General features: G+C 69.5%; 42 protein-coding genes and 1 riboswitch (1 of these 43 running past the window's edge). Of the genes, 19 read left to right on the forward strand and 23 right to left on the reverse strand.

What is annotated here, in order from left to right; all coding sequences use genetic code 11:
• Window positions 1-536 precede the first annotated feature (536 nt).
• Window positions 537-905, forward strand: a complete 369-nt coding sequence (locus tag QFW81_RS04530; RefSeq protein ID WP_280577395.1) for a nuclear transport factor 2 family protein — start codon at window positions 537-539, stop codon at window positions 903-905.
• 136 nt (window positions 906-1,041) lie between these two features.
• The gene (locus tag QFW81_RS04535) at window positions 1,042-1,518 is read left to right on the forward strand and encodes a YybH family protein (protein WP_425603975.1); all 477 of its coding nucleotides are present in this window, start codon (window positions 1,042-1,044) and stop codon (window positions 1,516-1,518) included.
• A 142-nt stretch (window positions 1,519-1,660) separates the two neighbouring features.
• Here the strand turns inward: QFW81_RS04535 and QFW81_RS04540 are convergent, their stop codons facing one another.
• Together QFW81_RS04540 and QFW81_RS04545 are read right to left on the reverse strand one after the other, a co-directional pair.
• Window positions 1,661-3,196, reverse strand: a complete 1,536-nt coding sequence (locus QFW81_RS04540; RefSeq protein WP_280577396.1) for a hypothetical protein — start codon at window positions 3,194-3,196, stop codon at window positions 1,661-1,663.
• An 86-nt stretch (window positions 3,197-3,282) separates the two neighbouring features.
• The gene (locus tag QFW81_RS04545) at window positions 3,283-6,153 is read right to left on the reverse strand and encodes a TonB-dependent receptor (protein WP_280577397.1); all 2,871 of its coding nucleotides are present in this window, start codon (window positions 6,151-6,153) and stop codon (window positions 3,283-3,285) included.
• Window positions 6,154-6,286: 133 nt separating this feature from the next.
• Here QFW81_RS04545 and QFW81_RS04550 point away from each other — a divergent pair, with 133 nt between their 5' ends.
• Entirely contained in the window at window positions 6,287-7,066 is a 780-nt protein-coding gene (locus QFW81_RS04550; RefSeq protein ID WP_280577398.1) for a DeoR/GlpR family DNA-binding transcription regulator, read from the forward strand.
• 19 nt (window positions 7,067-7,085) lie between these two features.
• On the opposite strand, the gene QFW81_RS04555 is transcribed toward QFW81_RS04550, so the two are convergent.
• A complete protein-coding gene (locus QFW81_RS04555; RefSeq protein WP_280577399.1) occupies window positions 7,086-8,204 on the reverse strand; it encodes an amidohydrolase family protein in 1,119 nt (372 codons plus the stop codon).
• A gap of 113 nt (window positions 8,205-8,317) precedes the next feature.
• Between QFW81_RS04555 and QFW81_RS04560 the strand changes: the two genes are divergently transcribed.
• Genes QFW81_RS04560 through QFW81_RS04580 form a run of 5 tightly spaced genes read left to right on the forward strand, consistent with a single transcriptional unit; the run spans window position 8,318 to window position 14,713 of the window.
• On the forward strand, window positions 8,318-10,411 hold the full coding sequence (locus tag QFW81_RS04560; RefSeq protein WP_280577401.1) for a glycoside hydrolase family 36 protein: 2,094 nt from the start codon (window positions 8,318-8,320) through the stop codon (window positions 10,409-10,411).
• Window positions 10,408-11,316: an EamA family transporter gene (locus QFW81_RS04565; protein ID WP_280577402.1), complete on the forward strand. Its 909-nt coding sequence runs from the start codon at window positions 10,408-10,410 to the stop codon at window positions 11,314-11,316. The genes QFW81_RS04560 and QFW81_RS04565 overlap by 4 nt, the downstream gene beginning before the upstream one ends.
• A 16-nt stretch (window positions 11,317-11,332) precedes the next feature.
• The gene (locus tag QFW81_RS04570) at window positions 11,333-12,625 is read left to right on the forward strand and encodes a D-tagatose-bisphosphate aldolase, class II, non-catalytic subunit (protein ID WP_280577403.1); all 1,293 of its coding nucleotides are present in this window, start codon (window positions 11,333-11,335) and stop codon (window positions 12,623-12,625) included.
• On the forward strand, window positions 12,612-13,775 hold the full coding sequence (locus QFW81_RS04575; RefSeq protein ID WP_280577404.1) for an SIS domain-containing protein: 1,164 nt from the start codon (window positions 12,612-12,614) through the stop codon (window positions 13,773-13,775). The genes QFW81_RS04570 and QFW81_RS04575 overlap by 14 nt, the downstream gene beginning before the upstream one ends.
• Window positions 13,775-14,713 (forward strand): BadF/BadG/BcrA/BcrD ATPase family protein, encoded by a 939-nt coding sequence (locus tag QFW81_RS04580; protein ID WP_280577405.1) that lies wholly within the window; start codon window positions 13,775-13,777, stop codon window positions 14,711-14,713. Before QFW81_RS04575 ends, QFW81_RS04580 begins: the two co-directional genes overlap by 1 nt.
• Before the next feature lie 148 nt (window positions 14,714-14,861).
• Here QFW81_RS04580 and QFW81_RS04585 read toward each other — a convergent pair whose 3' ends face one another.
• Together QFW81_RS04585 and QFW81_RS04590 are read right to left on the reverse strand one after the other, a co-directional pair.
• Window positions 14,862-18,023, reverse strand: coding sequence for a multidrug efflux RND transporter permease subunit (locus QFW81_RS04585; protein ID WP_280577406.1), 3,162 nt, complete (start codon window positions 18,021-18,023; stop codon window positions 14,862-14,864).
• Window positions 18,024-18,029: 6 nt separating this feature from the next.
• Window positions 18,030-19,271, reverse strand: a complete 1,242-nt coding sequence (locus QFW81_RS04590) for an efflux RND transporter periplasmic adaptor subunit (RefSeq protein ID WP_280577407.1) — start codon at window positions 19,269-19,271, stop codon at window positions 18,030-18,032.
• 223 nt (window positions 19,272-19,494) lie between these two features.
• Here QFW81_RS04590 and QFW81_RS04595 point away from each other — a divergent pair, with 223 nt between their 5' ends.
• From QFW81_RS04595 to QFW81_RS04605, 3 genes are all read left to right on the forward strand, one after another.
• On the forward strand, window positions 19,495-20,235 hold the full coding sequence (locus tag QFW81_RS04595; RefSeq protein WP_280577410.1) for a TetR/AcrR family transcriptional regulator: 741 nt from the start codon (window positions 19,495-19,497) through the stop codon (window positions 20,233-20,235).
• A gap of 27 nt (window positions 20,236-20,262) precedes the next feature.
• A complete protein-coding gene (locus tag QFW81_RS04600) occupies window positions 20,263-21,453 on the forward strand; it encodes an efflux RND transporter periplasmic adaptor subunit (protein ID WP_280577411.1) in 1,191 nt (396 codons plus the stop codon).
• A 133-nt stretch (window positions 21,454-21,586) separates the two neighbouring features.
• Window positions 21,587-24,775, forward strand: coding sequence for an efflux RND transporter permease subunit (locus QFW81_RS04605; RefSeq protein WP_280577412.1), 3,189 nt, complete (start codon window positions 21,587-21,589; stop codon window positions 24,773-24,775).
• A 239-nt stretch (window positions 24,776-25,014) separates the two neighbouring features.
• Here the strand turns inward: QFW81_RS04605 and bioD are convergent, their stop codons facing one another.
• Complete coding sequence (bioD, locus tag QFW81_RS04610; RefSeq protein WP_280577413.1) at window positions 25,015-25,707, reverse strand: dethiobiotin synthase; 693 nt, start codon at window positions 25,705-25,707, stop codon at window positions 25,015-25,017.
• A gap of 256 nt (window positions 25,708-25,963) precedes the next feature.
• On the opposite strand from bioD, the gene QFW81_RS04615 reads away from it, so the two are divergent.
• The 3 genes from QFW81_RS04615 (at window position 25,964) to QFW81_RS04625 (ending at window position 29,314) form a co-directional block, all read left to right on the forward strand.
• The gene (locus QFW81_RS04615) at window positions 25,964-26,446 is read left to right on the forward strand and encodes a GAF domain-containing protein (protein ID WP_280577414.1); all 483 of its coding nucleotides are present in this window, start codon (window positions 25,964-25,966) and stop codon (window positions 26,444-26,446) included.
• Window positions 26,443-26,823: a TfoX/Sxy family protein gene (locus tag QFW81_RS04620; RefSeq protein WP_280577415.1), complete on the forward strand. Its 381-nt coding sequence runs from the start codon at window positions 26,443-26,445 to the stop codon at window positions 26,821-26,823. Before QFW81_RS04615 ends, QFW81_RS04620 begins: the two co-directional genes overlap by 4 nt.
• A 263-nt stretch (window positions 26,824-27,086) precedes the next feature.
• Window positions 27,087-27,320, forward strand: a riboswitch (cobalamin riboswitch).
• Between the two features lie 122 nt (window positions 27,321-27,442).
• The gene (locus QFW81_RS04625) at window positions 27,443-29,314 is read left to right on the forward strand and encodes a TonB-dependent receptor domain-containing protein (protein ID WP_280577416.1); all 1,872 of its coding nucleotides are present in this window, start codon (window positions 27,443-27,445) and stop codon (window positions 29,312-29,314) included.
• A gap of 66 nt (window positions 29,315-29,380) precedes the next feature.
• Here the strand turns inward: QFW81_RS04625 and QFW81_RS04630 are convergent, their stop codons facing one another.
• From QFW81_RS04630 to polA, 4 genes are all read right to left on the reverse strand, one after another.
• Window positions 29,381-29,857: a hypothetical protein gene (locus QFW81_RS04630; RefSeq protein WP_280577417.1), complete on the reverse strand. Its 477-nt coding sequence runs from the start codon at window positions 29,855-29,857 to the stop codon at window positions 29,381-29,383.
• Between the two features lie 355 nt (window positions 29,858-30,212).
• Window positions 30,213-30,920, reverse strand: coding sequence for a phosphoglycolate phosphatase (gph, locus tag QFW81_RS04635; protein WP_280577418.1), 708 nt, complete (start codon window positions 30,918-30,920; stop codon window positions 30,213-30,215).
• Between the two features lie 139 nt (window positions 30,921-31,059).
• Entirely contained in the window at window positions 31,060-32,139 is a 1,080-nt protein-coding gene (gene dinB, locus QFW81_RS04640; protein ID WP_280577419.1) for a DNA polymerase IV, read from the reverse strand.
• A gap of 436 nt (window positions 32,140-32,575) precedes the next feature.
• Window positions 32,576-35,353, reverse strand: coding sequence for a DNA polymerase I (gene polA, locus QFW81_RS04645; protein ID WP_280577420.1), 2,778 nt, complete (start codon window positions 35,351-35,353; stop codon window positions 32,576-32,578).
• A 165-nt stretch (window positions 35,354-35,518) separates the two neighbouring features.
• Between polA and QFW81_RS04650 the strand changes: the two genes are divergently transcribed.
• Both QFW81_RS04650 and QFW81_RS04655 read left to right on the forward strand, forming a co-directional pair.
• Window positions 35,519-35,812 carry a DUF2782 domain-containing protein gene (locus QFW81_RS04650; protein ID WP_280577421.1) on the forward strand — a complete coding sequence of 98 codons (294 nt, stop codon included), beginning with the start codon at window positions 35,519-35,521 and terminating at the stop codon, window positions 35,810-35,812.
• A gap of 40 nt (window positions 35,813-35,852) precedes the next feature.
• Window positions 35,853-36,905 carry an oxidoreductase gene (locus QFW81_RS04655; protein ID WP_280577422.1) on the forward strand — a complete coding sequence of 351 codons (1,053 nt, stop codon included), beginning with the start codon at window positions 35,853-35,855 and terminating at the stop codon, window positions 36,903-36,905.
• 24 nt (window positions 36,906-36,929) lie between these two features.
• Here the strand turns inward: QFW81_RS04655 and QFW81_RS04660 are convergent, their stop codons facing one another.
• A complete protein-coding gene (locus QFW81_RS04660; protein WP_280577423.1) occupies window positions 36,930-37,379 on the reverse strand; it encodes a universal stress protein in 450 nt (149 codons plus the stop codon).
• 88 nt (window positions 37,380-37,467) lie between these two features.
• Window positions 37,468-38,526, reverse strand: a complete 1,059-nt coding sequence (gene gnd / locus QFW81_RS04665) for a phosphogluconate dehydrogenase (NAD(+)-dependent, decarboxylating) (RefSeq protein WP_331488031.1) — start codon at window positions 38,524-38,526, stop codon at window positions 37,468-37,470.
• Window positions 38,527-38,637: 111 nt separating this feature from the next.
• On the opposite strand from gnd, the gene QFW81_RS04670 reads away from it, so the two are divergent.
• Complete coding sequence (locus QFW81_RS04670; RefSeq protein ID WP_280577425.1) at window positions 38,638-38,883, forward strand: hypothetical protein; 246 nt, start codon at window positions 38,638-38,640, stop codon at window positions 38,881-38,883.
• 138 nt (window positions 38,884-39,021) lie between these two features.
• On the opposite strand, the gene uvrD is transcribed toward QFW81_RS04670, so the two are convergent.
• From uvrD to QFW81_RS04710, 8 genes are all read right to left on the reverse strand, one after another.
• Window positions 39,022-41,202 (reverse strand): DNA helicase II, encoded by a 2,181-nt coding sequence (gene uvrD, locus QFW81_RS04675; protein WP_280577426.1) that lies wholly within the window; start codon window positions 41,200-41,202, stop codon window positions 39,022-39,024.
• Window positions 41,203-41,259: 57 nt separating this feature from the next.
• A complete protein-coding gene (locus tag QFW81_RS04680) occupies window positions 41,260-41,958 on the reverse strand; it encodes a DUF6445 family protein (RefSeq protein ID WP_280577427.1) in 699 nt (232 codons plus the stop codon).
• 7 nt (window positions 41,959-41,965) lie between these two features.
• A complete protein-coding gene (locus tag QFW81_RS04685) occupies window positions 41,966-43,609 on the reverse strand; it encodes a tryptophan halogenase family protein (RefSeq protein WP_280577428.1) in 1,644 nt (547 codons plus the stop codon).
• 51 nt (window positions 43,610-43,660) lie between these two features.
• On the reverse strand, window positions 43,661-45,250 hold the full coding sequence (locus QFW81_RS04690; protein WP_280577429.1) for a tryptophan halogenase family protein: 1,590 nt from the start codon (window positions 45,248-45,250) through the stop codon (window positions 43,661-43,663).
• Window positions 45,251-45,271: 21 nt separating this feature from the next.
• On the reverse strand, window positions 45,272-46,294 hold the full coding sequence (locus QFW81_RS04695; RefSeq protein WP_280577430.1) for a cupin-like domain-containing protein: 1,023 nt from the start codon (window positions 46,292-46,294) through the stop codon (window positions 45,272-45,274).
• Between the two features lie 5 nt (window positions 46,295-46,299).
• A complete protein-coding gene (locus QFW81_RS04700; protein WP_280577431.1) occupies window positions 46,300-47,055 on the reverse strand; it encodes a SapC family protein in 756 nt (251 codons plus the stop codon).
• A gap of 208 nt (window positions 47,056-47,263) precedes the next feature.
• Entirely contained in the window at window positions 47,264-50,443 is a 3,180-nt protein-coding gene (locus QFW81_RS04705; RefSeq protein ID WP_280577432.1) for a TonB-dependent receptor, read from the reverse strand.
• A gap of 721 nt (window positions 50,444-51,164) precedes the next feature.
• Window positions 51,165-51,815: a TIGR00645 family protein gene (locus QFW81_RS04710; protein WP_280577433.1), complete on the reverse strand. Its 651-nt coding sequence runs from the start codon at window positions 51,813-51,815 to the stop codon at window positions 51,165-51,167.
• A 358-nt stretch (window positions 51,816-52,173) separates the two neighbouring features.
• On the opposite strand from QFW81_RS04710, the gene QFW81_RS04715 reads away from it, so the two are divergent.
• Together QFW81_RS04715 and QFW81_RS04720 are read left to right on the forward strand one after the other, a co-directional pair.
• Window positions 52,174-53,637: an MFS transporter gene (locus QFW81_RS04715; RefSeq protein WP_280577434.1), complete on the forward strand. Its 1,464-nt coding sequence runs from the start codon at window positions 52,174-52,176 to the stop codon at window positions 53,635-53,637.
• An 81-nt stretch (window positions 53,638-53,718) separates the two neighbouring features.
• Window positions 53,719-54,957: a cation:proton antiporter gene (locus tag QFW81_RS04720; RefSeq protein ID WP_280577436.1), complete on the forward strand. Its 1,239-nt coding sequence runs from the start codon at window positions 53,719-53,721 to the stop codon at window positions 54,955-54,957.
• 39 nt (window positions 54,958-54,996) lie between these two features.
• Here QFW81_RS04720 and QFW81_RS04725 read toward each other — a convergent pair whose 3' ends face one another.
• The 3 genes in view from QFW81_RS04725 to QFW81_RS04735 are tightly spaced (each overlapping or abutting the next) and all read right to left on the reverse strand, a layout consistent with a single transcriptional unit that may run on beyond the window.
• Complete coding sequence (locus QFW81_RS04725; RefSeq protein WP_280577437.1) at window positions 54,997-56,514, reverse strand: tryptophan halogenase family protein; 1,518 nt, start codon at window positions 56,512-56,514, stop codon at window positions 54,997-54,999.
• Entirely contained in the window at window positions 56,511-57,524 is a 1,014-nt protein-coding gene (locus QFW81_RS04730; RefSeq protein WP_280577438.1) for a cupin-like domain-containing protein, read from the reverse strand. Before QFW81_RS04730 ends, QFW81_RS04725 begins: the two co-directional genes overlap by 4 nt.
• Window positions 57,508-57,671 carry the 3' portion of a SapC family protein gene (locus QFW81_RS04735; RefSeq protein WP_280577490.1) on the reverse strand. Its footprint extends 550 nt past the window's final position, so 164 of the gene's 714 nt are visible here — the last part of the coding sequence; its start codon lies off the right edge, out of view; the stop codon is at window positions 57,508-57,510. The genes QFW81_RS04730 and QFW81_RS04735 overlap by 17 nt, the downstream gene beginning before the upstream one ends.

The raw sequence follows: 57,671 nt of genomic DNA on the forward strand, positions 1-57,671 counted from the left end.
GGCCGTCCAACGCTTGATCTCTTCGTCCATCACTTGGCTCATCGTGCTCTCCTTCAAAAGGTAGCACCTGAGCAGGAAATCACTGGGTCATTACAGAAGCTTGCTAACAGAACTGGTACTGAGACCGCTCTTCGAAGTCGTGTTCTACGGCATCGGGTACGTGATCGGCGCCGTCGTTGTGCCAATCTTCTCGTTCGGTACGTATACGGTTGAGCCATGGGACTTCCAGGCTCGGTTCAAGGCCAGGAGGCGAGCTGCCAAGCTCGCGCCTCGCGTCGTATCGGCGGAGGTTGCCACGGGCGTAGGCATTGCTACGTTGTTCGTTGCAGCATTGATTGCGTACTTCGTGTGGCGCGCGGCAGGCGTCTAACCGCTCATTCAGCCCGATGCCGCTTGCTGCACGGGTTAGTTCAGGTATTAGGGGGCCTGGGAGGGACACCGTGCTGACGACGCTGGCAAGACATTCGGCGTGCGACATTCTCCCCCAGTCCCAAGCGTAAGGTGCCCGTATGACTACGCGAGATGAGATCATGGCCTTGGAGCGCAAGTTCTGGCAGGCCATGATGGACATGGACATCGATACTGCCGTTTCACTCCTGGATGAGCAGTCGATTGCGGCGAGTGCCCGCGGAATCCGGTGTTTTGATCCCGCTGCGTACAAGGCAATGGCCCAGGCCGGGGATGCTCGCATCACGTCTTTCGAGTTCTTCGATGAGAGGGTGATCTTTCCCATTCCAGGTGTGGCGATCGCCTCTTACGGGGCAAAGCAGTCCTTCACGATGGGTGGCAGAAGTAACGAGATGGTCGTGTTTGACACCACCGTATGGGTAAAGAAGAGTGGCACATGGTTGGCGTCTGCTCATACTGAGACGCCGGAACGGAAGGATCCGCCAGGCGCCGCCTGACGATGCATTCAAGCCCAACCCGCTTCGCTGCGCGACCCACAAGGCATGAAGTGCTTGCCACGTGGTTCACCCCACTGCGCGGGTCGGCCTAACTTAGGTGTTGGGACCGCACGTCACTTCAAGGACGCTGAAACCTATGAGTCGCTCCATCCTCGTGGCCGTCGTTCTTGGCCTCATGCTGGTCGCATCACCCCTGCGTGGGCAGAGCCCGCTGGCAGAGCTTCCTTATGCTGCCTTACCGGCTGAGCTGGATCGAGTGCTTCGCGACTATGAGCACGCGTGGCGCGCGGGCGATGCAACTGCCCTCGCCTCGCTGTTCGCCGAGGATGGGTTCATATTGCAAAGCAATCGTCCGCCGGTTCGCGGACGCTCAGCCATCCAGGCAGCCTACGAGGGGCAGGCCGTCGGCCCATTGCAGTTGCGCGCAATCGCCTTTGCAACTGGAGACACGATCGGCTACATCATCGGTACGTATCGCTACGGCAGTGCACCCAACGACATAGGCAAGTTCACCCTCACTCTGCGTCGTGCGCCGGGCGAGCCGTGGCTGATCTACTCGGACATGGACAACCTGAACACGACACCGGGAAGCCAGCGTCCGCCAGAGCAGTAGAGGTGCGGGGTCAATCAGCACCCGAAATTCACATCCCTGCCTTCAGCGCAACTCGGTCCATAGCGGCAGTTCCAGCCGACTTCCGCTTCCGACCCCACTGACCCCGCGTGGTAGCTCCGAACATCCGCCGTGCGGCAGTCCGTTACGGCAACGCCGCCTCGAACTGGATCCGCTGACCCGGCACCAGGCGGTCGCTCTCGATGCCCACTTGCAGCGCTTCGCGCGCATGCGGGCCCGGGCAGGTTTCGAAGTCACGCGCCGCACCTGGCAGCAGGCCCTTGAGCGAAGTGGTGGCGCGATGGCCGTTCCCAGCCGGCCAGGCGTCGTAATAGATCGGCGCGACGCCGTCGTTGCGCACGGTCAGGCGCACGCATTCGCCGTTGCTCTCGAGCCGGGTGATGCGGAACGCGTAACCGGTGGCCATGGCGGCCTGGCGGATGCGGGCGCGGGCCTGGTAGCGCGGCTGGTCGTTGCCGATGATGTAGCTGATGCGGTACTGGGCGGCGAAGGATTCGAAGCTGCGGCCGTGCGGGCCGTTTGGCAGGTCGAGCACGTGGGCCTGGTCGTACTCGCTGTAGTAGCTGAACTCGCCGCCGGCAGGACCGTCGTGATGGCGTGCGTCGCCGAAGAAGCGCCAGGCGGCGCGGTTGTACTCGCTGTCGCTTTCCGAGTGCCGCTCGTGCATGAAGGAGTCGTCGAACAGGCCGAAGCGCAGGGTGCGCAGCGACGGCACGGACGGGAACGGCGAGTAGACGGCGCTCGCGGCGTCGATCGAGACCGACCACAGCGTGTCCAAGAAATTCGCGCCCAGGTGTTCGAGCGCCTGCTGCTGGAACGCCTTGGACGGGAACGTGTGCCCGAGCGTCAGCGGTCCGTCCCAGAGGTGGTATTCGGCGTAGGAGCCGAACCCGACCTGGACGAAGGCCAGTCGCGGATCGCGGTCGTAGCGCTGCGCGAAGCGGGCGTAGAAGTCGAGCACGAACTGCTGCAGCCGCTGCGAGCGCCAGTCGGGGATGAAGGTCCGGCGGCCCTCGACGGTGTGGAAGGCGGTGACGTGGTCCGGACCGCCGGCGATGTCGACCGGGAGGGAGATCTCGGTGCGCCCGGGGTAGGTGTCGTGGAAGCGCAGGATCATCTGGTGGCCGCGCGCGGCCGCGGCGGCCAAGCGCGTGTCGACGGCGGACCAGTCGAAGACGTCCGAGGTCGGGCTCACGTCGCGGTAGCGCAGATAGGCGAACTCCAGCTGCACGTCGTGGCCCAGCGCGGCCAGGCCGGCCGCGTTGTCGTTCCACAGCACGATGCCGGTCATCGGTTGCACGGCATCGATCCGCGACTGCAGCGGCACCGGCTCGAACGCGGAGCTCGCACGCCGGTGGCGGAAGCCGCGGCCACCGGTGGCGCGCCCGGGCACGGCCTGCGCTGTCGCGGGTGAGGGAGCCGCATCGGCAGCGGCGACATGCGCTGGCGCTGCGGCCAGCCCGGCCGGGGTGTCGTTCACGGACGCAGCGCGCCCCAGCGGCCGCGCCACCACGAAACGTACGGCGGCAGGGTGCGCGGCCTGCGGAATCATCCCGGCCCACGCATACGCGTGTGAATCCTCCACGCGCTCACGCTCCGCATCCCGCGACACCGCCTGCGAGGCGCCGGCGCAGGCCAGCACCAGGGCCAGCGGGATCACGCCCGCACATCGCTTCCACCCTCGCATCGCGTCGACTCCTTGTCCGGGGAAATGGCCGGCCGTGGTCGGCCGGCCGCGAAGCGCCGTCAGAAGCGGTAGCTCAGCCCCAGGGTGAGCGCGCGCCCGTAGCGATAGTAGCCCTGCGACAGCATCGGATTGCCGTTGATGCTGTAGGTGTTCTCCTCGTCGAGCAGGTTGCTGCCCTCCAGCGACACGGTGAAGTCGTCGTTGACGTTGTAGGAGACGTGCGCGGTGAGCCAGGTGATCGGATCGGCCTGTTCGTTGTAGCCGCCGCCCAGCACGTTGATCGCGGTGACGAAGCCGTCGGTGTGGTCGGCGGTGGCGCCGGCCGACCACGCGCCCTTCTCGTACATCACGCCCAGCGAGTACACCGACGGCGCGATGCCCTCGAGCGGACGCTCTTCGTCGGCCACCCAGCTCTTGGACCAGTTGCGGGTGTACTGGGCGCGGAAGCCGAAGCCGCTGTCCCAGAAATGCTGCAGGCCGGCCTCGAAGCCGCGTACCTTGGCGTAGTCGCCGTTGATCGGGCGCATCACGTTGAACAGGGTCGGCCCGTCGGTGACCGGATTGCCCTCGGTGTCGACGATCGGCCCCACGCCGATGTCCTGGCCCGGCTCCCAGCTGGTGGTGATCTGGTTCTCGATGCGCTTGTGGAACACCGCGAAGTTGGCGATCGAGTTCTCCGAGAAATACCACTCCAGCGAGACGTCGCCCTGGCGCGCGGTGTAGGGCTTGAGTTCGGCATTGCCGCCGTAGATCTGGGTGAACTCACCCCAGGACACGCTCTCGGTGGTGTTGGTGGGCGCCAGCTGGCTCACCGCCGGACGCGCCATGGTCTTGGCCGCGCCCAGGCGCAGCTGCAGCGTGTCGGTGAAGTGCCAGGTGAAGTTGGCGGTCGGCAGGGCGTAGGTGTACTCGGCCTCCTGGTACACCGAACTGGGCTCGTCGTACACCGCGGAATAGTTGAACGCGCCGAACTCGACGATGCTCAGGATCTTCGCGTCCCAGGCCTGGGCGGTGGTCTGGGTCTTGACCAGGCGCAGGCCGGCGTTGCCTTCCCAGCGCTCGCCGGCCAGGTCGAGCTCGATGTAGGCGGCGTTGGTCTTCTCGCTCACGCGATAGCTCTGCAGCGGGTTCCACACCGGCGCGGCGGCCGCGTAGTCGTAGGTGCCGCCGCCGGGACGCGGGGTGCCGTCGTAGGCGCGCAGCGCGGCGATGTAGCCGGGCACGTCGAAGCCCAGGAACGAGCGCGGGAACACCGACGACACACCGCTCATGAAGTTCGGCAGGTTGAAGGTGTCCGACAGCACGCTGCCGCCGAGGTCGGCGACGTTGATCGCGTTGCCGCTGGAGTAGTAGTCGGCGCCGCCGTTGAGCGCATTGTTGACCAGGTCGCGCGCCTTGCGGCGGTCGGTGCGGGTGAAGCCGAACTTCAGCCGGTCGATGCCCAGCTCGCCGACGAACAGCTCGCCGGCCACCGAACCGCCGTTGATGCGGTCGTCGATGTTGTCGCCGGCCAGCGAGAAGTAGTGGGTGTTGAAATCGCTCGGGCCGAACTCGCCGTTGGCCAGGCCGTCGATCAAATTGCGCCCGTCGTCGAAGTCCGCGTCGACGTTCGGAATCCCGCCGTTGAGCCAGATGCGGGCCACGTTCGGCCGCGCCATGCGCAGCACCACGTAGGAATCCTGGCCGCCGGAGTAGCGGCTGGAGGTGGAGCGGTACAGGTCGGCGGTGACGGTGAAATCGTCGTTGACCTTCCACTCGCCGTTGACACCGTACAGATCGGTGTCGACCACGCGGTACTCGGTCTGGTTGAGCAGTTCGGGGTTAAGCCGCAACTCCGGATCGGGGTTGTCCATGGTGAAGTCGGTGACGATGCCGTTGTCGATCGTCATGTTCGACCAGCGACCGGGCGCGAACAGCGGGTAGTACGACTGCTGGTAGCCGACCTGGGGCGAATCCAGCCGCGTCTTGAGGCCGTCGAAGGACACCTTGACGCTGTCGCTCGGCCGCCATTCGAGCTTGGCCGAGAACGCCTTGCGCTTCTTCTCTTCCAGGATCGAGCCGATCCGGAACTGGCCGGGACCGATCAGGCCGTATTCCTCCTCGTCGAGCACGCCGTTGCCGTTGGGGTCGATGTGGCCGCCCCAGGTGTTGCCCCACAGCCAGCTCTCGTCGGTCGGGTCGGCGTTGCGGCTCCAGCCGCCGTCGTTGCCGGCCACGTCGGTACGGTCCTTGCGACGCCCGTACACCACGCCGAGCAGCACGCCGAAGGTGTCGTCGGCGAAGGTGTTGCTGTAGGCGGCCGAGACCTTGCCGCCGTTCTGCTCGGACATCAGGTTTCGGTCGCCCTCCAGCCGCACCACGCCGTGCTGGCCGGCCTGGTCGAACGGACTGGCCGAACGCAGGTTGATCAGGCCACCGATCGCGCCCTCGGTCAGCGAAGCCTGTGCGCCCTTGATCACGTCCGCGCCGCTGATCACGTCGGCGGGCAGCACGTCGTAGGCGAAGTCGCGGCCGGCGCCGTCGGTGGCGAGGATGCGGCCGTTGAAGGTGGTGAGCGTGTACTCCGGCCCCAGGCCGCGCACGCTCACCTTCTGGCCTTCGCCGCCGGCGGTGCGCGAGATCGACACGCCGGTGATGTGGCTCAGCGAATCGGCCACGTTGTCGTCCGGGAACTTGCCCAGTTCCAGCGCGCTGATCGAGTCCTGCACGGTCGAGGATTCGCGCTTGAGCTCGGTGGCGCGCGCCAGGCTGCCGCGCACGCCGGTCACGATCACGGTGTCGAGCGATTCGATCGACTCGGTGGCGGACTGGCCAACCTGCGGATCGGCGGTGGTGTCGGCCCCGGCCTGCTGGGCGAAGGCCGCGGACGGCAGCAGGGCCAGGGCGATACTGCAGAAAAGCGTCTTCCGGTGCAGGCGGGCAGATGTCACGGCAGCTCTCTCCTCGGGCGTTGGACGGCAAGGCTTAACGAAACGAAACCGAGCCTATCTCATGTTTCGTTTAGCATCAATAGCGAAATTTAACGAAATGTCGCATACTCCGGTCGCACACGGAAAGGACCCCATGGCCGCCACCCGCGACACCAGCCAGCGACGCCTGCAGATCAGCGAACTCGTGCGCCAGCACGGCAGCGTGCAGGTGACCGCGCTGGCCCGCCGGTTCGGGGTCAGCATGCAGACCGTGCGCAAGGACCTGCGCTACCTCGCCGAACGCGGGGTGATGGCGCGGGCCTACGGTGGCGCGATCGACAGCCACGTGGTCGGGGGCACCCTGGCCGAGCCGCCCTACGAGGCCAAGCGCACCGCGCACCTGGAGGAGAAGCGGCGCATCGGCCAGCGCGCGGCCGCTCTGGTCAAGGCCGGCGACACCATCGCCATCGATTCGGGTACCACCGCGATCCAGCTGGCCGAGGCACTGCCGAACATCGAGGTGACCGTGGTCACCAACGATTTCGGCGTGCTCAGCGCGCTCACGCCCAAGACCAACCTGCGACTGGTGATGCTGGGCGGTGAGCTGCGGCGCAAGAACATGGCCTTCTATGGCGGCCTCACGGTCGAGGCGCTCGACGCGCTGCACGTGGACCGCCTGTTCCTGGGCGTGGACGGGTTCGATCTCGAACGCGGCATCACCACGCACTACGAGCCCGAGGCGATGCTCAACCGCAAGATGGTCGAGGCCGCGCGGCACGTGGTGGCGATCACCGACAGCTCCAAGTTCGGCACCGTGTGCCTGCACCGCATCATCGCGGTGCGCGAACTGGACGCGCTGATCACCGATACCGGCGCGCCGGAGGAGATCCGCGCCGCCAGCCTGCAGCTCGGGTTCGAACTGCTGCTGGCATAGGCCGCACTGCCCCATCGACTCAGCCACCGTCGCGCACGAACACGCGGCGCGCGTTGGCGAAGTAGATCCTGTCGATCACCTCGCGCGGCAGCGCCAGGCCAGGCACGTCGGCGTCGATCATGTCCACGCGCTGGGACTCCCCCGTGGCGAGGTAGCGCCAGTCGGAGGTCCAGACCTCGTGCGCGGTGCGCGCGAACTCGGCCGGGTCCGCGTCCGGGCCCTGGGTGAGGTCGGTGCCGTAGACGATCCGGTCCTGGTAGCGGATGAAGAAGCGGCGCACGCGCTCGCGGTCGCGCACCGACTGGTATTGCACCTGGCTCATGCGCGCGGCGAGGTCGACGCTGGCGTTCGGGAAGCGGTCGAGGAACGCGCCCAGGCGGTCGACGTCGTACTCGAGGCTGGCCATGTGCGCGCCGACGAAGCGCAGCTGCGGGTGCGCGGCCACGAACCGGTCCCGCACCGCCATGTGGTCCTCGTACGAGGGCTCCTCCGGGTGCAGGTACATGTGGTACTGCGGATGGTTGCGGAAGTACTCGCGATCGTTGTCGGTGGTCATCTGCTCCAGCGGCAGCCAGCAGTTGTGCGGCTCGCCCTGGTGGCCGATCAGGGCCAGCCCGCGTGCACGCACCTGTTCGGCGACCGGCGACAGCGCAGGGTGGTCGAGCATGACCAGGCGCCCGTCCGCGTCCTTCTCGATCATGCCGACGTTCTTCCAGATCTTGACCGCGAGCGCGCCCTCCTCGGCCGCGGCGTCGATCGCCTGTGCGACCGAACTGCGCCACTGCGGCGCCGGGAACCCGTCCATCGGGAACGTGGCCGCCCAGTGCAGGCGCGCCGGGTCCGCCTTCGCCAGGGCGAGCGCGGCCGTGCGCTGGTCCTCGATCGACGGGAACACGGGGTAATCGACATTGATCGTCAGCAGCTCGAATCCGTCGGCCGTGGCCTGGTCGAGGAAGGCGCGCTGGGTCGTGTTGGCATGCACGTGGGCATCGAACTTCGCCACGCGCGCGAAGTCGTCCATCGTGTAGGTCGCGTCGCGCGCGGGCGCGTCAACCAGGGCGGGCGTGGTGGCGACCGGGGCGCAGGCGGTCGCGAACGCCAGCAGGGCGCCGACGCAGGTCAGGGTTCGGGCGTGCATCGCGGGCTCCACAGGAATGTAACGAAACTTATATACAACATATCGCAACAAAAATGTTGCATCACCCGGGAGGGTCACGCAGAATGCCCCCCGCACTCCTTCGGAACCGTCGCATGACCCCGATCGGACGCCGCTCCGTCCTCAAGCTGGCCGCAGGCACCGTCGCGCTGGCCGCGCTCCCCTCCGTGTCCGCCGCGCGTGCCGGGTCCTCCCGGCCGGCACGCGCGGTGGCGCACGACGACCACCTGTCGATCCGCTTCGACGCGCGGATGCACACGGCGATCGAGCGCGCCGACACCGCGCTCACCGGGTTCCAGCCCAGTGAAGTGCTGCTGCTGGCCGATGGCAGCGAACTGCAGGACTTCGCCTTCCTCGACGAGCGCGTCGAACCGCTGGACGATCCCCGCCACGGCGCCGGCCGCCGCCACGTGCTGCGCGGCCGTTCCGCCGGCGGCATCGAGAAGACCGTCGACGCGACGTTCTACGCCCGCTATCCGGGCCTGGCGATCCTGGCCACCACCTACCGCAATGGCGGCGACGCGCCGCTCGAGGTCGCCGGCTGGCGCAACGCCGCGCACGAGCTGGACGATGCGCCCGGCGGGTTCTGGAGCTTTTCCGGCGCCACCCACACCGACCGGCGTGACTGGGTGCAGCCCGTGGACGCGGACTTCAACCAGCGCAATACGCTGGCGATGGATTCGTCTGACTACGGCGGCGGCACGCCGGTGGCCAATCTGTGGCGGCGCGACGGCGGCCTGGCCGTCGGCCATGTGGAACCGGTGCCGAAGCTGCTGGACATGCCGGTCCGCAAGACCGTGCGCGGCGCCAGCATCGCGCTCGAAAGCGCACAGCCGGTCGCGCTGCCAGCCGGCGGCACGCTGACGACCGATCGCACCTTTCTGTGCGTGCATACCGGCGACTTCTACGCGCCGCTCGAGCTTTACCGCGGCTTCCTGCAGGACCAGGGCGTCGCCGCCCGCGAGGTGCCCGAGTCCGCGTTCGCGCCGATCTGGTGCGCCTGGGGCTACGAGCGCGACTTCAGCACCGAACAGGTGCTGGCCACCCTGCCCAAGGCGCGCGAGCTCGGGTTCGAGTGGGCGGTGCTGGACGACGGCTGGCAGACCAACGAGGGCGACTGGGCGATCGACCGGCGCAAGTTCCCGCGCGGCGACGCCGACATGCGCGCCTTTACCGATGCGGTGCGCGCGCAGGGCATGCGACCGCGCCTGTGGCTGGCACCGCTCGCCGCCGACCCGGGCAGCGACGTGCTGCACCAGCATCCGGACATGCTGCTGCTCGACCAGTACGGCGCGTTCCAGACCGTCACGTGGTGGAACGCGCTGACCCAGTGCCCCGCCTACGACAAGACGATCGCGTACTACGTCGCGTTCGTGAAGAAGGCGATCGGCGAGTGGGGCTTCGAAGGCCTCAAGCTCGACGGCCAGCACCTCAACGCGGTCGCGCCCTGCTACAACCCCGCGCACGGGCACGCGCATCCGAACGAGTCCTGCGAAAAGATGCCGGACTTCTGGAACGCGATCCACGCCGCGGCGCGCGGGGCCAATCCCGAGGCCGTGGTCGAGCTGTGCCCCTGCGGCACCGCGTTCGCGTTCCACAACCTGCCGGCGACCGACCAGTTCCCCTCCTCCGACCCGCTGTCGTCCTGGCAGGTGCGGCACAAGGGCAAGACCGTCAAGGCGCTGGTGGGGCGCGGCAGCAGCTACGCCGGCGACCACGTCGAACTCAGCACCGGCGGCCGGGATTTCGCCAGCAGCGTCGGCATCGGCGCGGTGATCTCGACCAAGTTCACCTGGCCGCGCGACACCGACCGCCCGAACCCCGGCCCGCTGCCGCCCGGCGGCTTCGTGCTCACGCCGGAGAAGGAAGCGCTGTGGCGCAAGTGGGTGGACCTGTACAAGGCGCACATGCTGCCGAAGGGCGAGTACCGCGGCGCGCTGTACGACATCGGCTTCGACCGGCCCGAGGCGCACGCGATCGCGAAGGACGGCGCGATGTACTACACCTTCTACGCCGACGACTGGAACGGGCCGCTGCAGCTGCGCGGCCTGGGCCCGGGCCGCTGGCGCGTGCGCGACCTGTTCGACGAACACGACCTGGGCGTGGTGGACGCGCGCACGGCCACGCTGGATGCGCGCTTCGAAGGCTTCCTGCTGCTGCAGGCCACGCCCGAAGGCGGCGCGGCATGAGCGCCGCGCCGAACACCGGCCGCCCGTGGCTGGTCTATGCGCTGGTGACGGTCGCGCTGTGGGGCGCGTGGGGCGCGCTCGCGGGGCTGTCGGCCGAACGCGGCTTCCCCGACACGCTGGTCTACTGCGTGTGGGCGCTGACGATGGTTCCGCCGGCGCTGTTCGTGCTGTGGCGCACGGGCTGGGCACTCGACCGCAGCCCACGCGCGATCGCCTTCGGCATGGCGATCGGCCTGCTCGGCGCGGGTGGACAGATGATCCTGTTCAAGGCGCTCACGACGGGGCCGGCGTACTTCATCTTCCCGATCATCTCGCTGTCGCCGGTGGTCACCATCGCGCTGTCGATGCTGCTGCTGCGCGAACGCACCGGGATGCTGGGCGCGGCCGGCATCGTGCTGGCACTGGTGGCGCTGCCGATGCTGGACCTGTCGTTCGGGCAGCCGGGCGCCGAAGGGCTGGGCTGGTTCCCGCTGGCACTGCTGATCATGGCGGCCTGGGGCGTGCAGGCGTATTTCATGAAGCTGGCCAACAACACGGTGAGCGCCGAGAGCATCTTCTTCTACATGATGGCCGGCGCGCTGCTGCTGGTGCCGGTGGCCTGGGCGATGACCGACTTCAGCCGGCCGGTGAACATGGGACTCGATGGGCCCTGGATGACCGCGGCGATCCAGATCCTCAACGCGGTCGGCGCGCTGACGCTGGTCTACGCCTTCCGCTACGGCAAGGCGATCGTGGTGGCGCCGCTGACCAACGCCGGCGCGCCGCTGGTGACCGCCGTGCTGGCGCTGCTGTTTGCCGGCGTGGTGCCGGGGCCGCTGAAGATGGCCGGCCTGACGCTGGCGCTGGTGGCCTCGCTGCTGCTGGTGATGGAACCCGAGCGCGCGCCGGCCGCGCCCCGCCCCTGATACGGAACCTCCTTCCATGCGCGTCATGCTCGACCTGATCGAACACCACCGCGGCGGCGAGCCCTGCGGCATCGCTTCGGTGTGCTCGGCCCATCCGCTGGTGATCGAGGCCGCGCTGCGGCATGCGCTGCGCGTCGACGCGCCGGTGGTGCTGTTCGAGGCCACCTGCAACCAGGTCAACCAGGACGGCGGCTACACCGGCATGACGCCGGTGGATTTCGTGCGCTTCGTGCACGGCATCGCCGATGCGGTCGGCTTCGACCGCGCGCGCATCGCACTCGGCGGCGACCACCTGGGCCCGAACCCGTGGACCGCGCTCGGTGCGGACGCGGCGATGGACAAGGCCGAGGCGATGGTCGCGGCGTACGTGGCGGCGGGGTTCCGCAAGATCCACCTCGACTGCTCGATGGCCTGTGAGGGCGATCCCGTACCGCTACCGGAAGCGACCATCGTCGCGCGCGCGGTGCGCCTGTGCCGCGCTGCCGAAGCCGCGCACGCCGCGGCCGGTGGCGAGCCGCCGGTGTACGTGATCGGCACCGAGGTGCCGGTGCCCGGCGGTGCGAGCGAGGCCATCGAAGGCCTCGCGGTCACCACCCCCGAGGCCGCGCTGGCCACGATCGACGCCCACCGCGCCGCGTTCGCCGATGCGGGCCTCGGCGACGCCTGGCGGCGCGTGATCGCCTCTGTGGTGCAGCCGGGCGTGGAGTTCGACCACCACGACGTGATCGACTACCGCCCGCAGGCCGCGCGCGCCCTGAGCGAGGCGGTGCTGAGCGTACCGGGCATGGTGTTCGAGGCGCATTCGACCGACTACCAGACTCCCGACGCGCTGGCCGCGCTGGTGCGCGACCACTTCGCGATCCTGAAAGTAGGCCCCGGGCTGACGTTCGCCCTGCGCGAGGCACTGTGGGCGCTGGACGCGATCGAACGCGAGACCGTGGCGCCGGAGGCCCGCGCCAGCCTGCGCGACGTCGCCGTGGCGCGCATGCACGCGCAGCCGGGCCACTGGCAGCGCTACTACCACGCCAGCGGCGCGCAGCTCGAGCGCGACCTCTCATACAGCCTGAGCGACCGCATCCGCTACTACTGGCCCGATCCGCAGATCGAGCAGGCGCGCGAGCGGCTGTTCGACAACCTGCGCGCGCAGCCGCCGTCGATCGCCCTGCTCGGCCAGTACCTGCCGCATGCGCTGCGCGCATTGCGCGAAGGCCGCGCCGACGCCGATCCCCGTTCCCTCGCCATGGCCCATGTCGCCACCGTCCTGGATGACTACCACCGTGCCTGCCATCCCCACCATGAACACCACTGACCTGCTGCTCGGCATCCCGGAAGCGGAACTCGACGCCTCCGGCGCGCTGTGGACCGCGCGCGAGATCGTGCAGCAGCCGCGCATGCTCAAACGCACCCACGCCCTGCTGGCGGGGATGCGCGAGCGGATCGAGGCCTTCCTGGCCCCGGTGACCGGCAACGCCGCGGCCCGGGTGATCCTCACCGGCGCCGGCACCTCGGCCTACATCGGCGAATGCCTGGCCGCGGTGCTCGACCGCCAGCTCGCCGCGCGCGTGGACGCGGTGCCGACGACCGACCTGGTCAGCTGCCCGCGCCTGCACCTGGATCCCGACCAGCCGTTGCTGCTGGTTTCGTTCGGCCGCTCCGGCAACAGCCCCGAGAGCCTGGCCGCGGTGCAGCTGGCCGAATCGCTGGTGCGCGACGTGCGCCACCTCGTGGTGACCTGCAATGCCGACGGCGCACTGGCGCGGATTCCGGCGCGCCAGGTGCTGACGCTGACCCTGCCGGAGGAAACCCACGATGCCAGCTTCGCGATGACCTCCAGCTTCAGCTGCATGATGTACGCCACCCTCGCCGCGCTCGGCGGCATCGCCGCGCTCGACACGCGCGTCGCGCCGATCGCCGATGCCACCGCAGCGGTCATCGCCCAGTCGCGGCCGATGCTGCAGGAGCTGGCGCTGCGCGGCTTCGACCGCGTGGTCTACCTGGGCAGCGGACCGCTCCAGGGCCTGGCGCGCGAGGCCTGCCTCAAGCTCGGCGAACTGAGCAACGGCGCGGTGGCCACCTGCTTCGACTCGCCGCTCGGGTTCCGCCACGGGCCCAAGACCTTCGTCACCGGCAACACGCTGGTGGTGGTGTTCGTGTCCAATGATGCGATGACGCGCGCCTACGACCACGACCTGGTGGACGAACTGCGCCGCGACGGCTGCGCAGCGCGCGTGATCGAGGTGAGTGCCCGGCCGCGCACGCCCGCGGCCCGCGACACGCTCGCGGTGCCCGGCCTGGCGGGCGCGGCCGACGTCGACCTGCTGTGGCCGTACATCGCGGTGGCGCAGGTCTACGCCTTCCTCGCCTCGCGCGCGCTCGGCCTGTCGCCGGACAACCCCAACCGCCAGGGCACGGTCAACCGCGTCGTGCAGGGCGTGCGCATCCACCCGCTGGTCGATTGATGGCCGGCGACTGCTACCTGGGCGTCGACGGCGGCGGCACCAAGACCCGTTTCGCCGTGGTCGACGCCAATGGCGGGCTACTCGGAGAGGCCCAGGTCGGGACCACCTACCATCCGCAGGTCGGGATCGACGGCGTGCGTGCGGCGCTGGGGGAGGGCATCGATGCGGCGCTGTCGCGCGCCGGCGAAACGCGGGCCTCGGTCCGCCACGCCTTCTTCGGCCTGCCCGCGTACGGCGAGGACAGCCGCGTCACCCCGATGCTCGACGCGATCCCGCGCGACCTGCTGGGCCACGAGCGCTACAGCTGCGACAACGACATGGTCTGCGGCTGGGCCGGTTCTTTCGACTGCGGCGACGGCATCAACATCGTCGCCGGCACCGGATCGATCGGCTACGGCCAGCGCGCGGGCGAATCGGCGCGCTGCGGCGGCTGGGGCGAGGCATTCTCCGACGAAGGCTCGGCCTACTGGATCGCGGTGCAGGGACTCAACGCATTCTCGCGCATGAGCGATGGCCGGCTGCCGCGCGGTCCGCTGCATGGACTGCTGCGCGAACGGCTCGGGTTGCGGCACGACCTGGACCTGTGCGCGCATGTCTACGGCGAGGACGCGCTGGCGCGCGGCGCGCTGGCGCAGCTCTCGCCGCTGGTGGCCGAGGCCGCGACGCTGGGCGACGCGACCGCGGCCGGCATCTTCCGCGTGGCCGGCGAGGAACTGGCCCGCATCGCCGACGCGCTGCGGCGCACACTGGGCTTCGGGGACGGCGAGGCGGTGCCGGTGTCGTACTCGGGCGGTGCGTTCAGCGCCGGCGCCCTGCTGCTGGCGCCGTTCACCGCGTCGCTGCATGCGGCCTGCCCGCGCTTCGAGCTGCGTGCGCCGCTGCATCCGCCGCACCTGGGCGCGGCGTTCTACGCCATGCATCTGTCGCGCCACGACTGAGGCCGCGGACTCTGCGCGCCGCATACGGCGCCAACGCCACGCCCGTGCGACGCCGGCGCCCGCTGGTGGAATCGATCGCTGCGCCTGCGCGTCGCGACCACCCGACCCGTCAGCAGCGCGCGGCGGATCCCGCCGCGCGCCCCGTCCGTCAGCTGTCCGCTTGTGTCGTGACCTTGCCCGCCTGCGGCAGCGGCTCGTCCATCTTGTCGCCGAGCATGCGCCGCACCGCGACGAAGAACACCGGGATCAGCAGCAGGCCGAGGAAGGTCGCGAACAGCATGCCGCCGATCACGCCGGTGCCGATCGCATGGCGTGCGTTGGCGCCGGCGCCGGTGGAGATCGCCATCGGCACCACGCCCATGATGAAGGCCAGCGAGGTCATCAGGATCGGACGGAAGCGCAGCCGCGCCGCTTCGACCACCGCATCGCGCAGGGTCTTGCCGGCCGCGCGCTCGAGCACCGCGAATTCCACGATCAGGATCGCGTTCTTCGCCGCCAGGCCGATCACCGTCACCAGGCCGATCTTGAAGAAGATGTCGTTCGACAGGCCGCGCATCATGGTGAACACCACCGCCCCGAGGATGCCCAGCGGCACCACCAGCAGCACCGAGACCGGGATCGACCAGCTCTCGTACAGCGCGGCCAGGCACAGGAACACCACCAGCACCGAGAGCACCAGCAGCAGGGTCGCGGTATTGCCGGCGATGATTTCCTGGTAGGACAGGCCGGTCCAGTCGAAGCCGATGCCGGTCGGCAGTTCCTCGGTCACGATGTCCTCCATGGCCGACATCGCCTCGCCGGAACTGCGGCCGGGCGTCGGCGCGCCGTTGATGTTCACCGCCGAGTAGCCGTTGTAGCGGGTCAGCGACGGCGCGTTCATCACCCACTCCGAATCCACCACGTTGCTGAGCGGGATCATGGCCGCGTTGCCGTCGGGGTCCATCTGCATGGAAGGGGTGAAGAAGCGCGAGAACGACTCCGGTCCGGTGCGGTAGGGCGCGTCGGCGCGCATGATCACGCGCTTGATGCGGCCATTGGCGAAATAGTCGTTGACGTATACCGGCGCCAGCATCAGCTGGATGGCGTTGTACACGTCGCCGACCGACAGCCCCATCGCCTGCGCCTGGGCACGATCGACGTCGAGCTGCAGCTGCGGGGAATCGGCCAGGGTATTCGGACGCACGCCGCTGAGCACCTCCGGCCGCTGGGCCGCGGCCCCGAGCAGGGTGTCGCGCGCCTGGCCCAGCGCCTCGCGGCCGAGTCCGGCGCGGTCCTGCAGATACATGTCGAAGCCGCCGAACTGGCCCAGGCCCTGGATCGTCGGCAGGTTGACCACGAAGATCGACGCGTCGCGCACGCCCTGCAGCGCGCCATTGGCCTGCTGGATGAACTCGGGCACGGTGACGTCGCGCTCGTCCCAGTGCTTGAGCCGGACGAACGCCATGCCCACGTTCTCGCCCTGGCCGACGAAGCTGAAGCCCGCGATCTGCATCATGCCCTCGTAGCCGTCGATGCCCTCGAGCGTCCCGCGCACCTGCTCGAACACCGCCTGGGTGCGCTGCAGGGTGGAGCCCGGCGGCAACTGCACGATCGCCAGCGCGTAGCCCTGGTCCTCCTCGGGCACGAAACTGCCGGGCAGGCGCGTGAACAGCAGGCCGCACGCCACGCTCAGCGCGGCGAACACCACCATCCAGCGCGGCGCGTGCCGGATCGCACTGCCGATGTGGCCGACATAGGTCCCGCTCACCCGGTCGTAGACGCGGTTGAAGTTGCGGACGATCCAGTTCTCCTTCTTCCCGCCCGCCGGCGCGTGCTGCTTGAGGAAGGTGGCGCACAGCGCCGGCGTGAAGCCCAGCGCGAGAAACGCCGAGAACGCCATCGCCATCGCGATCGTGATCGCGAACTGCTTGTAGATCTCGCCCGAGGCGCCGCCCTGCAGCGCGCTGGGGATGAACACCGCGGCGAGCACCACCGTGATCGCGACCACCGCGCCGGTGATCTGGTCCATCGCCTTCTCGGTCGCCTCGACCGGCGGCAGGTGCTCCTCCGACATGATGCGTTCGACGTTCTCGATCACCACGATCGCGTCGTCGACCACGATGCCGATCGCCAGCACCATCGCGAACATGGTCAGCTGGTTGATGGTGTAGCCGATCAGGCTCAGGCCCAGGAAGGTGCCCAGCAGCGCGACCGGGATCACCAGCGTGGGGATGATCGTCGCGCGCAGGTTCTGCAGGAACAGCAGCATTACCAGGAACACCAGCACCACGGCCTCGATCAGGGTCTTGACCACCTCGTTGATCGAGATCCGCACGAAGGTGGTGCTGTCGAACGGCGTGTACCACTCCACTCCGGCCGGGAACGTGGTCTGCAGTTCGTCCATGCGCGCGGTGATCGCCTCGGCCACCGCCAGCGCATTCGCGCCCGGCTGCAGCATCACCGCCACCGCGCCGGTGGGCTGGCCGTTGAACTTGGCGTCGAAGCCGTAGCCCTGGGCGCCGACCTCCACCCGCGCCACGTCGCCCAGGCGCACGATCGCGCCGTCGGCATCGGCGCGCAGGATGATGTTGCGGAACTCCTCCGGCGTGCTGAAGCGGCCCTCGGCGGCGACCGTCGCGGTGAAGCCCTGGCCTTCCGGCGCCGGGTCGGCACCCACCGAGCCGGCCGCGAACTGCGCGTTCTGCGCGCGCGTCGCCGCCAGCACCTGGCTGGCCGACAGGCCGAAGCCCTGCAGCTTGACCGGGTCGAGCCAGATGTTCATGGCGTACTCGGAGCCGAAATGCTGGGTGTTGCCAACCCCAGGCACGCGCGCCAGCGGCTCGAGGATGCGCGAGGCGATCAGGTCGTTGAGCGCGTTGCGGTCCATCGACGGATCGCTCGAGCGCAGCCCCACCACCATCAGGAAGCCGGCGTTGGCCTTGGCCACCACCACGCCCTGCTGCACCACCTCGGTCGGCAGCCGCGGCGTGGCCAGCGACACCTTGTTCTGCACCTGCACCTGGGCGATGTCGGCGTCGGTGCCGGTCTCGAAGGTGAGCGTGATCGACACCCGGCCGGAGGAACTCGAGGTGGAACTGAAGTACAGCAGGTTGTCGATGCCGGTGAGCTGCTGCTCGATCACCTGGGTGACCGCCTGCTCCGCGGTGCGCGCATCGGCACCGGGGTAGCTCGCGCCCACGGTCACCTGCGGCGGCGCGACGTTCGGGTACGACTCCACGCCCATGTTGAGCAGCGCGATCACGCCGCTGAGCGAGATCAGGATCGCGATGACCCAGGCGAAGACCGGGTGGTGGATGAAGAAGCGTGACATGGCCGGTCAGCCTTCGCTGGCGGGATCGGCCGCGGCTTCACCGTCCGCGGGCGGCGCGGCGTCGGGTGCGGCGCCGTCCGCCGCGGGCGCAGGCGCCTGGCCTCCCGACGCGGGCGCCTGCGCTGGCGCCTGGCCGTTCGCCGGCGCCACTGCGGGCGTCCACGGCACCGCCTTCGCCGGCGCGTCGGCCTTGACCTTCTGCACGCCCGACACGATCACCTGCTCGCCGCCCTGCAGGCCGGCGCTGACGATCCAGCGGCCGCCCTCGGCGCGTTCCAGGGTCACGTCGCGACGCGCGACCTGGCCGTCGTCGCCCACCACCATCACGTAGGCGCTGGCGGCATCGCGCTGCACCGCTGCCTGCGGAATGGCGAACACGTCCTGCAGTTCGCCGAGCTGCGCGCGCAGGCTGACGTAGGTGCCCGGCAGCAGCCGGCCGTCGGGATTGGGGATGCGCGCGCGCATCGAGATCGCGCCGGTGGCGGGGTCGACGATGTCGCCGGAGAAATCGAGCGTGCCGGCGTGGTCGTACACGCTGCCGTCGGGCAGCACGACCTCGACGCTGGATTGCGCGCCGTCCACCGCCTGCGCTTCGCGGATGCGCTGCAGTTCGCCCACGCCGAGCGAGAAGTTCGCGTACAGCGGATCGATCTGGTCGACCGTGGTCAGCAGGGTGGCCTCGCCCTGGCCGACCAGCGCGCCTTCGGTCACGCGCTGGCGGCCGGCGCGCCCGCTGATCGGCGCGCGCACGGTCGCGTACCCCAGGTTGATGCGGGCCGAGTCGACGGCCGCGCGTCCGGCCTGGACCGCGGCCGCGGCGCTGCGTTCGGCGGCCAGCGCGTTGTCGAGATCGGCGGCGGAGACGTAGTTCTGCGGCGCCAGCCGGCGCGCGCGCTCGGCGTTGGCGCGGGCATTGGCATGGTTGGCCTGGGCCTGCGCGAGCGAGGCCTGCGCGGTGCCGAGCGCGGCCTGCAGCGGTGCGGGATCGATCAGGAACAGCACCTCGCCCTCTCGCACGTCGCTGCCCTCGGTGTACACGCGTTCCTGCAGCACGCCGGGCACCCGCGCGCGCACGTCGGCGCTGCGGAACGCGCCGAGGCGGCCGCCGACGTCCATGGTCAGCGGCATGTCGGCGCTGGTGGCCTCGATCACGCCCACCTCGGGCGGCGGCGGCGCCTGCGGGGCTTCGTCCCCGCCACAGGCGGCCAGCAGGAGCAGGAAGGGAAGGGCGATGGGCAAGCGACGCATGGGGGCAGTCCCTGTCGGGCCGGACGAGCCGGCAGCGGCTGAATTTCTGTACCGGACAGTATAGAGTGTCGCGGAGCGGCGGCCCCCTGCCGTTAGTCAGGGGCGCCGCGGATCCGGACAGACGGGCAATGGAGTGCGGCAGGTGTACGCTGGATCACGGAATGAATCTGGTTCACAATGCGCGGCCGGCGACTCCTCCAGTGCCGCTCCGCACCTTCTCCCCATGTCCACCGTCGATCGCAAGCAACGCGAGTTCGCCCGCCGCGAGGACCGCTTCCTCGACTGCGCGCAGGCGCTCATCCAGCGCGACGGCCTGCTCAACCTGCAGATGGCGAAGATCGCCGAGGAATGCGAGTACGCGATCGGTACCCTGTACAAGCACTTCGCCAGCAAGGAGGACCTGCTGGTGGCGCTGTCCACGCGCAACTGCATGGACCGGGTGGAACTGTTCGAGCGCGCCGCGCGCTGGTCCGGCCCGACCCGCGAACGCATCGTCGCGATCGCGCTGGCCGACCTGATCGTGCTACGCGAGCAGCCCGAGCATTTCCGCCTGGCGCAGTTCGTGTGGACCGACGTGGTCTGGGGCGCGGCATCCGAGGGCAGCCGCCAGCGCGCGCTCGAAGCCTGCGAGCCGCTGGCGCGGCTGGTCGACGGCATCGCGGCGCAGGCGCGACGCGACGGCGACCTGCCGCCGGGCTTCGCCCTGCCGGACGAGTGCCTGACGATCGGCCCATGGATCCTGTGCCTGGGCATGCATACTCTCGCCCAGCAGCAGGGCCTGCTGGATCCGTCCGGCATCGGAGATCCCTACCGCCTGCTGTTCAAGCACCTGCATTACCTGCTCAACGGCTACGGCTGGCGTCCGCTGTTCGATCCCGGCGACGACGCCGCGCTCGACCGCATGACCGGGCGCCTGTGCCGCGACGTGTTCGACGCGCCCTGTCCGTATCCCGTCCGTCCCTGACCGCTGACTCCCCCGAAGGCTCCGCCCATGTCCACCGCCCCCAAGCAGCGCAAGCCCCGCTTCATGCTGCGCCTGATCCTGATGCTGGTCGCCGCCGTGCTGATCTTCGGCGGCGTGTTCGCCGTCAAGGCCATCATCGGCGCGCAGACCAACAAGTTCTTCGACAACATGCCGCAGCCGGCGTCCGCGGTGAGCGCGGCCGAGGCCCGGGCCGAGCGCTGGTCCGACGACGCGCAGGCGGTCGGCACCCTGGTCGCGGTGAACGGCACCGACGTCACCACCGAGGCCGGCGGCGTGGTGCGCAGCATCGAGTTCGAGGCCGGGCAGCCGGTGCGCGCCGGCGAAGTGCTGGTGCGCCTGAACACCGACAACGAAGCGGCGACGCTGAATTCGCTCGAGACGTCGGCCCGCCTGGCCAAGGTGCAGGCCGACCGCTGGCAGCAGCTGGGCCGGGACCAGCTGGTCTCGCTCGACGAGATGCAGCAGCGCGTGGCGGCGTCGGCCAGCGCGCAGGCGCAGGCCGATGCGCAGCGCGCGCTGATCGCGCAGAAGACGATCCGCGCGCCGTTCTCCGGCGAGCTGGGCATCCGCAAGGTCAACCTCGGCCAGTTCGTCTCGCCCGGGACACCGATCGTCAGCCTGCAGCAACTCGATCCGATCTACCTCGACTTCACCCTGCCCGAGCAGCAGATGGACGAGCTGGAACCCGGCACGCCGATCCGGGCGACGCTGGAGGGGCTGCCCGGCCAGGTGTTCGAGGGCACGGTCACGGCGATCGAGCCGGGGGTCGACCCGAACACGCGCAACTTCACCGCGCAGGCGACGCTGGACAATCCCGACGGCCTGCTGCGCCCGGGCGCGTTCGCACGCGTGGACTTCGACCTCGGCGGCGAGCGCGAGGTGGTGGTGATCCCGCAGACCGCGGTGAGCTTCAACCCCTACGGCAATGCGGTGTTCGTGATCTCCAGCACCAAGCGCGCCGAGGGCGAGACCGACATGCAGGGCCAGCCGCTGACCGGCGACAAGCTCGTCGTCACCCAGCGCTTCATCACCACCGGCGCCACGCGCGGCGACCTGATCGCGGTGACCGACGGCCTGAAGCCCGGCGAGCGGGTCGCGACCAGCGGCCTGCTGAAGCTGCGCAACGGCGCCGAGGTGACGATCAACAACAAGGTGCAGCCGAGCTCGGACGCCAGGCCCGAAGCGGAAAACCGTTGAGGCCACGCCGGACCCACTTCGAACCCGTCGTGTCCGGCGCAGCGCGCCGGCCGTCCGGGATACCCGCGCGGCCCTGCCGCGCTAGCGGGATTCTCCTCGCCCCCGGCCCCGGGGGGAGGACACGGGAAGCGCGATGAAATTCACCGACATCTTCATCAACAAGCCGGTGCTGGCGATGGTCGTCAGCCTGTTCATCCTGATCTTCGGGTTGCGCGCGTTCTCCGAGCTCAACGTGCGCCAGTACCCGGAGCTGCGCAACGCGGTGATCAACGTCACCACCGTGTACTACGGCGCCGATGCGGACCTGATCCAGGGCTTCATCACCACGCCGCTGGAACGCGAGATCGCCAGCGCCGAGGGCATCGACTACCTGGCGTCGACCAGCTCGGCCGGCGTGAGCACGATCCAGGCCTACATCCGCCTGGACCAGGACCCGAACGAGGCGCTCACCCAGATCGCGGCCAAGGTCAACAAGATGCGCGGCCAGCTGCCGCCGGAGTCCGAGGATCCGGTGATCGACCTGCAGCAGGGCCAGCAGATCGCGGCGATGTACGTGTCCTTCGCCAGCGAGACGCTCAACAACAACCAGATCACCGACTACCTCACCCGCGTGGTGCAGCCCAAGCTCGTGACCGTGGCCGGCGTGCAGCGCGCGGACATCCTCGGTGCCGGCACCTTCGCGATGCGTGTGTGGCTCAAGCCCGAGCGCATGGCCGCGCTGCAGGTCACGGCCAGCGACGTGTCCAACGCGCTGTCGTCGAACAACGTGCTGGCGGCGGTCGGCTCGACCAAGGGCCAGATGGTCGCGATCGACATGACCGCGCGCACCGACCTGCGCAACGCCGACGAGTTCCGCCAGCTGGTGGTGCGCGAGGAAGGCGGCGCGATCGTGCGCCTGGGTGACGTCGCCGACGTGGTGCTGGGCTCGGAGAACTACGGCACCTCGGTGCGCATCAACGGCGAGGCGGCCACGTTCATGGGCATCTTCGTCGCGCCCGACGCCAACTCACTCGACGTGATCCGCGACGTGCGCGAGCTGTGGGACGCGGAGATCGTGCCGCAGCTGCCCGAGGGCATCATCGCCACCATTCCCTACGACAGCACCGAGGCGATCCAGGACGCGATCAACGAGGTGGTGACCACGATCATCGAGGCGGTGATCATCGTGATCGTGGTGATCTTCCTGTTCCTGGGCAGCCTGCGCAGCGTGCTGATCCCGGCAGTGACGGTGCCGCTGTCGCTGGTGGGCGTGCTGTTCCTGATGCTGCTGATGGGCTTCACCATCAACCTGCTGACGTTGCTGGCGATGGTGCTGGCGATCGGGATCGTGGTCGACGACGCGATCATCGTGCTGGAGAACATCCACCGCCACATCGAGGAGGGCATGTCGCCCTACGATGCGGCGATCAAGGGCGCGCGCGAGCTGGCCTGGCCGGTGGTGGCGATGACCACCACGCTGGTCGCGGTGTACCTGCCGATCGGCTTCCAGGGCGGCCTGACCGGGGTGCTGTTCACCGAGTTCGCCTTCACCCTGGCCGGCAGCGTGCTGCTGTCGGGCGTGATCGCGCTGACGCTGTCGCCGATGATGAGCGCCAAGATCCTCAAGCCGCACACCGAGGGCGGCAAGGGCCGGCTCGAATCCTGGCTGGACACCCGATTCGACAAGCTGCGCCACGGCTACCAGCGCCGCCTGCACGGTGCGCTGGAGACCAAGTCGATCATCGCGCTGTTCGGCGCGATCGTGCTGGTCTCGTGCGTGTTCCTGTACATGACCGCGCCCAAGGAGCAGGCGCCGCTGGAGGACGAGGGTTTCATCTTCTCCATCGCCCAGGCCGATCCGGCCGCGACGCTGGACTACGTCGAGCGCTACACCGAGGAGGTCACCCAGATCGCCAAGGGCGTGCCCGAGGTGCAGGACTACTTCCTGTTCAACGGCGGCTTCGGTGGCAGCGGCGGCGGCGCCAGCCCGATGGCGATGGCCGGGTTCGTGCTCAAGCCCTGGAGCGAGCGCGACCGCTCGACCAAGCAGGTGCTCGACCAGGCGCTGCAGCCGCAGATCAGCCAGGTCAGCGGCCTGAACACCTTCGCCCTGGTGCCGCCCTCGCTGCCCAGCGCCGGCGGCGACGGCGGCGGCGAGTTCATCATCGGCGGCGTGGGCGAGCTGTCGCAGCTGAGCGAACTGGCCGACGGGATCCTGCAGCGGGCGATGGACAGCAAGCGCTTCATCTTCCTGGACAAGGACCTGAAGATCGACAAGCCGAGGATCGAGGTCGAGATCGACCGCGACAAGGCGGCCACGCTGGGCATCGACATGCGCACCCTGGCCGCGGACATGGCGTCGATGCTCTCGGGCGGCTACACCAACCGCTTCGCGATGCAGAACCGTTCGTACCTGGTGATCCCGCAGGTCCAGCGCAGCGACCGGCTCAACGCCAGCGACCTGGAGAACTACTACACCCGCACCCGCGACGGCGAACTGATCCCGCTGTCGACCCTGGTGACGCTGAAGGAGAGCGCGCAGCCGCAGTCGCTCAAGCGCTTCCAGCAGCTCAATGCGGTGTCGATCACCTTCATGCCGCGCCCGGGCGTGAGCAAGGGCGAGGCGCTGGAGATCCTCGACCAGGCGGCCGCCGAGGTGCTGCCGCAGGGCTACAGCGTCGACTACGCCGGCGAGTCGCGCCAGTTCAAGCAGGAGGGCTCGGCGATGCTGCTGACCCTGGCGCTGGCGCTGGTGATCATCTTCCTGGTGCTGTCGGCGCAGTTCGAGAGCTTCCGCGATGCGACGATCATGCTGCTCACGGTGCCCATGGCGATCTGCGGCGCGCTGCTGACGCTCAACGTGCTGGCGATCGTCAGCGGCATCCTCGGTTTCTCCGGGATCGAGGCGTTCCCCGGCATGAGCATCAACATCTACACCCAGGTCGGACTGGTGACGCTGGTGGGCGTGATCTCCAAGCACGGCATCCTGATCGTCGAGTTCGCCAACAAGCTGCAGATCGAACAGGGCCTGAGCAAGCGCGAGGCGATCGAGGAAGCCACCGCGATCCGCCTGCGCCCGGTGCTGATGACCACCGCGGCGCTGGTATTCGCGATGATCCCGCTGCTGATCGCCAGCGGTCCCGGCGCGGCCTCGCGCTTCTCGATGGGCATGGTGATCGCCTCGGGCATGACCATCGGCACGCTGTTCACGTTGTTCGTGCTGCCGGCGTTCTACCTGTACCTGGCGCACGAGCATGCGCACGATGCCGACCACGCAAGCGGGCCATCACCTGCCCACGGCGGCGACGCCCCGCTGCCGCCGCCGGCGCCGCAACGCGGCTGAGGCCACGCCGCGGATGCGCCCCTCGCGGCGCATCCGCGCGCGACACCCGGCTACACGATCACCCGCGAAAGCCCCCCGTAACCCGTAACCCGTAACCCGTAACCCGTAACCCGGATAAGCGCAGCGCATCCGGGTCGCGCTCGCCACTCGCGGGCGATTCCCCGTGGACGCTGGCGCATCAAGACGACCCGTCGCGCAATCCCCGAACACAGCGGCACAAGGCCGACCGCAGCCGCAAATCAGTCCAGCAGCGCCGCGAGGTCGAGCCGCGCCGCCGCCCACGCGCCACCGGCCGGCGAGCCTTTCCGCGGCAGGTGCGGCAACAAGCCGAGGCACGGCGCGGGCAGCGCCCCGCGCAGCAACCCCAGGTAATCGTCGGGCCGATCGAAGTCCGGATCGACCGTATTGCCGATCCAGCCCGCCAGGCGACACCCGTCCGCTTCGATGGCACGCGCGCTCAGCCGGGCATGGCTCAGGCACCCGAGGCGCAGTCCGACCACCAGCACCACGTCGGCGCCGATCGCGCGGGCGAATTCGGACTGGTCGAGCCCGTCGCCCATCGGCGCGAGCCACCCGCCGGCGCCTTCCACCACCATCGCCTGCGCCGTGGACGCGAGCCGCGCATATGCGGACTGCAGCACCGGCAATGCGACCGCCACGCCCGCGTCGCGCGCGGCGAGCTGCGGCGCGGTGGCGTGCTCGAGCGCATAGGGATTGGCGTCGTGGTAGGCCGGCGCCGGATCGCTGGCCGCAATCAGCGCCAGCGCATCTTCGTTGCGCCAGCCGCCGTCGGTCCATTCGCAGCCGCTTGCCACCGGCTTCATCCCGACCGCGCGCAGGCCGCGCGAACGCAGCGCGTGCAGCAGCGCCACCGAGGCGACGGTCTTGCCGACGCCGGTATCGGTGCCGGTGACGAACCAGGCACGGGTCATCGGGCGTCGCCGACGGCCGTTGCGCCGCTGCGCCCGCGTGCGGCACGGGGCGTGCCGAGCCGCGGCCGGCTCGCGGACTCCACCCCGGCGTGCGCGCACGGGTGCGGCCAGCGGACCCGCGCGCCTCGCGGGCGATGCCCCGCCGCTGGCGACGCCGAACTGCCTGCGTGGCCCTGCCGCGCCTCCGCCGTGTCCCGATGCCACTGCTTCACCACACGCTCCCGGTCGCGCGCGGACCCGCTGCTACACTGGTCCGATGTTCACCGCCTCCAGTCTAAGCGGCGACAGGCCGCAGCAGTACGCCCAGCTCGCGGACCAGGCGCGCGCGCTCCTGCACGGCGAACCCGACCGGATCGCCAATGCCGCCAACCTCTCGGCGCTCGTCCATCACGCGCTGCCGCGGCTGAACTGGGTGGGCTTCTATTTCTTCGATGGCACCGAACTGGTGGTCGGCCCGTTCCAGGGCCTGCCGGCCTGCGTGCGGATTCCCCTCGACAGGGGCGTGTGCGGCGCGGCCGCGCGCACGCGCCAGACCCAGCGCGTGGACGACGTGCACGCCTTCCCCGGCCACATCGCCTGCGACGCTGCCTCGCGCTCGGAGCTGGTGGTGCCGCTGGTGCGCCGCGGCGAACTGGTGGGCGTGTTCGACCTCGACAGCCCGGATCCGGCCCGTTTTGACGTTATCGACCAGGACGGGCTGGAAACCCTCGCCCGCATCTATGTCGAGTCGCTGCCATGAATGCACCGCTGAAACTGCGCAACATCGGTCCCAAGTCCGCCGCCTGGCTGCGCCAGGTGGGGCTGCGCACGGAGGCCGACCTGGTGGCGGCGGGGCCGGTAGACGCGTTCATGCGGGTCAAGCGCGCCGGCTTCAAGCCGAGCCTGAACATGCTCTACGCACTGGAAGGCGCGCTCCAGGACTGCCACTGGCAGGAGGTGCCCGAGGCCCGGCGCGCCGAACTGGTGGCCGCGGTGGAAGCGGCCACGGCCGACCTGCCGCCACCGCGCGGCCGCCCGGCAGCGGCGCCGGTGACCACCACCCACCACCAGGAAGAATCGGACGCGCCGGCTTTCGGCTTCCTCGACGAGCCCTCGGGCGGCGGCGAGCGGGACTGATCGCGCGCACCGGTCGACGGGCATCGCCCACCGGCCCCACCGGCCCAGCAACGCGTCGACACACACGCCGGCCTGCGCGCAACTGCAGCGTCGACCCGGTGGCGACCGTCCGCCGGCCGTATTCGACGCGTCGGCCTGCCCAACGCCGCGGCCGCTTCCGCGTGAGGCCCGCTTCCAAGATTCCACTTCCATGATTCCGCTGGGCGGATGCCGCCCTCGGCGTTTCGCGCGAAGCGCCCCACCCGGATGCGGGTGCCTGCCGTACAATGCCCGCGCTTCGAGGTGGCCCGCAGGCATTCGCCCAAGGGCTGAAACGGGAAGCCGGTGACGCCGGCGTCGCAGCATGCGACGCGGCCAGTCCGGCACTGCCCCCGCAACGGTAAGCGCGTCAGGTCGCCGCATCCGCCACTGTGCCGAAGGCATGGGAAGGCGCGACGGCCGAGGCATCCACTGCCTCGCGCGCGAGTCCGGAGACCGGCCACGGAGTCCACTGGTTGCGATGCGGAGGGCATCGCGGCGGCGATGCCGGATGCCTGCATCCCGTTTCCGCGGCCCTCTCTCCTCGCGACCCGACCCGAATCGGCGCGTACGCGGGTGTGCGCGCCCTGGAGACCTTTGCATGCACCGTTCCCTGCCCGCGGCGATCGCCGCCGCCCTGCTCCTGCCTGCGTTCGCACTGCCCACCCCGGCGCGCGCCGATGCCGCCGCCACCGATCTCGACACCGTGCTCGTCACCGCCACGCGCAGCGAACTGCGCCTGGCCGACAGCCTGGTGCCGGCCCAGGTCATCGAACGCACCGAGATCGAGCGCAGCCAGGCGCGCGACCTGATCGAACTGCTGCGCGGACGCGCCGGCATCGACGTCGGCAACACCGGCGGCCGTGGCAAGCTCAGCAGCCTGTTCCTGCGCGGCACCGAATCCGACCACGTGCTGGTGCTGGTGGACGGAGTGAAGATGAACTCCGCGACCGCCGGCATGGCGGCGATCCAGGACCTGCCGCTGGCGCAGATCGAGCGCATCGAGATCATCCGCGGCCCGCGCTCGAGCCTGTACGGCTCCGAGGCGATCGGCGGCGTGATCCAGGTGTTCACCCGCGGTGGCCGGGAACCGGGCTTTTCGCCCTACGCGAGCGTCGGCGGCGGCAGCCACGATGCGCGCGAGGCCAGCGCCGGCTTCGACCATCGCGGCGAGCGCGGCTGGATCGGCGCCCATGGCGCCGTTGATCGCACCGACGGCTTCAACGCCTGCCGCGGCTCCGGGGCACTGTTCCAGGGCTGCTTCACCGACGAGCCCGACGACGACGGTTACCGCAATACCTCGATCAACCTGCGCGGCGGCTACCGCTTCGGCGAGGCGCTGGTGCTGGACGGCCAGTTCCTGCAGGCAGATGCGGAGAACGAGTTCGACGGGTCGTACACCAACCGTTCGCGCACCCGCCAGCAGGTCACCGGCGCGCGGCTGCGGCACGCACCCGAGGATGGGCCGCTGGCATTGACCTTCGCGCTGGCGCGCAACGTCGACCGCTCCGACGACTTCCTCGACACCCTGCCGCGCAGCGATTTCCAGACCCGGCGCGACAGCGCCTCGGCGCAGGCCGACCTGCAGCTGGCCGAGGGCCACCTGCTCAGCGCAGGCGTCGACCACAGCAACGACCGCGTCGACAGCGCCACCGCGTACGCGGTCGACGAGCGCGAGAACACCGGCGTGTTCCTCGCCTACGGCGGCCAGGCCGTCGCGCAGCGGTTCCAGGCCAGCGTGCGCCACGACGACAACGAACAGTTCGGCAGCCATGTCACGGGCGCGCTGGGCTGGGGCCTGGCGTTCGACAGCGGCGTGCGCCTGACCGCGTCGCTCGGCACCGGCTTCAAGGCCCCGACGTTCAACGACCTGTACTACCCCGGTTCGGAAAGCCCCGACCTGCGGCCGGAGGAGTCGACCAGCCTCAACATCGGCCTGTCGCGGATCGCGCAGAGTCACCACTGGTCGTTCGACGTGTACGAGAGCCGGGTGGACGACCTGATCGTGTTCGTCTACCCGCCGCCGGACTACCGCGGCGTGGGCAGCAACATCGACCAGGCGCGCATCCGCGGCGCCGAATTCGGCTTCGGCGCCACCCTGGCCGGCGTCGACGTCGCGCTGGAACTCAGCCACACCGATCCGCGCGACCGCAGCGGCGGCGCCAACGACGGAAATCTCCTCGCGCGACGCGCGCGCAGCACGGGACGGCTGGACCTGGATCGCGCCTTCGGCCCGCTGCGCGCCGGCATCACCGTGCAGGCCGCCGGCAGCCGCTACGACGATCCGGCGAACGCGGTGCGCCTGGGCGGCTACGCCACCACCGACCTGCGGCTGGAATATGCGCTGCACCGCGACTGGACCCTGCTCGCGCGCGCCAGCAACGTGTTCGACCGCGAGTACGAGACCGTCGCCTGGTACTACCAGCCGGGACGCGAGTACCACGTCGCCCTGCGCTGGCGCCCGACACGCTGACGGCGGCGCAGGAGGATCGGGCCAGGCCGCCAGCCCGGGGCTGCGCGGCCACCCGATCCGGCCGCGTCAGTGCAGGGCCCGCAGGTTCGCGACCGGCACCGACACCGGAACCTGGCCACGCACCGCCTGCAGGGTCGCCACCAGCTCGTGATAGGTGCCGGCCAGGCGCGCGAACAGCTCGGCATAGGCATCGCGCCCGGCATCGGCCACGCCCTGGTAGGCGCCGCGGCCGAGGTCCACGAAGTAGTCCACCCCGACCCGGCGCCGGTGCGCGAGCGCCGGGAACAATCCCGCCACCAGCAGGCAGCGGTCGCCCACGTCCCGCAGCGCATCCGCGCGGACGCTGCCGACCTGACCTTGGGCATCGAGCCACTCCAGCGCCTGGATGCGCGCCAGCAGGTGCGCGTCGCGCTGGTGGCGCAACAGCACGAACACCAGGTAGCTCTCCTGCGATTCGTCGAGCACCGCGCCACGCGTGGCCAGCGCCTCGCGGATCACCGCCTGCCACAGCGCGGCCGCCGCCCCCTGTCGGATCCCGCTCATCTGCAGCTCCTCGTTGGCCCGATCCGAGCCTAGCGCTGCCGCGCCGTCGCGTGTTGGCAGCCACCCGCCCCGAGTGCTGACCGCGCAAGACGGCGGCGCCGGACGCGTTATCCCGAGACGCGTCGGCCGCTGGCGGGAGCGGACGCCGCCGCGAAGACGGCTGCGACCGGCGCGGCAGCAAGTGCGTAGCCCGGGTAAGCGAAGCGCACCCGGGGTGGGGTTTTGGGGGCCGCAACATCCCACGATCGCAGCGTCGTCCCGAAGGCTGCTTGCAGGAGCGTGTGATGGCGCAACACCCCATGACTTCGGCGACATCGTCCCGGAGGCGCTCTGCGCCCTCGCCGTCCTGCGCCGGCTAGACGCCGCCGGTAGGCACCGCGTGCGCGATTGCGTCGGGAGCCGTCAGCTGCAGCAGCGAGCGCAGGTCGCCGGTGACCGCCACCGCACCCGCGCCCTGCAGGTCGAAGTCGCGATGGTAGCCGTAGTCCACCAGCACCAGCGGCATGCCGGCCGCGCGCGCCGCGGCGGCATCGGTATGGGAATCGCCCACCAGCAGGCAGGCCTCGACCGGCACGTCGAAGGCCCGCGCCAGGTGCAGCAGCGGCAGCGCCGAAGGCTTGCATTCGGGCAGCGTGTCGCCGCCGACGATGCCGTCGAACAGCGCGCGCCAGTCGAGCGCGTCGAGCAGTGGATCGATGAAGCGCTGCGGCTTGTTGGTGCACAGCGCCACCGCGATCCCGCGTTCGCGCAGCCCGCGCAACGCGGCATCCGCGCCGGGATAGGCGCGCGCCTGGCGCGGCAGCGACGTCGCGTAGTGCCGCATCAGCAGCGCGAACACGCGATCGAAGCCCTCGCCATCGGGCAGGTCGGCGCCGGCGTGGCGCAGCGCGCGGTGCAGCAGGAAGCGGGCGCCCTCGCCGATCCAGGTGCGCACCAGCGGCTCGTCCGCGGCCGGGTGCCCGAGTTCGGCCAGGGTCTGGTTCACCGCCCAGGCAATGCCGTGGGCGCTGTCGACCAGGGTGCCGTCGAGGTCGAACAGCATCGCGCGCGGGACTGCGGACATCGGGCTGGCTCCAGGAACGGGCCTGCAGTCTAGCGGCCGGCGCCGTGATGCACGCTCGCGATGGCGACACCCGGCCTTCCGGCCCCAGCCACAGGTTGCATGCTCGTGGTACCCGTGTCGCCAGCGCCACCGGGGACGCTCATGACATGACGGCGTCGGCAGGAAACAGCTCCGGCTGCGGCGCGGCATCTTCCGCGTCGCGGAAATTGGACAGGCCCACGCCGACCAGGCGGTAGCGGGTGTCGGCCGGCAGGTCCACGCGCTCGAGCAGCGCGAGCGCGATGGAGGTGAACGGCTCGCACCCGGCCGGGGGAGCATCGGGCGTCAGGCTGCGGGTGAGGATGCGGAACTGCGCGGTCTTGAGCTTCAGCACCACGGTGCGACCGATCCGATCGGTCTTGCGGGTCGCGTTCCACGCCTTTTCCGCGATCCGCCGGACATGCGGCGCCAGCTCGGCAAGGGGCAGGTCGCGTTCGAACGTGTCCTCGGCCGAGATCGACTGCACCGGCTGGTCGGGCTGGACCGGCCGCTCGTCGATGCCGCGCGCGCGCCGGTACAGCGATGCGCCGAAGCTGCCGAAGCGCAGCTGCAGTTCCTCGCGCGCGAGACCACGCAGCTCGCCGACGGTCTGCACGCCGAGTTCGGCCAGCTTGCCCTGCATCACCTTGCCCACCCCCGGAAGCCGCCCGACCGGCAGCGGCAGCAGGAAGGCCTCCACCTGGGCCGGTTTGACCACGAACAGCCCGTCGGGCTTGTTCCAGTCCGACGCGATCTTGGCGATGAACTTGTTCGGCGCGATCCCGGCCGATGCGGTGAGCCGGGTCTGTTCGCGGATCCGGGCGCGGATCGCCTGCGCGGTCGCGGTGGCGCTCGCCGATTCGATCCTCGGCGCGGTGACGTCGAGATAGGCCTCGTCCAGCGACAGCGGTTCGACCAGGTCGGTGTGTTCCAGGAAGATCGCCCGGACCTGGCGCGACACCGCCTTGTAGCGCGGAAAGTCGGGCGGCACGAACACCGCGTCCGGGCACAGGCGTTCGGCACGCAGCGCCGGCATCGCCGAGCGCACGCCGTAGCGCCGCGCCTCGTAGGAGGCCGCGCACACCACCGAGCGCGCGCCGCGCCAGGCCACGACCACCGGTCGCCCGCGCAGCGACGGATCGTCGCGCTGCTCCACCGAGGCGTAGAACGCGTCCATGTCGATGTGGATGATCTTGCGCACGCGACGCGAATTCTAGGCCGCCGTGCCGGCGGCGTCGCGGCGGATGGGCGCTCCACGGCGACGCCGCCGACGAAGGCCCGGATGCCGGGCAATAAAAAGCCCCGCAGGCAGGGGGGGCCGGCGGGGCTCGGGGAACGGGACTCGGGGAGAAGTCTTGCGTTCCGGATCTCTGCTCCAGGGGATGGGAGGAGATCAGCGACAGACCTTGCATCTGTCGCGAGCTATATGACCACCACGAACATTGAGAGTTCGTGAAGATAATGCTCCGGAGACGGAAGAATTCAGCCCGCGTTTACCTCGCGTCGATTCACCACCGGATTCCGGGGAGTTACATGCAGTTACATACCCTGCCAGAGGTCATGCGGACTGCGGCCGCGTTCAGGGCGGGAGCCATGTGAGCGCTCCCAGTGGGCCTGGCCCGCGGCGGCCGCCACGCTCAATGCGCCTCGTCCCAGTTGGTTCCGGTGCCCGAATCCACCACCAGTGGAACACGCAGTTCCGCCGCCGCCGCCATTCGCGCCGGCACCTCGCGCAGCAGCGTGTCCACGAACCCCGCATCGGACTCGAACACCAGTTCGTCGTGCACCTGCAGGGTCATCAGCGCCGCGCCACCCTGGCCGGCCAGCCAGCGGTCGATGTCGATCATCGCTCGCTTGATGATGTCCGCGGCGGTGCCCTGCATCGGTGCGTTGATCGCAGCGCGCTCGGCGCCGGCGCGCTGGGCCTGGTTGCCGCGCTGGATGTAGTCCAGGTACAGGCGGCGGCCGAAGACGGTCTCGACGAAGCCCTGGTCGCGCGCCTGCTGCCGGGTGCGCTCCATGTAATCGCGCACGCCGGGATAGCGCGAAAAGTAGGTGGCGATGTAGTCCTGCGCCTCGCCGCGGCCGATGCCCAGGTTGCGCGCCAGCCCGAACGCACTCATGCCGTACATCAGGCCGAAGTTGATCGCCTTGGCGGCCCGGCGTTCGTTCGCCGTCACCTGGTCGAGCGCACGGCCGAACACCTCGGCGGCGGTGGCGCGGTGGATGTCGGCGCCGGCGGCGAACGCGCCGAGCAGGCCGGCGTCCTCCGACAGGTGGGCCATGATCCGCAGTTCGATCTGCGAATAGTCGCAGGCCACCAGGCGCCGCCCTTCCGGCGCGACGAAGGCCTTGCGGATCCGTCGCCCGTCCTCGGTGCGGATCGGGATGTTCTGCAGGTTCGGATCGCTCGAGGCCAGGCGGCCGGTCGCCGCGCCGGCCTGGTGGTAGCTGGTATGCACGCGCCCGGTGACCGGGTTGATCATCTCCGGGAGCTTCTCGGTGTAGGTGCTGCGCAGCTTGGCCAGGCCGCGGTATTCGAGGATCACGCGCGGCAGTTCGTGCTGGTCGGCGATCGCCTCGAGCGCCTCCTCGTTGGTGCTGGGCTGGCCCTTGGGCGTCTTCACCAGCGCCGGCAGCTTCAGTTCCTCGAACAGCAGCGCGCACAGCTGCTTGGGCGAGTCGAGGTTGAACGTGCGCCCGGCCAGTTCGGTCGCCTTCTGCTGCGCGGCGAGCATGCGCCGCGAGAGGTCGGCGGTCTGCCGGCGCAGTTCGTCCGCGTCGACCTTCACCCCGTTGGCCTCGACCCGTTCGAGCACCGGCACCAGCGGCATCTCGATCGTGCGGTAAACGCCTTCGAGCGCGGGCTCGGCGGCGAGCTGCGGCGCCAGCACGCGGTGCAGGCGCAGGGTGATGTCGGCGTCCTCGGCCGCGTAGCGCGTGGCGTCGTCGATGGCGACGTGCGAGAACGGAATCTGCTTGCTGCCCTTGCCGGCCACCGCCTCGTAGCGGATCGTCTCGTAGCCAAGCAGGCGCTGCGCCAGCGAGTCCATGTCGTGGCGCTGGCTCGAATTCAGCACGAAGCTTTCCAGCATGGTGTCGTCGGCGTAGCCGCGCAGCTCGACGCCGTGGCGGCGCAGCACGTGCAGGTCGTACTTGCCGTGCTGGCCGAGCTTGCGCCGGTCGGGGTCTTCCAGCAGCGGGCGCAGCGCGTCGAGCACCGTGGTGCGGTCGAGCTGGGCAGGCGCGCCGGGATAATCGTGGCCGAGCGGCACGTAGGCCGCGTGGCCGGGCTCGACCGCGACGCTGATCCCGACCAGGTTGGCGCGCATCGGATCGAGCGAATCGGTCTCGGTGTCGAGCGCGAACCCGTCCGCCGCGGCCAGCCGCGCCAGCCAGTCGTCCAGCTGCGCGGGCGTGAGGACCGCCTCGTAGCGGCCGGGCGCCGCCAGCGCCGGGTCGGGCGGCGGCGCATCGTGCGGGGCGGGCGCGGTGATGCGGCCGCTGCCGCGGGCCCTGCCGGGTTCCTTCTCCACCGCGTCCGCCGCGGCGGCGCCGTCGAGTTCCTTCAGCGCCTGGTTGAAGCCGTAGCGCGCGTACAGCACCCGCAGCTCGTCGACGTGGCGCGGGCGCAGCCGCAGGCCGTCAGGGGCGACGTCGAGCCCGACGTCCGTACGGATGGTCGCCAGCTGGCGGCTCAGCGGCAGCTGCGGCAGCGCCTCGCGCAGGTTCTCGCCGATCTTGCCCTTGATGGCGGCGGCGTTCGCGATCACGCCGTCGAGGCTCCCGTACTCGGACAGCCACTTGGCCGCGGTCTTGGGCCCGCATTTGGGCACGCCAGGGATGTTGTCGACGCTGTCGCCCATCAGCGCGAGCATGTCGACGATCTGGTCGGCGCGCACGCCGAACTTGGCGATCACCGCGTCGTCGCCGTCGATCCGGCTGCCGGTCATGGTGTTGACCAGCTCCACCAGGCCGCGGCCGGGCGACTGCAACCGCACCAGCTGGGCGAAATCCTTGTCGCTGGTGGAGATGGTGACGTCGATCCCCTGGTCCGCGCCCTGCAGCGCGAGCGTGCCGATCACGTCGTCGGCCTCCACGCCCGGCACGCGCAGGATGGTGAAGCCCAGCGCTTCGACGATCCGGCACATCGGCTCGACCTGCGCGCGCAGCTCGTCGGGCATGGGAGGACGGTTGGCCTTGTACGCCGGATACAGCGCCTCGCGGAACGTCGGGCCGCTGGCGTCGACCACGAAGGCCGCGAAGTCCGGCCCCTCCTTCAGCGTCGCGCGCAGCATGTTGACCACGCCGAACAGCGCACCGGTGGGCTCGCCGTCGGCATTGGTCAGCGGCGGCAGCGCGTGGAACGCGCGGAACAGGTACGACGAACCGTCGATCAGTACGAGTCTTGGCATGGCCCGATTCTACGCGTGCCGGGTCGCACGGGCCGGGAAGGCGCGGGCGTGGCGAACGGCGCGACACGCCGGCGACCTGTCGGTTCCAGGCCTTCGCCCCGCATCCCTCGCGTCGCCTTGATGCGTGCGGCGCATAATGGCCTTCACCCCTGCCGGAGCTCCGCCATGCGTCCCCGTGCCCGCCTGCTGCCGATCGTCCTGTCCGCACTCGTGCTCGGCGCCTGCGCCACCTCCGGACCCGCCACGGTCGACATCCCGCCCGGCGCCGAGGAAGCGACCCGCACCGAGGCCAACGGCGACGTGATCACCGAATACCGCGTCAATGGTGAACTGCGCGTCGTGCAGGTGACGCCGTCGCGCGGCCCGGCCTACCACCTCTACGTGCGCGACGGCCGGGTGCTGTCCACCCGGGAAGGCGACGACGCGCCTCAGACCTACTTCAAGCTGTTCGGCTGGTGAGGGGGCGCACGCCGGAACGGATCGACGACGCGCGACGGCGATGGGCCAGGTGCTGAATGTCGCCCTGGTCGGCTACGGCTTCGTCGGCCGGGTCTTCCACGCGCCGCTGATCGCGACCACCCCGGGGCTCCGCCTGCACACCGTGGTCTCGCGCGACGCGGCGAAGGTGCACTCCGACTGGCCCGATGCGCGCGTGGTCGCCGACCCGACGCACGCCTTCGCCGACGGCGCAATCGACCTGGTGGTCATCGCCGCGCCCAACGCGGTGCATGCGTCGCTGGCGATCGCCGCCCTCCGGGCCGGTCGCCACGTCCTGGTGGACAAGCCGTTCACCACGTCGCTCGCAGAGGCGCGTGGCGTGCTCGACGTGGCGCGAAGCGCCGGCCGCCTGGCCAGCGTGTTCCAGAACCGGCGCTGGGATACCGATTTCCTCGCCCTGCGCGCACTGGTGGAGAGCGGCACCCTGGGCGAGATGGCGGAACTGCATTCGCACTTCGACCGCTTCCGGCCACAGGTCCCGGACCGCTGGCGCGAACGCGCCGGGCCCGGCGCCGGACTGTGGTTCGACCTCGGCCCGCACCTGGTGGACCAGGCGCTGCAGCTGTTCGGCACGCCGCTGTCGATCCAGGCCGACCTCGCCACGCAGCGCGCGGACGCCGTGGTCGACGACTGGTTCCACGTGGTGCTGCGCTATCCGCGCCTGCGCGTGGTGCTGCATGCCGGTGCGCTGGTGGCCGCGAACACATTGCGCTTCGCCGCGCACGGCACCGGCGGCAGTTACGTCAAGCACGGCCTCGACCCGCAGGAAGACGCGCTGCGCGCGGGCACGCGTCCCGGCAGTCCGGACTGGGGGCTCGACCGGCGCCCCGGCGAACTCACCACGATGGGCGCGGATGGGCCCGTGACGCAGGCGATCGACGGCCCGCGCGGCGACTACCGCGCCTGCTACGCGGCGATGCGCGACGCGATCCTCGGCCAGGGAGAGGCGCCGGTCACGCCAGCTCAGGCGCTGGCGGTGATGCAGGTGCTGGACGCGGGCGTAGCCAGCGCCGCGTCCGCCCGCAGCATTGCGCTCGCGGACACGGCGGGCTGAGCCGCGTGGCCGGCGCGCGCCGGCTCAACGCACGACCAGCACCGGCACCTGGCTGCGGCTGACCACGGACTGCGTCTGGCTTCCCAGCAGCAGCCGGCGCAGCCCGCGATGCCCGTGCGACGCCATGACCACCAGGTCCGCGCCGCACGCTGTCGTCGTCTCGAGGATGGCTTCGTCGGGCAGCCGGTCGGGCACGTGGACGGCCTCGACCTCCACGCCGGCCGCCGCCCCGCGCTGCCGCACGTCGGCGAGGATCCGTTCGGCGTCCAGCGCGCGCTTGCGGCGCTGTTCCTCGCGCAGCTCGAACGCCAGCGCCAGGCCGGACGGGTCGCCCGGCAGCGGGTCCTGCCAGGGTTCGGACGCGGTCACCACCGTCGCCCGGGCCTGCAGGGCGGCGGCGAGGGCCAGGCCCGCGTCGAGCCCCTTGCCGGCGAGCTCGGAGCCATCGGTCGCGATCAGCAGATGCCTGTACATGGCGCACGCCTCGATCTGGTCGGGCGTCCATCAGGCCACCGCTGCGAACGCGGCGCCTTGATCCTGCTCAATCGCCGGTGTCGATCCGTCAGCCCGGCGGGCGGTCGGGCTTCACGCCGTGTCCCCCGAACGCGTCGCGCATGGCCGACAGCAGCCGGTCGGCATAGGCATTGCCCTCGCGCGAGCGCAGGCGCTCGATCAGCGACTGGGTGATCACCGGCGCGGCCACGTCCAGCTCGATCGCCTCGGCCACCGTCCAGCGTCCCTCGCCCGAATCCGGCACGTAGGGCGCGATGCCCTCGAGCTGCGGATTGCCCGCCAGCGCCTGCGCGGTCAGGTCGAGCAGCCACGAGCGCACCACGCTGCCGTGGCGCCACAGTTCGGCCAGGGCGGCGATGTCGGGCACGAGGTCGTCGCGCCGCTCCAGGATCGCGAAGCCTTCTGCATAGGCCTGCATCATTCCGTACTCGATGCCGTTGTGGATCATCTTGGCGAAATGCCCGGCGCCGCTGGGCCCGACGTGGCCCCAGCCGCGGTCCGCGGCCGGCGCCAGTGCGGCGAACAGCGGCGACAGCCGCTCCGCGACCGCGGCCTCGCCGCCGACCATCAGGCTGTAGCCTTCGGCCAGGCCCCACACGCCGCCGCTGGTGCCGACATCGAGATAGGCGATCCCGCTGTCGCGCAACCCGCGTTCACGCCGCTGGCTGTCGCGGTAGAAGGAATTGCCGCCATCGATGATGGTGTCGCCCGGCGCCAGCAGTGGCTGCAGCGCGGCGATGGTGGCGTCCACCGGCGCGCCGGCCGGCACCATGATCCAGGCCACGCGCGGCGGTTCCAGTGCGGCCACCAGCGCCTCCAGCGACTCCGCCGCCTCCATGCCCGCGGCGACCAGGCGTTCGCGCGCCTCCGGGGCCGGATCGAAGCCCACCACCCGATGGCCGCCCTGGTGCAGCCGCTGCGCCATGTTCGCGCCCATGCGGCCCAGTCCGATCATGCCCAGCTGCATGCTGTCCTCCTCTCGCGTTCGCGTCTGCGGTGCCGTGCATGGTGCACGATGCGCGGGCACCCCGGCGTGCCGGGCGCGGGAACGACGCGGTCCAGTGCGTTCCATCTCCGCATCCGATGATCCAGCCTGCGCACATTGCATGGATGCTGCATGTGGCCTGCGGCACGCGCCTTCCGCAGGACCAGGCCTTCACGCGACCTGGCCCCGGCCGTTGGCATGCTCGAAACGATGAACGCACTGCGAGGTCGCGCCATGTCCGGACGCGAGCGGCGCCGCGAGGCTCCGGCCGACCAGTCCGCCCTGCGCGACGGCCTGACGCCGGCCCAGCTCAAGGCACTGGAGACGCTGGAACACTTCCGCTGGACCCTGAAATTCGTCCGCAGGCCGATGTTCCAGGATCCGGTCCCGGTGGTCTTCGACCGGGATGGCCAGCGTTACGCGGTGCTGCGCAGCGACGGCACGCTGGACGAATCGCCTGGATTCAGGATCCGCGACTGAGCTTCGACCCGGCGGTCGGCCGCATATCGCTACGTCCGGGCGCCCATCGCACCTGCAGCATTGGCGCGCGAGGCAGGGCCCACGATGGCCCCCGTCAGCGATGCAGGGGGTCGCCTGCCGGACGCGTCGATCCCCGACTCAGGCCACCTGCAGATTGGCGTAGGCCAGCACCAGCCATTTCGAACCGCCGTCCTCGAAGTTCACCTGCACCCGCGCGTGCGCGCCGCTGCCTTCGAGATCGGTGACCACGCCACTGCCGAATTTCGCGTGGACCACGTTCTGGCCGAGCTTGAGCCCCGGCGACTGGTCCAGCGATGCGTGGCCCCAGTCGCGTCGCGGCTGCGGACTGTAGGCCGGGCGCGAGACCTGCACCCGCGGCCGCACCTCGCTGAGCAGGGTCGCGGGGATCTCGCGCAGGAAGCGCGACGGCACCCCGTACATGTCCTGGCCGTGCAGGCGCCGGGATTCGGCGTAGCTGAGCACCAGTTTCTGCCGCGCGCGGGTGATGCCGACGTAGGCCAGGCGCCGCTCCTCCTCGAGCCGCCCGCTCTCCTCGATCGAGCGCGCGTTCGGGAACAGGCCTTCCTCCATGCCGGCCAGGAACACCAGCGGGAACTCCAGGCCCTTGGCGCTGTGCAGGCTCATCAGCTGCACCCCGTCCTCGCCGGCCTGGGCCTGGCCCTCGCCGGCCTCGAGCGCGGCGTAGGCGAGGAAGGCGACCAGTTCGGACAGCTGGGCGGCCTCGTCTTCGTCGCCCTTGACGAAGCGCGAGGCGACCGACACCAGCTCGTCCAGGTTGTCCACGCGCGAATCCGCCGCGCCCTTGGACTCGTTGGTGTAGTGCAGTCGCAGACCGGAGCGCAGCAGCACGTGGTCGATCTTGTCCTTGAGCGCAAGTTCGGCCACCTCGCCGGCGAGCGCATCGAGCAGCTGGTGGAAACCGGCCAGCGCGTTGCGCGCGCGCGCGGCGAGCGCGCCCCCCTGCTGCACCCGCAGCGAGGCCTCCCACAGCGACACGCCATCGGTACGCGCGTGGCGCCGCACCTCGTCCAGCGTGCGTTCGCCGATGCCGCGCGTGGGCGTGTTGACCGCACGCTCGAATGCGGCGTCGTCGGCGCGGTTGGCCACCAGCCGCAGGTAGGCCAGGGTGTCCTTGATCTCGGCGCGCTCGAAGAAGCGCACGCCGCCGTAGACGCGGTAGGGCACCTGTTCGGCGAGCAGCGCCTCTTCGAACGCGCGCGACTGGGCGTTGCTGCGGTAGAGCACCGCGCAGTCGCCGTGGCTGCCGCCGCCGTGCACCCACTGCGCGATGCGCTCGACCACGAAACGCGCCTCGTCGATCTCGTTGTAGGCCGCGTACAGGTCGATCGGCTCGCCTTCGCCGCTGTCGGTCCACAGCTGCTTGCCCAGGCGCTCGGGGTTGTGCGCGATCACCGCGTTGGCCGCGCCGAGGATGTTCGCGCTCGAGCGGTAGTTCTGCTCCAGCCGGATGGTGTGCGCGCCCGGATAGTCGCGCAGGAAGCGCTGCATGTTCTCGACCTTGGCGCCGCGCCAGCCGTAGATCGACTGGTCGTCGTCGCCGACCACGAAGACCTGGCCGGTGTCGCCCGCAAGCAGGCGCACGAAGCCGTACTGCACGCCGTTGGTGTCCTGGAACTCGTCGACCAGCAGTTGCCCGAAGCGCTGGCGATAGTGGGCCAGCAGCGCGGGCGTGTCGCGCAGCAGCTCGTGCGCGCGCAGCAGGATCTCGGCGAAATCCACCAGCCCGGCGCGGTCGCAACGCTCCTGGTAGAGCGCATAACTCTTGAGCATCACCTGCGACCACTCGTCGCCGGCCGACTGGATATGCTGGGGGCGGCGGCCCTCATCCTTCTGCGCATTGATCCACCACGCGATCTGCCGCGGCGGGAAGCGCGCCTCGTCGAACTCGAGCTGTTGCACGACGCGCTTGACCAGGCGCAGCTGGTCGTCGCTGTCGAGGATCTGGAAGCCTTCCGGCAGCTTCGCGTCCTGCCAGTGCAGGCGCAGCAGCCGGTGTGCGAGGCCGTGGAAGGTGCCGATCCACAGTCCACGCGAGCCGTGTCGCAACAGCGCGTCGGCGCGATGGCGCATCTCGCCCGCGGCCTTGTTGGTGAAGGTGACGGCGAAGATGCCGTGTACCGGCACCCCGACCACCTCGTTCAGCCAGGCGATGCGGTGGGTGAGGACGCGGGTCTTGCCGCTGCCGGCGCCCGCGAGCACCAGGTAATGGCCCGGGGGCGCGGACACGGCCTCGCGCTGGGCCGGGTTGAGCCCGTCGATCAGGTGGGAAACATCCATCGCCGCATTTTACGCGACCGGGCGTCGCGCCCTCCGCGACGCGCCACGGCGCGGCGTTCAGGCCAGGATGTCGATGAAGCTGTTGATCGACAGCCGCCCCGCCAGTGCATCGGCAGGCGGGATGCGGGCGTTGTCGATATCGCCCGAATGCAGCGAGTTGCGCCGGTAGACGACCAGCCGGTTGAACACGCCGTCGGCCGCGTCGATGCGTTCGAACAGGGGCGAGTCGCCGCGGATGTAGCCGTCGGCCACCTGCTCGCGCCGGCTTTCCTGTTCCAGGGTGGCGAAATAGCCCGCCTGGCGCGACTCGTCCACCGATTCGAAGCCGGTCGCACGGTGGCGGTAGAACGCGGTGCCGCCCCAGTCGCCGCGAAACAGGTAGTGCATCGTCGCCAGGCCATTGCCCTGCACCGAATCGACGTGCGGCACGCGCTGCAGGAACGCGAGCCGATCCGGCGGCAGGGTCACCAGCGAGTAGTGGCACATCGGGAAGGCGAAGCGGCCGCCCGCGGGCAGCCCGAAGTGCGGTGCCAGCAGCGGACGCAGCAACTGCTCCAGAAACGCTTCGTACGACAGTGGGGCCCGGATGCGCAGCCCCGGGAACAACGTGCCCTGCGGCGTGAAGTGGCCGCGCGCGGCCTTGCGCACCAGCCGGTCAGGATCAGCCACGGCCTGGTCGATCACCAGCAGCGGCGCGCCTTCGTTGCCGATGCGGCGTACCTGCAGCCGCAGCCCTGGATGCGGCTGGATCAGCATCGCGCGGTCATGTCGTCAGGCCGCCGCCGACGCCCGCGACCTTGCCGGTCACCCTGGCGTGGGCGCGCGCGCGCTCGTACATGAGTTCCCAGGCCGAGGGCGGCGCCTTGCAGTAGCTGTCCAGGAACTGCTGGTGGCTCGGCATGGCCGCGACCGCGCGTTCGATCGGCTGGCGGATCCCGTCGAACAGGCGCTGCATCGCGTCGTCGGGCAGTGCGCGGGTCAGCGGATGGTGCGCCTTCGGCACCACGCCCTGGCCGAGCATGCAGTGGGTCCAGGAATCGAGCCGGAACAGCTCGTCCTCGCCCTGCGACGCATGCGCGCGGTCGCGGAACATCCGGATGCGGTGCGCGAGGTCTGCCGGCAGCTCCATGTGACGGACCTGCTGCCACATCGGCTCGTCGCGCTGGTTGAGGTGGTAGTGCAGGATGATGAAGTCGCGCACGTGCTCCATCTCGGCGCGGCTGATGTCGTTGTAGCGCTGCACCATCGACTCGTCGATGCCATCGGCCGGAAACAGCTTCAACAGCCGCGCCACCCCGCTGAGGGTGAGGTGGATGCTGGTCGATTCCAGCGGCTCGATGAAGCCGCTGGCCAGGCCCAGCGCGACCACGTTCTTGTTCCAGGCCTTGCGCCGGCGGCCGGTGCGGAACGGGATGATCCACGGATCGCGCAGCGGTCTGGCCGGGTTTTCCGCCAGCAGCTTCGCGGTCGCCTCGTCGTCGGACATGTACGCGTCCGAGAACACGATGCCGCAGCCGATCCGGTGCTGCAGCGCGATCTTCCAGTGCCAGCCGGCCTCGTGCGCGATGGCGCGGGTGTAGGGCACCGCCGGGCCGTCGGCCTCGGTCTGCAGCGCCACGGCGCGGTTGCTCGGCAGCCAGTGGTTCCAGTCCTCGTAGCCGGTGCCCAGCGCCTGTTCGCTGAGCACCGCGCGGCCACCGGTGCAATCGATGAACAGGTCGCCTTCCAGCACGGTACCGTCCTCGAGCACCAGCGCCTCGACATAGCCGGTGTCCGGATGCCGGCGTACCTGCCGGATCTTGCCCTCGACGCGCACCAGGCCCTGGCGCTCGGCGCGCTCGCGCATGTAGGCCGCGTACAGCCCGGCGTCGAAGTGGTAGGCATAGTTGACCTCGAGCCGCTCCGGCGACATCGCCTGCTTGCCCCAGCGCGTCGACCACTGCTGCGCGCCGCCCACCTGGTGACCGGGCAGCGAGAAACGGTCCACGCGGGACGCCACGGTTTCCAGGCAGAAGTCGCCCAGTTCCGAGTGCATGCCGCGGCGCAGGCTGTCGAGCCAGAAGTGGTGGAATTCGCAGGCCCAGCTGCCGAGGCCGGTCAGTCCGAAGGGGTGGAAATAGCGCTGTCCGGGGCGCAGCCAGTTCTCGAACGAGATCGAGAGCTTGAAGCTCGCGGCGACCGAGCTCATGAACTCGCGCTCGTCGATCCCGAGCAGGCGGTGGAAGGTGCGGATGGTGGGGATCGTCGATTCGCCCACGCCCACCGTGCCGATCTGCTCGGATTCCACCAGGGTCACCTCCAGCAGGTCGCGGAACTGGTGGGTCAGCGCGCACGCCGCCACCCAGCCCGCCGTGCCGCCGCCGGCGATGACCACCTTCCGGATCCCGCGCTTCACCTCGTCCAACATGCTCTCTCCCAGTCGTGTGTCGCGCCGCCGCGTCGTCGCGGAGGCCACCCATCATGCGCCAGTCTTCGCTGCCGGCCCGGTCGCCGCCCACACCGACGCATCGGCCGGACAATAGTGCCGGACGAATTCCGAATGCGGCGGCATCGCCTGCACCGCGGCACGGATCGGCTGACGCACCGCATCGAACAGACGCCGCATCTCGGCTTCCGGCAGCGCCAGCGCCAGCGGATGGAACTGGCGCGGCACGATCCCCTGTCCCAGCATCACGTGCAGCCAGGAATCGGGCCGGAACAGGTCGTCCTCGTCCTGCCAGACATAGGCGCGCTCACGGAACAGCGCGATGCGCTCGGCCAGCGAGTCCGGCACCGCCATCTCCCGGCATTCACGCCACAGCGGCTCGTCGCGCGCATTGGCGTGGTAGTGCAGGATGATGAAGTCGCGCACGTCCTCCATCTCGTGGCGGCTGATGGCGTTGTAGCGCGCCACCATCTCCGCTGCGATGCCCTCCATCGGGAACATCTGCACCAGGCGTACCGCGGCGGACGCCACCATGTGGATGCTGGTCGACTCCAGCGGCTCGACGAAGCCGCTCGACAGCCCGATCGCCACTACGTTGCGGTTCCACGCCAGGCGCCGCCGGCCGGTGGTGAACGGCACGACCACCGGATCGCGGATCGGAGTTCCACTCGCCTCGCGCAGCAGGCGCCGGCGCGCCTCGTCGTCGGACATGTGCCGGCTCGAATACACCCAGCCGTTGCCGATCCGGTGCTGCAGCGGGATCTGCCAGCGCCAGCCGGCCTCGTGCGCGATCGCACGCGTGTATGGCACGGCGGGGCCCTCGAGGCGCGTCTGCAGCGCCACCGCGCGATCGCAGGGAAGCCAACGGGTCCAGTCCTCGTAGCCGGTCTGCAGGGCCTGCTCGATCAGCAGCCCGCGGAAGCCGCTGCAGTCGATGAACAGGTCGCCGTCGACGCTGCGGCCATCGTCGAGCCGCAGCGATTCGACGAACCCCGACTCCGGGTCGAGCACCACCTCGGCGATCCGGCCCTCGATCCGTCGCAGCCCGTAGCCTTCGGCGACACGGCGCAGGAACCGCGCGTACAGCCCGGCGTCCAGATGGTAGGCGTAGGTGAGCTCGGCCCGGCCGGGCGGACCGGGCGTGCGCGGGGCGCGCGTCGACCATTCACCGGCACCGGCGTCGGGCTGTCCGCCGATCAGGAACCGTCGCTCGCGCGAGGCCACCGCTTCCAGGCAGAAGTCGGCCAGCGGGGCCTGCAGGCCCCGGCTCTGCGCGGCCAGCCAGAACTGGTGGAACTCGCAGGCCCAGGTCCCCATCCCGGTGAACCCGAAGGGATGGAAGAACTGCCGGCCCGGGCGCAGCCAGTCCTCGAACGAGATCGACAGCTTGAAGCTGGCCGAGGTCGCGCGCATGAATTCGCGCTCGTCGATCTGCAGCAGCTGGTGCAGGCGTCGGATCGGCGGGATGGTGGATTCGCCGACCCCGATCGTGCCGATCTGCTCGGACTCGACCAGGGTGATCTCCAGCAGGTCGCGGAACTGGTGCGACAGCACGGCGGCGGTCAGCCAGCCGGCGGTGCCGCCCCCGGCGATGACCACCCTGCGGACCCTCGGTGCCCCCATGTGCCCTCCCCGGCACGTCGGTCAGCGGTTGAGCCTGGCGATCAGCCAGGCGCGCAGCTGGCGCGCCATGTTCTCGTCGATCGGCGCCAGCGCCTTGCGCGCCGGCTCCGGGAGGTGCTCGCCCGCACGTTCCGCGGGACCGAACACGTAATGGTCGAACACCTCGCGCCAGGCCTGCTTCTCGCGCTCGGGCCGGTCGCGGATCGACCACAGCGCGTGGTAGAGCGCATGCATCGGGGTGGGAATCCACGCCGGCATGCTGCTCCACCAGTAGTTGACCAGCACGTTGAACGGCTCCAGGCCTTGCACGTGGTGCCACCACATGCTGGGGATGAAGATCGCATCCCCGGGTTCGAGCACCGCGCTGAGGGCGTGTTCGAGCGCCTCGCGGAAGCGCGGGTAGCGCTCGAAGCCCGGCGCGGCGAAGTCGACGACGCTCACCGCCTGCCCGCCCGGAGTCGGATCCAGCGGCCCGGGATACAGGTTGTGGATCTGCTCCGGCGGAAACAGGGTGAACCGGCGCCGGCCGACGGCGCAGCAGGCGATGTTGTCCGGCGCATCGTAGTGGCACGACGCGGTGATGCGGTTGCCGATCCAGATCGCCGGCGGGGCGTCGACGCCGTGCGCGGCGAAATCGAGATCGTTGCGGGTGCGCAGGCCCGGAAGCACGCTGTCGACCGGCACCGAGGCGATGTAATGGGTCGGCGGATGCGGATCGTCCAGGTGCGCGGCGATTTCGTCCAGCACCGTGTCCAGGGTGCCGCGCAGGGCCTGCGTGTTGAGCGTGGTGAAATCGGCGCTGTAGAAGGGCCGCCCCGCCGTCTCCGGCGGTCCCCAGGAATAGGGCAGCGGGCGGCCGTTGTCGTGTGCGCGCAGATGCGCCATCGCGGCCTGCGGCGATTCGCGTCCGGCCTCGACCAGGCTCCAGCCCGCGGCGATCCCCTTCAGCACGACCGGTTCGCCGCCCTCGAGCAGCGCCTGCAGCGGCAACGCGTCCGGACGGCAGCCGTCGAGTTCGCGCACCGGTGCGGGCGATGTGGCCATCGTGGTCAGCCGGCCTGTTCCGTCTCGGCCTGCGCGCGCAACCGGCGCTGCTTTTCCGCGATCAGGCGACGCATGTTGTAGAGCGAGGACAGCATCAGATACACGCCTTCGAGCAGGCCTGTCCGGTGCAGTCCGTGCAGCGATTCAGCGTCGAGCCCGGCGAGGCGCTCGCGATCGATGCCGTACAGGCCGGTGAGTCGCGCGCCGTTCGCATCGTCGAAACGCAGGTCCAGCTCCACCGGTTCGATCAGCCCGAGCGCGTCCAGCGACGCGTACATCGCGCGGCCCGCCTCGGTACCGTCGTGGATGCCCTTGAGCACGGTGGTCACGTGGTCCAGATACGGACTGTGTCCGCCCTTTGGCAGGAATACGGCCACGCCCTGGCCGTCGCGCGAGACGCGCGGGTGATCGAGGTCGACGTGGATCACCGGCTCGCGCCGCAGTTCCCCGCCCTGCATCTGCTCCTGGAAGCCGATCAGGAACGGGCCGCGCGCGATCGCGCCCGGCAGGTAGCCGGCGTTCCAGCGCTCGCCGTCCAGGTACAGGTTCTCGCCGCCGTCGAAGCCCAGCAGGGCGACGGCGTGGAACCCTTTGTCTCCCTCTTCCCGCCGCAGGAAGATGGGGTACTCACGCTGCAGCTCTGCGAACTCGGTCGGAAAGGCGGGTACCAGGCCCGCAGGATCGCCCAGCCCCACGCCGAAGCGGGTGACCACGCGCAGGTCCTTGTGGGCCACGTTGTCGAGCAGTTCGTATCGCGCCATGTCGGTTCCGGCAGCGGTCACGGCCGGTGCCCGGCGCGCCCGCGGATTGGATCGGGAGTGCGCCGTGCAGGCCGCGGTTGATGCTCATCATGCCCGTCCCGCGCACGGAAATCGAGGCATGGGATGGCCATAAATGCCATAAAAAAGGGCCGCTGCGCGCGCAGCGGCCCCATCCTTCACACCATCCGGGCCTTGGAGAGGTTCGGCGTCAGAAGGTGTAGCGGATTGCTGCCATGTAGCGCGGGCTCTGGTCGAGCAGACGCACCATCTGGAGCTCGTTGCGCGAGCGCCAGCGGACGTCTTCGCCCGTCAGGTTGATCGCTTCCAGCCCGACCGCCCAGTTGTCGTCCAACTGCTTGGTCACGCTCAGATCCCACTGCTGGTATTCCTCGACGTAAAACGGGTTGGTCGAGGCACCCTGGTTGGCGGCGGTCAGGTACTCATCACGCCAGTTCCAGGCCAGTCGCGCAGTCCAGCCGTACTTCTCGTACATGAACACGGCATTGGCGGTGTCGCTCAGGCCGGTCAGCGCGAACTGCTCGACGCCTGGAGCGGCGCCATCGTCGATCCCGACGTCACCATTGACCTTGGTGTAGTTCGCCTGGATGCCGAAGCCGCTGTCGCCGAAGAAGTACTGGCTGCCCAGCTCGAAACCGTCGATGTTGGCCTTCTGCTGGTTGATCGGGCGGTTGACGTTGAACAGGTACAGCGGATCGTCCGCTTCGCCGATAAACGCACGTCCCGGCTGTCGCACCAGCTGCTCCATGGCGTTCCATTGCGCATCGGTTCCCTCGTACGCCGCCAGGCCGCCGGTCACGTCGGCATTGCGCAGCAGCGCGGCCGCCGTGAACAGGGCGATGGCGTTGGCACCGCAGGCATGCGGCGCCGCATCGGCACCGACCTGGGCATCGCACGCGGCGCTGTTCAGGAAGTCCAGAGCCGCCTGCGCGTCGGGACCACCGGTCGGGTCACGCAGCCCGTACAGATTCTCCTGCACCTGGGTGTTGCCGATGAAGTTGTTCACGCGCTTGTCGAAGTACGTCAGCGACACGTAGCTGGCCGGGGCGAAGTACCACTCCAGCGCCACGTCGACGTTGTCGGACTCGAGCGGCATCAGCCCGGGGTTCTGGGCACTGCCGTTCGCACGGAAGCCCAGCAGCACCGAGCCGTTGGGGGCATTCGCCGTCGGGCCGGAGTACAGGTTGCCGTAAGGCGGACGCGCGATCGTCTGGCTGAGCGAGACGCGCCCCTTCAGCGAACTGGTGAAGTCGAGGCTGAAGTCCAGGTTCGGCAACCAGTAGTTGTACTCCGCCTCTTCGGCGAAGGGCTCCTGGTCGGCGGACGGATTGATCGCGAAGTCGTTGTCGCCGTTCCAAGCGATCGCCTGCGGCACCTGGAGCGACGACACGGACCTGAGATCGGTCTGCTCGTAGCGTGCGCCCAGCACGAGGTTGAACGGCATCGCGCCCAGCTCGCCGTCGAACTCGTACTGGATGTACGCGGCGCTGGTCTTTTCCTCGATCAGGTTGTCGTTGTTGTACTGGCCGTTGAAGTTCGACGGGGTGCCGTAGAACCCGGTCGCCCACTGGGCCAGCTGGCTGGCGTTGCCCCACCAGGCGTTCTGCGGAGCACCGTTGGTGCTGTAGTCGTCGAACAGGCCCGAGATGTTGATTGGACGGATCAGATCCTGGAATCCGGGCTCCTCGCCGACGTTGTCCACGCTCCAGTTGCCGAGCACCTGCTGGTTGTCGTTCGAGGTCAGGCGACGCATCTCCACCTTGGACGAGTCGATACCGAACGACAGGCGACCGTTGTCGAAATCGAACGCACCGTCGATCCGGCCCTGCTCGATCTTGCTGTCCTGGCGCGAGTACCAGATACGCTGGATCTGGGTGCCCACCTGCTCCGGCGGGAACGCCGGGTTCACGACGCCGTTGACGTTGTTGAACGCGTCGTCCGCATTCGGCGAGGTGGGGTACCAGGTCCGCGCCATGAGCGGCAGGCCGGTATTGAACCAGTATTCCTGCGCCCAGTTGCCGCCGCAGTACGGGCCGCCGGCGGATTGGCACGCGCTGGTGCCGGCGAACGAGAACGCCGTCGAGCTGGCACCCGTGATCGGGTCGTTGGGCAGGCTCTTGTTCTCGGTGCTGTGGGCGTCGAACTCGAAGCTCAGCCGGTCGGTCGCCTGCCAGGCGGCATTGAAGCCGATCGAGTCCAGCTTGTACTTCTGCTCCTGGCGCTGCTGCTCGTAGCCGAAGTCCTTGGTGCCCACGATCTCGCGGATGTAGGTCGGCACCGCCAGCGGGCCGCTGGTATCGAACTCGATGCGCGAGAACGGACCCTGGTTGAGCCACTGGGTCTGCTCGCCGCGATCCTCGGAGATCTCGTTGGTCGAATGGGTGTAATCGAGGGTCAGGGTGATCGCATCGGTCGGCGCGAACTGCAGCACGCCCTGGGCGTTGATGCGCTGGCGCTCGAAGTTGGAGAACGCGTAGCGCAGGTCGGCGGGCACCGAGTACAGCGAGCCCTCCGCCGGCGCGTTGATGACCTCGACGCGGTCGCCCCACGCTTCGGGAGTACCGGTCCAGCGCGACACCCGCCACTCGTTCTCGGTCGCCTGGACCTCGCCGCCCTTGCGCTGCTGGAAGCTGGTGCTCAGGCTGGCGCCCCAGCGCTTGTCGTCGCTGGCGAAGCTGATGATCGAAGAGATTTCGGGGGTGATGCTGTCGCCGATGACCTGCGACTGGTCGCTGCCGAGCTTGAGGCCGGCGTTCATCGTCAGGCCGGAGGGCAGGTTCAGCGGGCGGTTGGTGAGGATGTCGACCGTGGCGCCGATGCCGCCGCTCGGGACGTCAGAACGACCGGTCTTGTAGACCGTGATGCCGCTGATCGCCTCGGACGCCAGCTGCGCGAAATTGAACCCGCGGGTGCCGGCACCGGTACCGCCCGTGATCTGGTCACCATTGCCGAACGCGTCCGCGCCCGGGATCTGGCGGCCGTTGAGCGTGACCATGTTGTAGCCGGGGCCGAAGCCGCGCGCGGTGATCTGCGCGCCTTCGCCGTTGCGGCGTTCGATCGAGATGCCGGTGATGCGCTGCAGCGACTCGGCCAGGTTGGTGTCCGGGAACTTGCCGATGTCTTCTGCGCTGATCGCGTCGACGACACCGGAGGTGTCGCGCTTGATCCCCATCGAGTTCTCGAGGCTGTTGCGCAGGCCCGTGACGACGATGGTGTCCAGCGTGGAGGCGTCTTCGCCCGTGGTCTGCGTCTGCTGCGCGGCGGGCTGCTGCGGGGCAGGGTCCTGCGCGAATGCGGGGTTGATGACCAGCATGCCACCCACGAAGGTGAACATTGCCTTCGACTTCAAGCCCTTCAATTTATGGTTCATGGAATTATGTCCTCAGCACTGGATTGGAGCGAAGAAAAGCATGTCGCTTGCGCATGGCGGCGAGTCAGGCCCACCACCCGCTTCAGTGCGGGACTTGAATCTGCACGTGTTCATCCGACTGCCCTCCCCGTTATGCATGACTTTCAGTAGGAATCCTTCGATGACGCCCTCCTCCGGGCAACCGCGGCACCGTGACGCCCTCCGCGTGTCAACCAACACTCTTCAACCGGGTTCTCTCCCCACGCCGACTGCCCCAGGCCTCGGCCGCGTTCGCGCCCTCGGCAATGGAATTCAGTGGTCGTGTTTCACGGCCCCGGCCCTGCTTCCCTGCAGTTGTTATTTTTGTTAGCGCTAACATTAACGCGCTGAATTGATAACATGGCGTTAGTTGAGGTGTCACTTTGCAGTGCAGCAAGACGATGCGAAGCGCATGACAGCGCGATCGTTGCCCGCGAAACGGACACGCATCCCCGTGTGAATGCGCTGCAATCAAGACGTTTTCCGGGCCCTCACGAGAGACGCCGGGATTCGACCGCGGGTGCGTGGAACACCCTTCACATCGGCCACTTGCCCGTTTCAGGGCTAGGTGGCGCCTATAGCCCGAGAAGACGACGTGCGTTTACGGACGCACGGACCGAGGGTGCCTCCATCCTGCCCGCGATCAGCAGCCTGTGCCATGCGACTTTCGCCCATCTCCCGCGATGGCGCGTGCGCCGTTGCGTCAATGCGTCGCCGCGTGCTCGCGCCGGGCGGTGCTGCCGGTCATCAGCTTGTCGGTATAGGCGATGCCCATCGCCGACAGGATGAAGGCGGCATGGATGATCGACTGCCACATCACGCCAGCGGCCGTGACCTTCGTGCACGTGGGCTCGGCCAGCACCAGTCCGTCGGCGACCGCTCCCGCGTGGGTGACCATGGCCGCGATGTACTCGGTGCTGCCGCAGACCGGCAGGCCCACCTCGCCCGCGGCGATGAAGGTCTTGAGCAGGTGGATCGAGGAGATGCCGATGATCGCCATCGCCAGCTTGACCTTGAGCACGCTCGCGTTGACGTGGCTCAGCCACTCGGGCTGGTCGGGATGGTTCTGCAGCCCCAGGCGCGATACGAAGGTCTCGTAGCCGCCGACGATCACCATCACCAGCAAGTTGGAGATCATCACCACGTCGATCAGCCCCAGGACCAGCAGCATGATCCCCTGCTCGGTCAGGGTGTTGGCGTCGGTCACCAGGTGCGTGAGTTCCTTGATGAACAGGAAGACGTAGACGCACTGCGCGACGATGAGACCGAGGTACAGCGGCAACTGCAGCCAGCGCGAACCGAAGATCACATGGGCGAGCGGCGGCAGGCGCGGGTTGGGCGGGGCGGTGGACATCGTGGCCTGCGGATCGGTGGGGTGCGCGGAGGTTAGCCGTGCCCGCGGTGGCTGCCAAGCGCTGCGCGGGCGGTGGCGTGCGGGACCGAAGGGCCGCTGCGCGATGTCGATGCTGCGACGCACACGAATACACGCCGGATCAAGTCCTTGCACGCGCGCGGCAGCACCACGGGGCGGAAATTTGACAACGTTGTCACGCGCCCTGTACAAGCACTCGGGCACCGGGGTCCGGCGCCGCGACGCGAGGAGAGGCGCATCGCTGGCGGCCGGCCATGCGGGGCCGGCGGCGGTCGGGAGGGGAGATGCCCGGCCGCCGCCATTTGCTTTCCGACCCATCACTTCCGAAATGGCAGGCCCCATGACCACCCATCAGACCCGCTGGTCGCAGTTCGGCGTCCTGGTCACCGTGTTCTTCTTCTGGGGCTTCGTCGCCGCCAGCAACGAGATCCTGATCCCGGTCTTCAAGAATGCCTTCGGGCTCACCCAGGCGCAGAGCCAGTACGTGGCGGTGGCGTTCTACGTCGCCTACACCGTGGGCTCGATCATCTACTTCCTGACATCGCGCCTGATCGGCGCGGACGTGCTCAACCGCATCGGCTACAAGAACGGCATCTCGCTGGGCCTGCTGATCTCGGCGATGGGCACCCTGCTGTTCTACCCGGCGGCCAATGCGGGCTCGTTCGGACTGATGCTCTCGGGCCTGTTCATCGTCGGCCTCGGCTTCTCGCTGCAGCAGATCGCCGCCAACCCGCTGGCGATCATGATGGGCAACCCGGCCACCGGCGCGCAGCGCCTGACGCTGGCCGGCGGCGTCAACAACTTCGGCACCACGATCGGCCCGCTGCTGGTGAGCCTGGCGATCTTCGGAAGCGTCGCCGCCGGCGGCAACGTGGCCAACATCGAGGCGGTCAAGACGCCCTACCTGATCCTCGGCGCGGCCTTCGTGCTGGTGGCGCTGTTCCTGAAATTCTCCTCGGTGCCCAACCACATCGACCTGGAGGAGATCGCGCGCGACGAAGCCGAGGATCCTGCACGCCTGGCGCACAAGCCGTCGGCGTTCTCCTACCCGCAGCTGGTGCTGGGGATGATCGCGATCTTCGTCTACGTCGGGGTCGAGGTGTCGACCATCGCCAATCTGCCCGCCTACCTCAAGCTGCCGGTCGAACAGGGCGGGCTGGGGCTGGACATCTCGATGATCGCGCCGTTCGTGTCGCTGTACTGGGCCAGCCTGATGATCGGGCGCTGGGCGGGCGCGGCGGGTGCGTTCGGCGCGCCCATCGGCGTGCGCCGCATGCTGACCCTGCTGCTGCCGTACCTCGCGTTCGGCGTGTTCCTGGCGGTCAACACCTTCGCCGGCTATTCGGTCGGACAGTTCCTGCTGTACGGCGCGGTGATCGTGGTGATGATCGCGGCCACCTTCGCCAGCCGCGGCAATCCGGCGCGGATGCTGCTGTACTTCGCGCTGTGCGGCATCGCCGCGCTGCTGATCGGCATGAGCACCACGGGCATGACCAGCGTGGTGGCCTTCATCAGCGTGGGCCTGTTCTGCAGCACGATGTGGCCGTGCATCTTCGCCCTCGCCATCACCGGACTGGGGCGCAACACCGGACAGGGCAGCAGCCTGCTGGTGATGATGATCATGGGCGGCGGACTGGTCAGCTGGCTTCAGGGCTGGATCGCCGACCACCACGGCATCCACACCAGCTTCATCGTCGGCGTCGTCTGCTTCGCGTACCTGGCGTTCTATGCCGCGCGCACGCCCGGCCTGCTGCGGCGGCAGGGGATCGACCTCGACAAGCTGACGGCGCAGGGCGGTCACTGACGGGCCTCACGCACCGGCCGCGCCCTGCTCTCGGGGCGGCCGGACGTGATGAAATAGCCGCCCGTTCCACGTGACCCGTCCATGAGCCACGCCGTCACGACGACCGAACTGTTCCTGATCGCCATGGCGGTGATCTTCGCCGTGCCGTACCTCGTCTGGCGGCTGGCGCGGACCGACTACTGGGCACCGCTGGTGGTGGTGCAGATCATCGCCGGGATCCTGCTCGGCCCGGGCGTGCTGGGCCGCGCGATGCCGGAGCTGCACGCCGCGGTGTTCAACCCCGACGTGATCACCGCGCTCAACGGCCTGGCGTGGTGGGGCGTGATGCTGTTCGTGATGATCGCCGGCATCGAACTCGACGTGCGCCAGGCCTGGGCCAACCGGCGCGAAACCGGAGTGACCGCCGGGCTGGCGCTGGGCGTGCCGCTGGCGGCCGGTGCGCTGGTGGCGCTGGGCATGCTCGGCCTCGATGGCTGGATCGGCCCCGCGGGACTGCCCTGGCAGTTCGTCGTCGGCGTCGGCATGGCCTGCGCGGTGACCGCGCTGCCGATCCTGATCCTGTTCATGGAGAAGCTGCAGATCCTGCGCGCGCCCATGGGCCAGCGCATCCTGCGCTACGCCAGCCTCGACGACATCGCGATCTGGGGCGTGCTGGCGCTGGTGCTGATGGATTGGGAGCGGATCGGCCGGCAGGGCGCGTTCCTGCTCGCATTCGGCCTGGCCTGCGTCGCGTTCCGCAGGCTGATGCGGTCGATCCCCGCGCACGACCGCTGGTACGTGATGCTGGTGTGGCTTGCGGTCTGCGCGTTCGGTGCCGACTGGGCCGGCCTGCACTTCATGGTCGGCGCGTTCCTGGCCGGTGTGGTGATGGACGCGGAGTGGTTCGAACAGGAGACGATGGACCTGCTGCGCCATCACGTGCTGCTGGTGATCATGCCGGTGTTCTTCCTGAGCACCGGGCTGCGCACGTCCTGGGACATCGGAGGCAGCGTGGTCTTCCTCGCGGCGGGCGCGCTGCTGGTGGCCTCCGTCGCCGGCAAGCTGGCCGGCGTGCACATCGCCGGGCGCGTGCTCGGCTGGAAGTCCGGCGAAGCCTCGATCATCGGCTGGCTGCTGCAGACCAAGGCGCTGATCATGATCATCTTCGCCAACATCCTGCTCGACAAGCGGATCATCACCAGCGAGACCTTCACCGCGCTGCTGCTGATGGCGGTGGCGAGCACGATGCTGTCGATTCCGGTGGTGGCGCCGAAGCTGCGTGCGCTCGGCGCGTCCACGGATGCCCGCATCGATCCCGCGGCCCGCACCGGCCTGCCCTGAGCCCCGGCGGACGCGGGGCGCCTTGCGCCTCCGTCGGCGTCAGGGCTTCGCGGCGGGCGCGTAGCTGCGCATGTAGTCCATGTGCGGCGGCAGCTTTCCGGCGGTCGACAGCACGTTCGAGCGGATGTCGTCGAGGAAGCGTTTGAGTCCGTCTTCGCTCATCGCGTCGGCCGTGGGATGGTAGCGATGCGGCATCACGCCCTGACCCATCATCACCTGGATCCACGAATTCGCACCGAACAGTTCTCCCGGCACGTGGAAGACGCTGCCGGTCTCGCGGAACAGGTCGATCCGGTGGCGCAGGGTGTCGGGGATGTCCATGTGGCCGATCGCCCGCCAGTACGGGGTGTCGCGCCGGTGGGTGAGGTGGTAATGCATTACCACGAAGTCGCGCACGTGCACGAGCTCCGAGGCCAGCTGTGCGTTGTACTGGTCGATCGCCGCGCGGGTCACGACCTGCGGAAACAGCTGCAGCAGGTGCATGATGCCGCGCTGGATCAGGTGGATGGTGGTCGACTCCAGCGGCTCGATGAAGCTGCCGGCCAGGCCGAGCGCCACGCAGTTGCGGTGCCAGCACTTCATGCGCTGGCCCGGGCGGAACCGGATCGGCCACGGGTCCTTGATGACCTCGCCTTCCAGGCTCGACAGGAACTCGTGCCTGGCCTCGTCGTCGGCGATATACCGGCTCGAATAGACGATGCCGTTGCCGACCCGGTGCTGCAGCGGGATCCGCCACTGCCAGCCCGCGGTACCCGCAATCGCCCGGGTGTAGGGCACGGCGTCGCGCACGGCGGTGGTCTGCGTCGCCAGCGCGCTGTCGTTGAACAGCCAGTGCGACCAGTCCTCGTAGCCCACGTTCAGCGCCTTGCCGATCAGCAGTGCGCGGAAACCCGTGCAGTCGACGAAGAAGTCGCCTTCGATAGTCGCGCCGTCCGCGAGCCGGAGGCTGGCGATGTCGCCGTCGGCGTCGACGTCCACCTCGACGATCTTGCCCTCGACCCGTTTCACGCCATTGGCTTCGCTGAACCTGCGCAGGAAGCGGGCGTAGTGGCTCGCGTCCATGTGGTAGGCGTAGTTGATGCCGTTGCGGGGCAGGTGTCCGAACCTGTCCTGGAGGGCCGCCTGCAGTTCGACGCAGTAGTCCTCGTAGCCGCTGGCCATTCCCTCCGCGCGCCCGCGCAGCCAGAAGTGCTGGAAACCCGCGGACCAGTGGTCCTTGCCGTTGACCCCGAACGAATGGATGTAGCGGTGCCCGACGTCGAGCCAGTTCTCGAACGAGATGCCGAGCTTGATCGTGCCCTGGACCGCCGACATGAACTCCTGTTCCCCGATCTCGAGCAGTCGATGGAAAGTCACCAGCGTCGGAATCGTCGCCTCGCCGACGCCGACCGTGCCGATCTCCTCGGACTCCACGAGCGTGACCTCGACGACCTTGCCGAACATCTTCGAGATGCCCGCGGCCGCCATCCATCCGGCCGTCCCCCCGCCAGCGATCACCACGCGCCGGACCGGCCTGCGCTGGCTGTCGTCCGATTCCTGCACGTTTGTCGTCCTCATCGATTGATCCGTTGAATCAGCCGCGCGCGCAGGTCGCGCGCCCGGGCCTCGTCGAGCGGCGCGAGCACGCCGCGCGCATGCGGCGGTATATGGTCGGCGGTCGCCTCGCCCGGCTCGAACACGTAGTGCCGGAATGCGTCCTGCCAGATCGCGCGCTGCTCCGGCGGCAGGTCGCGGATGGTCATCATGGCGTACATGAGCGTGTTCATCGGCGTGTCCATCCACGCCGGCGCATCGCGCCACCAGTAGTTGACCAGCACATTGAACGGCTCCAGTCCCTCCACGTGGTGCCACCACATGCTCGGGATCAGCACCGCGTCGCCGGGGCCGAGTTCCGCGACCTGCGCATGGCGCATCGCCTCGGCGAAGCGCGGGAACCGGTCGAGATCGGGAGCGGCGAAATCCACCAGGCTCACGGCCTGTCCGGCGGGCGTCGCGTCGATCGGACCGATGTAGAGGTTGGACAGCTGATCCGGCGGGAACAGCGTCACCCGCCGGCGCCCGGCAGCGACGCAGGCCAGGTTCTGCGGCAGGTCCTGGTGGGCGGCGATGCGGCTGCGGTTGCCGATCCAGATGCTGGCCAGCGGATCGCGCGACCCGAAGTCCACGTCGTTCGCGGCGCGAAACCCCGGCAGGAACGTGTCGATCGTGGTCGAGGCGACGTAGATCGAAGGCGGGGCTTCGTCCGCGAGGTACTTGCGCAGGGTCTCCAGCGCGACGCCCATCGGCACCTGCTCGCGCCGGAAATTGAAGCCGCTGAAGTCCGCGTTGTAGAACACGCGTCCGGATTCCCCCGGCGGCGCGACCGTGGCCACCACCGGCATGCCGCCGTGGTCGAAGCCCTTCAGGTAGTCGATCGCAGCGTCCGCGGATCCGGCCGCACGCACGATCGGCCAGTGCGACACCAGCCCGCGCATCACGAGCGGCCGTTCCGAGCACAGTACCCCTTCGGGGAGCGATCGGGGATCGGCTCCGCCGCGTTCGGGAATCGGTCTAGCGGGAGGCAGCACGGCGGCGATTCGTCCGCTCGATCAGGTCGCGCATGCGCGACATCGATGCGAGCACCATGTAGATCGGCAGGAGGTGGTTATCGCGGGCCAGACGCTCCAGCGTCGCGCCATCCAGCGCGCCCAGCCGCTCCTCGTTGATGGTATGGA

The sequence above is a fragment of the Luteimonas kalidii genome (genome assembly GCF_029887935.1).
In the GTDB taxonomy this organism is placed as follows: Bacteria; Pseudomonadota; Gammaproteobacteria; order Xanthomonadales; family Xanthomonadaceae; genus Luteimonas; species Luteimonas kalidii.

Excerpts from the sequence above, each read along its gene's own strand:
- QFW81_RS04535 (WP_425603975.1), top strand. The coding sequence starts at position 1,042 with ATGAGTCGCTCCATCCTCGTGGCCGTCGTTCTTGGCCTCATGCTGGTC.
- QFW81_RS04550 (WP_280577398.1), top strand. The coding sequence starts at position 6,287 with ATGGCCGCCACCCGCGACACCAGCCAGCGACGCCTGCAGATCAGCGAA.
- QFW81_RS04555 (WP_280577399.1), bottom strand. The coding sequence starts at position 8,204 with ATGCACGCCCGAACCCTGACCTGCGTCGGCGCCCTGCTGGCGTTCGCG.
- QFW81_RS04560 (WP_280577401.1), top strand. The coding sequence starts at position 8,318 with ATGACCCCGATCGGACGCCGCTCCGTCCTCAAGCTGGCCGCAGGCACC.
- QFW81_RS04565 (WP_280577402.1), top strand. The coding sequence starts at position 10,408 with ATGAGCGCCGCGCCGAACACCGGCCGCCCGTGGCTGGTCTATGCGCTG.
- QFW81_RS04570 (WP_280577403.1), top strand. The coding sequence starts at position 11,333 with ATGCGCGTCATGCTCGACCTGATCGAACACCACCGCGGCGGCGAGCCC.
- QFW81_RS04575 (WP_280577404.1), top strand. The coding sequence starts at position 12,612 with ATGAACACCACTGACCTGCTGCTCGGCATCCCGGAAGCGGAACTCGAC.
- QFW81_RS04580 (WP_280577405.1), top strand. The coding sequence starts at position 13,775 with ATGGCCGGCGACTGCTACCTGGGCGTCGACGGCGGCGGCACCAAGACC.
- QFW81_RS04585 (WP_280577406.1), bottom strand. The coding sequence starts at position 18,023 with ATGTCACGCTTCTTCATCCACCACCCGGTCTTCGCCTGGGTCATCGCG.
- QFW81_RS04590 (WP_280577407.1), bottom strand. The coding sequence starts at position 19,271 with ATGCGTCGCTTGCCCATCGCCCTTCCCTTCCTGCTCCTGCTGGCCGCC.
- QFW81_RS04595 (WP_280577410.1), top strand. The coding sequence starts at position 19,495 with ATGTCCACCGTCGATCGCAAGCAACGCGAGTTCGCCCGCCGCGAGGAC.
- QFW81_RS04600 (WP_280577411.1), top strand. The coding sequence starts at position 20,263 with ATGTCCACCGCCCCCAAGCAGCGCAAGCCCCGCTTCATGCTGCGCCTG.
- QFW81_RS04605 (WP_280577412.1), top strand. The coding sequence starts at position 21,587 with ATGAAATTCACCGACATCTTCATCAACAAGCCGGTGCTGGCGATGGTC.
- bioD (WP_280577413.1), bottom strand. The coding sequence starts at position 25,707 with ATGACCCGTGCCTGGTTCGTCACCGGCACCGATACCGGCGTCGGCAAG.
- QFW81_RS04615 (WP_280577414.1), top strand. The coding sequence starts at position 25,964 with ATGTTCACCGCCTCCAGTCTAAGCGGCGACAGGCCGCAGCAGTACGCC.
- QFW81_RS04620 (WP_280577415.1), top strand. The coding sequence starts at position 26,443 with ATGAATGCACCGCTGAAACTGCGCAACATCGGTCCCAAGTCCGCCGCC.
- QFW81_RS04625 (WP_280577416.1), top strand. The coding sequence starts at position 27,443 with ATGCACCGTTCCCTGCCCGCGGCGATCGCCGCCGCCCTGCTCCTGCCT.
- QFW81_RS04630 (WP_280577417.1), bottom strand. The coding sequence starts at position 29,857 with ATGAGCGGGATCCGACAGGGGGCGGCGGCCGCGCTGTGGCAGGCGGTG.
- gph (WP_280577418.1), bottom strand. The coding sequence starts at position 30,920 with ATGTCCGCAGTCCCGCGCGCGATGCTGTTCGACCTCGACGGCACCCTG.
- polA (WP_280577420.1), bottom strand. The coding sequence starts at position 35,353 with ATGCCAAGACTCGTACTGATCGACGGTTCGTCGTACCTGTTCCGCGCG.
- QFW81_RS04650 (WP_280577421.1), top strand. The coding sequence starts at position 35,519 with ATGCGTCCCCGTGCCCGCCTGCTGCCGATCGTCCTGTCCGCACTCGTG.
- QFW81_RS04655 (WP_280577422.1), top strand. The coding sequence starts at position 35,853 with ATGGGCCAGGTGCTGAATGTCGCCCTGGTCGGCTACGGCTTCGTCGGC.
- QFW81_RS04660 (WP_280577423.1), bottom strand. The coding sequence starts at position 37,379 with ATGTACAGGCATCTGCTGATCGCGACCGATGGCTCCGAGCTCGCCGGC.
- gnd (WP_331488031.1), bottom strand. The coding sequence starts at position 38,526 with ATGCAATGTGCGCAGGCTGGATCATCGGATGCGGAGATGGAACGCACT.
- QFW81_RS04670 (WP_280577425.1), top strand. The coding sequence starts at position 38,638 with ATGTCCGGACGCGAGCGGCGCCGCGAGGCTCCGGCCGACCAGTCCGCC.
- uvrD (WP_280577426.1), bottom strand. The coding sequence starts at position 41,202 with ATGGATGTTTCCCACCTGATCGACGGGCTCAACCCGGCCCAGCGCGAG.
- QFW81_RS04680 (WP_280577427.1), bottom strand. The coding sequence starts at position 41,958 with ATGCTGATCCAGCCGCATCCAGGGCTGCGGCTGCAGGTACGCCGCATC.
- QFW81_RS04685 (WP_280577428.1), bottom strand. The coding sequence starts at position 43,609 with ATGTTGGACGAGGTGAAGCGCGGGATCCGGAAGGTGGTCATCGCCGGC.
- QFW81_RS04690 (WP_280577429.1), bottom strand. The coding sequence starts at position 45,250 with ATGGGGGCACCGAGGGTCCGCAGGGTGGTCATCGCCGGGGGCGGCACC.
- QFW81_RS04695 (WP_280577430.1), bottom strand. The coding sequence starts at position 46,294 with ATGGCCACATCGCCCGCACCGGTGCGCGAACTCGACGGCTGCCGTCCG.
- QFW81_RS04700 (WP_280577431.1), bottom strand. The coding sequence starts at position 47,055 with ATGGCGCGATACGAACTGCTCGACAACGTGGCCCACAAGGACCTGCGC.
- QFW81_RS04705 (WP_280577432.1), bottom strand. The coding sequence starts at position 50,443 with ATGAACCATAAATTGAAGGGCTTGAAGTCGAAGGCAATGTTCACCTTC.
- QFW81_RS04710 (WP_280577433.1), bottom strand. The coding sequence starts at position 51,815 with ATGTCCACCGCCCCGCCCAACCCGCGCCTGCCGCCGCTCGCCCATGTG.
- QFW81_RS04715 (WP_280577434.1), top strand. The coding sequence starts at position 52,174 with ATGACCACCCATCAGACCCGCTGGTCGCAGTTCGGCGTCCTGGTCACC.
- QFW81_RS04720 (WP_280577436.1), top strand. The coding sequence starts at position 53,719 with ATGAGCCACGCCGTCACGACGACCGAACTGTTCCTGATCGCCATGGCG.
- QFW81_RS04725 (WP_280577437.1), bottom strand. The coding sequence starts at position 56,514 with ATGAGGACGACAAACGTGCAGGAATCGGACGACAGCCAGCGCAGGCCG.